The sequence below is a fragment of the Planotetraspora sp. GP83 genome, from assembly GCF_041262585.1.
In the GTDB taxonomy this organism is placed as follows: Bacteria; Actinomycetota; Actinomycetes; order Streptosporangiales; family Streptosporangiaceae; genus JAOEGB01.
In genome coordinates this window covers 1-57,416 of sequence record NZ_JBGCBZ010000034.1, presented here as the reverse complement: position 1 = coordinate 57,416, position 57,416 = coordinate 1, and the positions used below count along the sequence as shown (strand labels likewise).

General features: G+C 70.6%; 50 protein-coding genes and 1 riboswitch (1 of these 51 running past the window's edge). Of the genes, 25 read left to right on the top strand and 25 right to left on the bottom strand.

Annotated features, from left to right (window positions below; all coding sequences use genetic code 11):
• The 8 genes from ABH927_RS32000 to ettA all read left to right on the top strand — a co-directional run.
• A protein-coding gene (locus ABH927_RS32000) for a sirohydrochlorin chelatase (RefSeq protein ID WP_370027816.1) crosses the window boundary here: on the top strand, positions 1–42 show its 3' end. Its footprint begins 1,011 nt before the window's first position; only the last 42 of its 1,053 coding nucleotides appear in the window; its start codon lies off the left edge, out of view; its stop codon occupies positions 40–42.
• 11 nt (positions 43–53) lie between these two features.
• Entirely contained in the window at positions 54–1,139 is a 1,086-nt protein-coding gene (cobT, locus tag ABH927_RS31995; protein WP_370027814.1) for a nicotinate-nucleotide--dimethylbenzimidazole phosphoribosyltransferase, read from the top strand.
• 125 nt (positions 1,140–1,264) lie between these two features.
• Positions 1,265–2,497 carry a uroporphyrinogen-III C-methyltransferase gene (gene cobA, locus ABH927_RS31990; RefSeq protein WP_370027812.1) on the top strand — a complete coding sequence of 411 codons (1,233 nt, stop codon included), beginning with the start codon at positions 1,265–1,267 and terminating at the stop codon, positions 2,495–2,497.
• Positions 2,494–5,415, top strand: a complete 2,922-nt coding sequence (locus ABH927_RS31985; protein ID WP_370027810.1) for a GTPase — start codon at positions 2,494–2,496, stop codon at positions 5,413–5,415. Before cobA ends, ABH927_RS31985 begins: the two co-directional genes overlap by 4 nt.
• Positions 5,412–7,043, top strand: a complete 1,632-nt coding sequence (locus ABH927_RS31980) for an ABC transporter (protein ID WP_370027808.1) — start codon at positions 5,412–5,414, stop codon at positions 7,041–7,043. The genes ABH927_RS31985 and ABH927_RS31980 overlap by 4 nt, the downstream gene beginning before the upstream one ends.
• 186 nt (positions 7,044–7,229) lie before the next feature.
• Complete coding sequence (locus ABH927_RS31975) at positions 7,230–7,898, top strand: single-stranded DNA-binding protein (RefSeq protein ID WP_370027806.1); 669 nt, start codon at positions 7,230–7,232, stop codon at positions 7,896–7,898.
• 431 nt (positions 7,899–8,329) lie between these two features.
• The gene (locus ABH927_RS31970; protein WP_370027804.1) at positions 8,330–9,694 is read left to right on the top strand and encodes a GGDEF domain-containing protein; all 1,365 of its coding nucleotides are present in this window, start codon (positions 8,330–8,332) and stop codon (positions 9,692–9,694) included.
• A gap of 9 nt (positions 9,695–9,703) precedes the next feature.
• Positions 9,704–11,368: an energy-dependent translational throttle protein EttA gene (gene ettA, locus ABH927_RS31965; protein ID WP_370027802.1), complete on the top strand. Its 1,665-nt coding sequence runs from the start codon at positions 9,704–9,706 to the stop codon at positions 11,366–11,368.
• Between the two features lie 18 nt (positions 11,369–11,386).
• Here the strand turns inward: ettA and ABH927_RS31960 are convergent, their stop codons facing one another.
• The 4 genes from ABH927_RS31960 to ABH927_RS31945 form a co-directional block, all read right to left on the bottom strand.
• A complete protein-coding gene (locus ABH927_RS31960) occupies positions 11,387–12,937 on the bottom strand; it encodes an alpha-amylase family glycosyl hydrolase (protein WP_370027800.1) in 1,551 nt (516 codons plus the stop codon).
• A gap of 30 nt (positions 12,938–12,967) precedes the next feature.
• The gene (locus ABH927_RS31955) at positions 12,968–13,351 is read right to left on the bottom strand and encodes a globin (protein ID WP_370027799.1); all 384 of its coding nucleotides are present in this window, start codon (positions 13,349–13,351) and stop codon (positions 12,968–12,970) included.
• Between the two features lie 27 nt (positions 13,352–13,378).
• A complete protein-coding gene (locus ABH927_RS31950; protein ID WP_370027797.1) occupies positions 13,379–14,401 on the bottom strand; it encodes a mechanosensitive ion channel family protein in 1,023 nt (340 codons plus the stop codon).
• Between the two features lie 444 nt (positions 14,402–14,845).
• The gene (locus tag ABH927_RS31945) at positions 14,846–15,106 is read right to left on the bottom strand and encodes a hypothetical protein (RefSeq protein ID WP_261586915.1); all 261 of its coding nucleotides are present in this window, start codon (positions 15,104–15,106) and stop codon (positions 14,846–14,848) included.
• 337 nt (positions 15,107–15,443) lie between these two features.
• On the opposite strand from ABH927_RS31945, the gene ABH927_RS31940 reads away from it, so the two are divergent.
• From ABH927_RS31940 to purU, 4 genes are all read left to right on the top strand, one after another.
• Positions 15,444–17,018: an XRE family transcriptional regulator gene (locus ABH927_RS31940; protein ID WP_370027795.1), complete on the top strand. Its 1,575-nt coding sequence runs from the start codon at positions 15,444–15,446 to the stop codon at positions 17,016–17,018.
• Positions 17,015–17,536 carry a GNAT family N-acetyltransferase gene (locus tag ABH927_RS31935; protein WP_370027793.1) on the top strand — a complete coding sequence of 174 codons (522 nt, stop codon included), beginning with the start codon at positions 17,015–17,017 and terminating at the stop codon, positions 17,534–17,536. Before ABH927_RS31940 ends, ABH927_RS31935 begins: the two co-directional genes overlap by 4 nt.
• A 211-nt stretch (positions 17,537–17,747) precedes the next feature.
• Entirely contained in the window at positions 17,748–19,784 is a 2,037-nt protein-coding gene (locus ABH927_RS31930; protein ID WP_370027791.1) for a tetratricopeptide repeat protein, read from the top strand.
• Between the two features lie 171 nt (positions 19,785–19,955).
• On the top strand, positions 19,956–20,804 hold the full coding sequence (gene purU / locus ABH927_RS31925; protein ID WP_370027789.1) for a formyltetrahydrofolate deformylase: 849 nt from the start codon (positions 19,956–19,958) through the stop codon (positions 20,802–20,804).
• 7 nt (positions 20,805–20,811) lie between these two features.
• Here purU and ABH927_RS31920 read toward each other — a convergent pair whose 3' ends face one another.
• Positions 20,812–22,875 carry a prolyl oligopeptidase family protein gene (locus ABH927_RS31920; protein ID WP_370027787.1) on the bottom strand — a complete coding sequence of 688 codons (2,064 nt, stop codon included), beginning with the start codon at positions 22,873–22,875 and terminating at the stop codon, positions 20,812–20,814.
• Between the two features lie 315 nt (positions 22,876–23,190).
• Between ABH927_RS31920 and ABH927_RS31915 the strand changes: the two genes are divergently transcribed.
• The 3 genes from ABH927_RS31915 to ABH927_RS31905 are packed head-to-tail and all read left to right on the top strand — an operon-like array spanning position 23,191 to position 24,781.
• Positions 23,191–23,700, top strand: a complete 510-nt coding sequence (locus ABH927_RS31915; protein ID WP_261586908.1) for an HNH endonuclease — start codon at positions 23,191–23,193, stop codon at positions 23,698–23,700.
• Positions 23,701–23,722: 22 nt separating this feature from the next.
• A complete protein-coding gene (locus ABH927_RS31910; protein WP_370027785.1) occupies positions 23,723–24,538 on the top strand; it encodes a GNAT family N-acetyltransferase in 816 nt (271 codons plus the stop codon).
• A 27-nt stretch (positions 24,539–24,565) separates the two neighbouring features.
• A complete protein-coding gene (locus ABH927_RS31905; protein WP_261586906.1) occupies positions 24,566–24,781 on the top strand; it encodes a zinc ribbon domain-containing protein in 216 nt (71 codons plus the stop codon).
• Positions 24,782–24,787: 6 nt separating this feature from the next.
• Here the strand turns inward: ABH927_RS31905 and ABH927_RS31900 are convergent, their stop codons facing one another.
• The 3 genes from ABH927_RS31900 to ABH927_RS31890 all read right to left on the bottom strand — a co-directional run bounded on the left by ABH927_RS31900 (position 24,788) and on the right by ABH927_RS31890 (position 28,032).
• Positions 24,788–25,273, bottom strand: a complete 486-nt coding sequence (locus ABH927_RS31900; protein WP_370027783.1) for a helix-turn-helix transcriptional regulator — start codon at positions 25,271–25,273, stop codon at positions 24,788–24,790.
• Positions 25,274–25,350: 77 nt separating this feature from the next.
• Positions 25,351–27,189 (bottom strand): dihydroxy-acid dehydratase, encoded by a 1,839-nt coding sequence (ilvD, locus tag ABH927_RS31895; RefSeq protein WP_370027782.1) that lies wholly within the window; start codon positions 27,187–27,189, stop codon positions 25,351–25,353.
• Between the two features lie 75 nt (positions 27,190–27,264).
• Complete coding sequence (locus ABH927_RS31890; protein ID WP_370027780.1) at positions 27,265–28,032, bottom strand: nuclease-related domain-containing protein; 768 nt, start codon at positions 28,030–28,032, stop codon at positions 27,265–27,267.
• 194 nt (positions 28,033–28,226) lie between these two features.
• On the opposite strand from ABH927_RS31890, the gene ABH927_RS31885 reads away from it, so the two are divergent.
• Complete coding sequence (locus ABH927_RS31885) at positions 28,227–29,666, top strand: amidase (RefSeq protein ID WP_370027778.1); 1,440 nt, start codon at positions 28,227–28,229, stop codon at positions 29,664–29,666.
• 7 nt (positions 29,667–29,673) lie between these two features.
• On the opposite strand, the gene ABH927_RS31880 is transcribed toward ABH927_RS31885, so the two are convergent.
• The 4 genes from ABH927_RS31880 to pepN all read right to left on the bottom strand — a co-directional run bounded on the left by ABH927_RS31880 (position 29,674) and on the right by pepN (position 35,863).
• Positions 29,674–30,654: a hypothetical protein gene (locus tag ABH927_RS31880; RefSeq protein ID WP_370027776.1), complete on the bottom strand. Its 981-nt coding sequence runs from the start codon at positions 30,652–30,654 to the stop codon at positions 29,674–29,676.
• Positions 30,655–30,694: 40 nt separating this feature from the next.
• Complete coding sequence (locus ABH927_RS31875) at positions 30,695–32,554, bottom strand: DUF2207 family protein (protein ID WP_370027774.1); 1,860 nt, start codon at positions 32,552–32,554, stop codon at positions 30,695–30,697.
• A 21-nt stretch (positions 32,555–32,575) separates the two neighbouring features.
• On the bottom strand, positions 32,576–33,127 hold the full coding sequence (locus ABH927_RS31870; RefSeq protein WP_370027772.1) for a LemA family protein: 552 nt from the start codon (positions 33,125–33,127) through the stop codon (positions 32,576–32,578).
• A gap of 168 nt (positions 33,128–33,295) precedes the next feature.
• Positions 33,296–35,863 (bottom strand): aminopeptidase N, encoded by a 2,568-nt coding sequence (gene pepN / locus ABH927_RS31865; protein ID WP_370027770.1) that lies wholly within the window; start codon positions 35,861–35,863, stop codon positions 33,296–33,298.
• A 237-nt stretch (positions 35,864–36,100) separates the two neighbouring features.
• On the opposite strand from pepN, the gene ABH927_RS31860 reads away from it, so the two are divergent.
• Positions 36,101–37,507: an aldehyde dehydrogenase family protein gene (locus ABH927_RS31860; protein ID WP_370027768.1), complete on the top strand. Its 1,407-nt coding sequence runs from the start codon at positions 36,101–36,103 to the stop codon at positions 37,505–37,507.
• A 3-nt stretch (positions 37,508–37,510) separates the two neighbouring features.
• On the opposite strand, the gene def is transcribed toward ABH927_RS31860, so the two are convergent.
• Positions 37,511–37,999 (bottom strand): peptide deformylase, encoded by a 489-nt coding sequence (def, locus tag ABH927_RS31855; RefSeq protein ID WP_370027766.1) that lies wholly within the window; start codon positions 37,997–37,999, stop codon positions 37,511–37,513.
• Positions 38,000–38,097: 98 nt separating this feature from the next.
• On the opposite strand from def, the gene ABH927_RS31850 reads away from it, so the two are divergent.
• Positions 38,098–38,565, top strand: coding sequence for a ribose-5-phosphate isomerase (locus ABH927_RS31850; protein ID WP_370027764.1), 468 nt, complete (start codon positions 38,098–38,100; stop codon positions 38,563–38,565).
• 4 nt (positions 38,566–38,569) lie between these two features.
• On the opposite strand, the gene ABH927_RS31845 is transcribed toward ABH927_RS31850, so the two are convergent.
• Both ABH927_RS31845 and ABH927_RS31840 read right to left on the bottom strand, forming a co-directional pair.
• Entirely contained in the window at positions 38,570–38,737 is a 168-nt protein-coding gene (locus ABH927_RS31845) for a hypothetical protein (RefSeq protein WP_370027762.1), read from the bottom strand.
• 10 nt (positions 38,738–38,747) lie between these two features.
• Complete coding sequence (locus ABH927_RS31840; protein ID WP_370027761.1) at positions 38,748–39,974, bottom strand: GNAT family N-acetyltransferase; 1,227 nt, start codon at positions 39,972–39,974, stop codon at positions 38,748–38,750.
• A gap of 117 nt (positions 39,975–40,091) precedes the next feature.
• On the opposite strand from ABH927_RS31840, the gene ABH927_RS31835 reads away from it, so the two are divergent.
• Together ABH927_RS31835 and lanKC are read left to right on the top strand one after the other, a co-directional pair.
• Positions 40,092–41,204, top strand: coding sequence for a PP2C family protein-serine/threonine phosphatase (locus tag ABH927_RS31835; RefSeq protein WP_370027759.1), 1,113 nt, complete (start codon positions 40,092–40,094; stop codon positions 41,202–41,204).
• A gap of 84 nt (positions 41,205–41,288) precedes the next feature.
• Positions 41,289–43,958 (top strand): class III lanthionine synthetase LanKC, encoded by a 2,670-nt coding sequence (gene lanKC / locus ABH927_RS31830; protein ID WP_370027757.1) that lies wholly within the window; start codon positions 41,289–41,291, stop codon positions 43,956–43,958.
• Positions 43,959–43,974: 16 nt separating this feature from the next.
• Here the strand turns inward: lanKC and ABH927_RS31825 are convergent, their stop codons facing one another.
• Positions 43,975–44,628: a LuxR C-terminal-related transcriptional regulator gene (locus ABH927_RS31825; RefSeq protein WP_370027756.1), complete on the bottom strand. Its 654-nt coding sequence runs from the start codon at positions 44,626–44,628 to the stop codon at positions 43,975–43,977.
• Between the two features lie 143 nt (positions 44,629–44,771).
• On the opposite strand from ABH927_RS31825, the gene ABH927_RS31820 reads away from it, so the two are divergent.
• Positions 44,772–46,076, top strand: coding sequence for an RIP metalloprotease (locus ABH927_RS31820; RefSeq protein WP_370027754.1), 1,305 nt, complete (start codon positions 44,772–44,774; stop codon positions 46,074–46,076).
• A 48-nt stretch (positions 46,077–46,124) separates the two neighbouring features.
• Here ABH927_RS31820 and ABH927_RS31815 read toward each other — a convergent pair whose 3' ends face one another.
• The 4 genes from ABH927_RS31815 to ABH927_RS31800 form a co-directional block, all read right to left on the bottom strand.
• The gene (locus ABH927_RS31815; protein WP_370027752.1) at positions 46,125–46,634 is read right to left on the bottom strand and encodes a DinB family protein; all 510 of its coding nucleotides are present in this window, start codon (positions 46,632–46,634) and stop codon (positions 46,125–46,127) included.
• Between the two features lie 152 nt (positions 46,635–46,786).
• On the bottom strand, positions 46,787–47,698 hold the full coding sequence (locus ABH927_RS31810; RefSeq protein WP_370027750.1) for a coiled-coil domain-containing protein: 912 nt from the start codon (positions 47,696–47,698) through the stop codon (positions 46,787–46,789).
• Positions 47,699–47,735: 37 nt separating this feature from the next.
• Positions 47,736–47,872, bottom strand: a riboswitch (cyclic di-AMP (ydaO/yuaA leader).
• Positions 47,873–47,943: 71 nt separating this feature from the next.
• Complete coding sequence (gene galT, locus ABH927_RS31805) at positions 47,944–49,002, bottom strand: galactose-1-phosphate uridylyltransferase (protein WP_370027748.1); 1,059 nt, start codon at positions 49,000–49,002, stop codon at positions 47,944–47,946.
• The gene (locus ABH927_RS31800; RefSeq protein WP_370027746.1) at positions 48,999–49,805 is read right to left on the bottom strand and encodes a DeoR/GlpR family DNA-binding transcription regulator; all 807 of its coding nucleotides are present in this window, start codon (positions 49,803–49,805) and stop codon (positions 48,999–49,001) included. The genes galT and ABH927_RS31800 overlap by 4 nt, the downstream gene beginning before the upstream one ends.
• A 158-nt stretch (positions 49,806–49,963) precedes the next feature.
• Here ABH927_RS31800 and ABH927_RS31795 point away from each other — a divergent pair, with 158 nt between their 5' ends.
• Complete coding sequence (locus tag ABH927_RS31795; protein ID WP_370027834.1) at positions 49,964–50,041, top strand: 50S ribosomal protein bL37; 78 nt, start codon at positions 49,964–49,966, stop codon at positions 50,039–50,041.
• Positions 50,042–50,092: 51 nt separating this feature from the next.
• On the opposite strand, the gene ABH927_RS31790 is transcribed toward ABH927_RS31795, so the two are convergent.
• The 3 genes from ABH927_RS31790 to ABH927_RS31780 form a co-directional block, all read right to left on the bottom strand.
• Positions 50,093–50,665 (bottom strand): TIGR03086 family metal-binding protein, encoded by a 573-nt coding sequence (locus ABH927_RS31790; RefSeq protein ID WP_370027744.1) that lies wholly within the window; start codon positions 50,663–50,665, stop codon positions 50,093–50,095.
• Positions 50,666–50,752: 87 nt separating this feature from the next.
• A complete protein-coding gene (locus ABH927_RS31785; RefSeq protein WP_370027742.1) occupies positions 50,753–52,486 on the bottom strand; it encodes a SpoIIE family protein phosphatase in 1,734 nt (577 codons plus the stop codon).
• Positions 52,487–52,615: 129 nt separating this feature from the next.
• Entirely contained in the window at positions 52,616–53,974 is a 1,359-nt protein-coding gene (locus ABH927_RS31780) for a TrpB-like pyridoxal phosphate-dependent enzyme (protein WP_370027740.1), read from the bottom strand.
• A 188-nt stretch (positions 53,975–54,162) separates the two neighbouring features.
• Here ABH927_RS31780 and ABH927_RS31775 point away from each other — a divergent pair, with 188 nt between their 5' ends.
• Positions 54,163–54,555: a VOC family protein gene (locus ABH927_RS31775; protein WP_370027739.1), complete on the top strand. Its 393-nt coding sequence runs from the start codon at positions 54,163–54,165 to the stop codon at positions 54,553–54,555.
• Positions 54,556–54,637: 82 nt separating this feature from the next.
• Positions 54,638–54,958, top strand: coding sequence for a hypothetical protein (locus ABH927_RS31770; protein ID WP_370027737.1), 321 nt, complete (start codon positions 54,638–54,640; stop codon positions 54,956–54,958).
• 217 nt (positions 54,959–55,175) lie between these two features.
• Here the strand turns inward: ABH927_RS31770 and ABH927_RS31765 are convergent, their stop codons facing one another.
• Positions 55,176–55,616, bottom strand: a complete 441-nt coding sequence (locus tag ABH927_RS31765) for a hypothetical protein (RefSeq protein WP_370027735.1) — start codon at positions 55,614–55,616, stop codon at positions 55,176–55,178.
• Between the two features lie 376 nt (positions 55,617–55,992).
• The gene (locus ABH927_RS31760) at positions 55,993–56,655 is read right to left on the bottom strand and encodes a DMT family transporter (RefSeq protein ID WP_370027733.1); all 663 of its coding nucleotides are present in this window, start codon (positions 56,653–56,655) and stop codon (positions 55,993–55,995) included.
• On the opposite strand from ABH927_RS31760, the gene ABH927_RS31755 reads away from it, so the two are divergent.
• Complete coding sequence (locus ABH927_RS31755; protein ID WP_370027732.1) at positions 56,597–56,926, top strand: bifunctional DNA primase/polymerase; 330 nt, start codon at positions 56,597–56,599, stop codon at positions 56,924–56,926. The two genes, ABH927_RS31760 and ABH927_RS31755, sit on opposite strands and share 59 nt — an antisense overlap.
• Positions 56,927–57,416: the final 490 nt, after the last annotated feature.

Sequence of the window (57,416 nt, the reverse complement as noted above, 5' to 3'; positions counted from 1 at the left end):
GCCGGAATTGACGCCGGGCCAGGGGTGCCCAGCGCCGTCTGAAGGAGTGGTCCATGACGCTGCTTGACGAGACCATCGCGGCCATCCGCCCGGTGGACCCGGTCGCGATGGCCGAGGCACGGGCCCACCAGGACCGGCTCACCAAGCCACGCGGCGCGCTCGGCGTGCTCGAAGACGTGGCGGTACGGCTGGCCGGGGTCGCGGGCGTCTGCCCGCCGCCGCTGCCCGCGCCCGCCGCGCTCGCGATCTTCGCCGCCGACCACGGAGTGCACGCCCAGGGCGTCACCCCGTGGCCGCAGGAGGTCACCGCGCAGATGGTGGCCAACTTCGCCGCGGGGGGAGCGGTCGCCAACGCGTTCGCCACCCAGGTCGGCGCCTCGGTGACCGTCGTCGACGTCGGCGTGGCCGCCGACCTGCCCGCCGCCCCCGGCCTGATCTCCCGCAAGGTCGCGTACGGCACGGCCGACCTGTCCCAGGGGCCCGCGATGACGCCGGAGCAGGCGGTCGAGGCCCTCCGCGCCGGGATCGAGGTCGCCCGAGGCCTGATCGGGAGAGGCGATCGCTGTCTGATCACCGGCGACATGGGCATCGCCAACACCACGGCCTCGGCGGCCCTGATCTGCGCCTTCACGGGCCACGACCCCGCCGCGGCCACCGGGCGCGGCACCGGCGTCGACGACGAGACGCACCGGCACAAGATCGAGATCGTTCGCCAGGCGCTCCGGATCAACGCGCTCGCGGAGGCGGGAGCCGTACAGGATGGGCCGGAGGCCGCCCTCCGGGTGCTCGCGGCGGTCGGCGGGTTCGAGCACGCGGCGATCGCCGGGTTCGTCCTCGGCGCGGCGGCGGCGCGGGTCCCCGTCATCCTCGACGGCGTGATCGCCGGATCGGCGGCTCTGGCGGCAGCCGCGCTGGCTCCCGACGCGGTCGGCTACTGCGTCGCGGGGCACCGCTCGGCCGAGCCCGGCCACGCGCTGGCGCTGTCCCACCTCGGCCTGCGTCCCCTCGTCGACCTGGAGCTTCGCCTCGGCGAGGGCACCGGCGGCCTGCTCGCCCACCCCCTGGTCAGCGCCGCGGCGCGGGTCATGCACGAGGTCGCGACCTTCGACGCCGCGGGCGTGGCGGACAAGGAGTCCTGACCCCCGGCTTCGCCGAAACCCTCGGATCGAGGTGGATAAGTCTCGTCTGGTGGGTGCCATCACAGGTCAACAGGTAGGTTTGCCTCCTAACAGAGCACGCTTGACGCATTAGGGAGACTGGGGTCATGGCGCCCTACCTGCTCGGCCTCCGCCTCCACGGGAGACGGGTCCTCGTCGTCGGCGGCGGACGCGTCGCTCAGCGGCGGGTTCCCGCGCTGCTCGACGCGGGAGCGTCGGTCACTCTGGTCTCTCCCAGCGTCACCCCGGCGCTCGACGATCTGATCGCCGACGGCCGGGTGACGTGGGAGCGGCGGCCCTACCAGGTCGGTGACTGCGACGGCGCCTGGCTGGTCCACGCCTGCACCAGTCACCGCGAGGTGAACACGGCAATCGCCGCCGAGGCCGACGCGAAGCGGATCTGGTGCGTACGGGCCGACGACAAGGAGGCCTCGGCGGCCTGGACGCCCGCGAGCGGCCGGGTCGACGAGATCAGCGTCGCCGTCACCGCCGGAGGCGACCCCCGCAGGGCCGCCGGGATCCGCGACGCCGTCGTCGGCGCGCTGCGCGACGGCACCGTGGACGCCCGCCGCCACCGCACCAAGCCGGTCGGCGTCGCGCTCGTCGGCGGCGGCCCAGGGGATCCAGGCCTCATCACCGTCAGGGGCCGCCAGTTGCTGGCGCAGGCCGACGTGGTCGTGGCCGACCGCCTCGCACCCCGCGCCCTGCTCGACGAGCTGCCCTCCGACGTCGAGCTGATCGACGCCGCGAAGATCCCTTACGGTCGCGCGCTCGCCCAGGATAAGATCAACGAGCTGCTCATCGAGCACGCCCGTCAGGGCAAGTTCGTGGTGCGGCTCAAGGGGGGCGACCCGTTCGTCTTCGGCCGTGGTGGCGAGGAGATGATCGCGTGCGCGCAGGCGGGCATCCCGGTGACCGTGGTCCCGGGCATCACCAGCGCGGTCGCCGTCCCAGCGGCCGCCGGCGTCCCGGTCACCCATCGGGGAGTGAGCCAGGAGTTCCATGTGATCTCGGTACACGTGGCGCCCGGGGATCCCAGATCCACGGTCGACTGGCGTGGGCTGGCGAGATCACAGGGGACCCTGATATTCCTGATGGGCGTTGAGCGGGTGGCGGAGATCGCCGAAACCCTGATTCGCGACGGACGTTCCCCAGAAACTCCCGTAATGGTGGTACAGGACGGTACTCTTCCGACCCAGCGGGCTGTCGCCGCCACGCTGTCCACGGTGGCCGAACGGATGACCGCGGCCGGGGTACGGCCCCCGGCCATCGTGATCGTCGGTGAGGTCGTCAGAGTCGGCCAGGAGATCGAAATGGTGCGAGCGGAGCGGGTCCCGTGAAATCGGCTGCCAGGAAGACTCCCGTCCCCAAGCCCGCCAAGCCGTCCGGCGACGCCGCAACCGAGGAGCCGGCCATCGACGAGCACCCGGAGACGCCGGGGGAGCAGACGATCGCGTTCCGTCCCATTCGTGACGACGATCCCGCCCCTCAGCCCGCGTCCGAGTCCACCGCGGAGAACTCCGCCGAAGCCGTTGCCCGGACCGCTCACCAGCCGTCCAAGGGAAAGGCGGCGCAGTCTTCAGCCGGAGGCGTGACCGGCGGCGACGAGTCGTCTGAGCAGTCTCAGGCGTTCGACCCGTTCCGGCCGTTCCAGCCGCCGGCTCCCCCCGCCACGGCCGGGAGGGCCCCCCGGAAGGGCGGATCCTCGGCGGGCGCATCGGAGGGCGAAGAGCTGTCCGAGCCGTCCGAGTCGTCGAAGCCGTCTGAGCGGTTCGACGCGTTCGACCCTTTCCAGCCGCCGGCTCCCGCCGCCTCGGCCGGGAGGGGTTCCCGGAAAGGCGGATCCGAGGGCTCGGACGCGTCTGAGGCCGCGGGCCCAGCCGAGGCGGCGGACCAATCCGAGGACGCTGGGCCGTCGGAGCAGTTCGCGGCTTTCGACCCTTTCCAGCCCTTCCAGTCGCCGACTCATGCCGCTCCGCGCGCCCGTGGTACCCGCAAGCGCGGGCCCTTCGCTCAGGTCCCGGGTGAGCCGGCGAACGCGGAGCCGGAGCCGGTGAACGTCGAAGCGGCGGTCGTTGAGACGGCGGGTCCTGAGGTGGCGGGCGGCCCCGATGGCGAAGAGTCATCGGAGCAGTTCACCCCGTTTGATCCGTTCCAGCGACCCGTCCCGAACCGCCCGAACGGCGGTGAGCACGCCGACCGTGCCGTCGACCGGGCAGCTGACCACGCCGCGATCGACGACGTCCCGGCCGGTCTCGCGGACACGGATCCGGATGACGCCGTATGGTCCGATGACGCCCCGGCGTACGACGCCCCTTCGGACGACGAGTCTGCGGACGACCGGCCCGCGCACGAGGGCACTGCCGACGACGTGGATGACGGCGCAGCCGACGATGAGGCCGATGCCGAGCCGCCCGCGGAGCGTCCGGCCGTACAGCCCGAGGCGTCGGAGCCCGAGGCCGACGCGGACGCCGACGCGGACGCCGAGGCCGACCGGGAGCCGGGTGGGGCCGAGGGCGAGGGGGACGGCGGCGAGGCGGGCGTCCATGACGAGCTCCCGGCGGGTGGGCGGGTTCAGGAGGTGCCGCTGCCCGAGCCGGTCTCCGGGGCGCTGACGGGTGTGCTGCGGCAGCTCCGCGTGGCGGTCAAGGGCCTGCACTTCGGGCTCGACGTGCCGGGCGCCGATGAGGCGCGCAAGGCGCAGAACGCCGTCCTGGCTCAGCTCGACGACTACGTGATCCCGCGCGTGCGCATGAGCACGGCCCCGGCATTGATCGTCGTGGCCGGTTCCACCGGCGCGGGCAAGTCGACTCTGGTCAACACGCTGGCAGCGCAGAACGTCACCGCGACCGGCGTGCGCCGCCCGACCACCGCGACCCCCGTGCTCGCCTGCCACCCCGACGACCACGAGTGGTTCTCCAAGGGCGACCTGCTGGGCGGCCTCACCAGGGTGGAGCGGGCCGACAAGGACACCGGCCCGGACAGCGTCGTGCTCGTCCAGACGCAGCGGCTGCCCCAGGGCGTCGCGCTGCTCGACACGCCGGACATCGACTCCGTCGTCGAGGAGCACCACGAGATCGCCTATCGGCTGCTGGACGCGGCCGACCTGTGGGTGTTCGTGACGACCGCCGCCCGCTACGCCGACGCGCCGTCGTGGGGGCTGCTGCGCCGCGCCAAGGAGCGCGGAGCGCGCCTGGTGATCGTGCTGTCCCGGGTGCCCGCGAAGTCACGCGACGTCATCGTGAAGCACTTCGGCCGCATGCTCGACGAGTACGGCATGGGCGACGTCGAGCGTTTCGTAATCAACGAGACGACCGTGCGTGAGGGACGGCTCAGCGACACCGAGGTCACCGAGCTGCGGATGTGGCTGGCCGAGCTCTCCGTCGACGATCAGCGGCGCTCGGCGGCGGTGCAGGCCACCCTGAACGGCGTGCTGAACAGCTTCAAGATCCGGCTGCCCGCGCTGGCCAGGCATCTGGAGACCCAGGTGGCGCTCCGGGCCGACCTGCGCTCCGACGTGGACGCCGCCTACATGGGCGCGCTCGCCGAGATCGACGAGGCGACCAGGAACGGCTCGCTGCTCAGGGGTGAGGTGCTGGCCCGCTGGCAGGACTTCGCGGGCTCGGGCGACCTCATGCGCACGCTCCAGCTTCGCCGCGGCGGCAAGGCTCAGCATCAGGGGCCCGAGCGGCTGCGTGCCCTCAAGTCGGCCCTGCGTACGGCGCTGGAATCCGTGATCACCTCGGCGGCCCAGCGGGCGGCGGAGGAGGTCGTGACCCGGTGGCGGGCGCGGGCGGGCGCCGGTGACCGCCTCGCCGCGACTCCCGGGCTCGGCCGCCCGTCAGACGAGATCATTCGGAGGACCGCCCGGACCATCACCGCCTGGCAGGACCACGTGACCGAGCTGATCAGGACCGAGGGCGTGACCAAGCGGTCGGTCGCCAGGCTCGTCTCGTTCGACGTGGAATCGCTGTCCCTGATCTTCACGGTGGGCCTGCTCGGCTACGGGACCACGGACGTGTCGGTGGACTCGGGCAACAGCGCGCTGCCCCAGCGGTTGTTACGAGGTCTGCTCGGTGCGGAGTCCCTGCGCAGCATCAGCGCCAAGGCGCGCAGCGACCTGCGGGCGCGGATCGGCCTGCTGTTCGACGAGGAGACGCTCCGCTACGTGGACGCGCTGGACAGCGCCGGGATCCCGGACGAGGCCGCCGCCACCCGGCTGTACCAGGCAACGTACAACCTCGAGGTCGCGCGATGAGCACTGTCAGCACCGCCGAGACGCAGCACGGGCTGGGGTCCCGGCTCGCCGCTCTCGCCAGGATCGTGAACGTCGGCCAGGGCCGGGCCGACCCGGAGCTGCTCACCGAGGCCGCCCAGCTGCTGCTGCGAGCGGGGGACCGGCTCAAGCTCTCCCCGAACCACACGGTCGTGGCTCTGGCGGGCGGCACCGGCAGCGGCAAGTCGTCGCTGTTCAACTCCATCTCGGGGCTGGAGCTGTCCCCGATCGGGGTGCGCCGCCCGACCACCGCGCGCACCCACGCCTGCGTGTGGGGGCTGGAGGGCGCCGCTCCGCTGCTCGACTGGCTGCAGATCCAGTGGCGGCACCGCTTCGCCCGCGCGAGCGCGCTCGACAAGGGCGAGAGCCAGCTTCACGGGCTCATCCTGCTCGACCTGCCCGACCACGACTCGATCCGGGCCCTGACGGACCCCGAGGCCAACCGGCTGATCCAGGTCGCCGACCTGATCGTGTGGGTGCTCGACCCGCAGAAGTACGCCGACGCCTCCGTGCACCGGCGCTATGTGACCGATCTGGCCGGGCACGACGCGGTGACGGTCTTCGTGCTCAACCAGGCCGACCGGCTCAGCCCGGAGGAGCAGGCCGAGTGCGTGGCCGACCTGGAGGACCTGCTGAAGCGGGAAGGGGTCGCCTACCCCCGGGTGGTCGCCACGTCCGCGACCACGGGCAAGGGCGTCGACAGCCTCAAGGCCGTGCTCGCCGAGTCGGTCTCCGCTGGCCGGGCCGCCTCCCAGCGCCTGGAAGCCGACCTCGACCGGCTCATGCTCCGCCTGGCGGAGGACATGCCTGAGGTCCTGCACGTGGATCCGGCGGTGGACGGCGCCCGCCGGGCGGGGCTCACCGACGCCCTCTGCGACGCGGTGGGCGTGTCGGCCCTCGGAGAGGCCATGGAGAACGTCTACGGCGTGCGTTCCGTCGACTGGGTCGGCTGGCCGTACGCCCGGTGGGCCGCGAAGCTGCGGCCCGACCCGCTGAGCAGCCTGCGTCTTGGCGCGGTGAAGGACGAGATCCGCAGCCTCGTGGGCAGCGCGGTGAGCGCCCAGCCGGCCGAGGTGGACAACGCCGTGCAGGCTCTGGCCGACGGTCTCACGGGGAGCATGCCGGAGGTCTGGCAGAGCGGCGTGCGCGAGGCGGCGCGGTCGCGGTCGGCGGATCTGCCCAAGGCGCTGTCCGACGAGCTCGCCAAGGTCGCTCCGCCTCTTGACCGGGTGCCGGGCTGGTGGTGGCTGCTGAAGGTCTGGCAGTACCTCCTCGTCGCGATGTTCGTGGCCGGGCTCGCCTGGGTGGGCTCGATCCTGGCTTACGGAGTCTTCAAGGCCGGCAAGCCTCCGGCCGAGATCCTCGGCGACGTCGCCGCTCTTCCGTGGCTGGGGCTGATGATGGTCAGCGTCCTCGGCCTGGGCCTTCTGTCGGCGGTGGCCAGCCGGAACTTCGTCGTGCTCGGCGCGGGCAACGAGCGGGACCGCCTGGAGCGGGACATGCGGCGTCGGGTGGGCACCGTCGCCCAGGAGATGGTCGTGGAGCCCGTGGAGCGGGAGTTGCAGCGCTACAACGAGTTCTTCGGCGCGATGGCCACGGCGAGGCGTTAGCCGCGCCGGACGTCCTCTGGCGCTGGGCGTCAGTGGCAGCCGGGCGTCGGTTCCCACCGGGCGTCGATGGGCCCGTCCACAGAGATTCAGCCGTCCACAGAAAGCGGTTCGGTGGCTCGGGGGCCGGTGGTCCCGGGCCACTGTGTCCTCCGAGTCCGGCGAATGCCCGGGCCTGGGAGGCACTTCATGAGCGACATCTATGTCACGCTGAGCGGGAACGTCACCGACGACCCCCGGCAGTACCAGTTCAAGGACGGCTCCCGCGTCACGTCGATGCGGATGGCCGTCAACCGGCGGGTCCTCGACCAGCAGACCAACACCTGGCAGACGAGGGACACGACCTACTACACGGTCCGCTGCTACCGGGGCCTGGCCGACAACGTGCACCAGTCGGTCAGCAAGGGCCAGCCGGTCGTCGTGTACGGCAGGCTGCGGATCAAACAGTTCGAGCGCGACGGCGAACAGCGGTTCTGGGCCGAGATCGAGGCCAACTCCGTGGGTCACGACCTGAAGTGGGGCATCGCCACGTTCGAGAAGCCGCTCCGGTCCTACTCGGGCGCCGGGCCGAGCGACGATGAGCGGCAGGGCATGGAGAACACCACGCGGGAGTGGGAGCTGGCGACCACCGGGATGCCGAGAGCCGTGGGAAGCGGCTTGCGGGCCATCGAAGGTGGCGGGGAAGGTGGCGGGGAACGCGGCGGGGACGGCCTCGCGGATCCCTTCGGGGAGACCCGGACGACCGTGAACGCCGGAACCGGCGCGGAAACCGGCGCCGAAGCCGGGGCGGGAAACGACGCGTATGAGGACGAGGAGACGGACGACGCTCCCTGGCCCACGGGTGCTATGGCGGCCTGACGACCTGACCTGGGGGCGCGCGGCCCTGGGAGTTTCACGGGCCGGGAGGACCCTGGGGCCGGGGTAGGGGGCCCGGGGCGGGATGCGGGGGCGGGATGCGGTGGAGGGGCATCGGCCGTGCGCGGCCGGTGTCCCAACTCAGGGGGCTTCCGGGGGATCGGCCGATGGCGACTTCCGTGTCACAGCAAGAGCACCACTATCAGGTCCAGGTAACGCCCCGCACCATGGCTGCTCCTTTCCCAACGGCCCGCTCGTGACGAGCGGAACCCCACCTCAATGGGTCTCCGGCCAAATCGCCGCAGACACATCCTTAGGCCATCAGATACAGATAGCCACCGTGCCAAGGTAGCGGTTGCCGTCGCGTATCGCACACTCCGCAACTATTGTGTTACACATCGTGAGACGCTGTTTTGATTCGGTTGGGGGACGGGATGACGGCGCCCAGTCAGATCACGGCCACGTCGCGGGGGACGGTCTGCTCGCGCGGGCGATGGCCCCTGCTGGCGCAGCCGCGCGCCCTTGTGGTCTACCTGTGCGGGATCGTAGGGCTTGATCTCGTCGCGATCGGGGTCGTCGCGGCATGGACCGATTTCCGCGCCGGCGACGTCGCGACGTTCGCCGCGCTGACCGCCTGCGGCGCCGTCTGCATCGAGGCGACGCGCCGTCTCGGCATGCCGGCGGGGGTGTCCCGCGACCTGCTGTCGGCCTGGTGGCTCCCGGCGGCGCTCCTGTTGCCGCCCCTCTATGCCCTGCTGGCCCCCATTCCGCTGCAGATCCTGCTCCAGGTCCGGGTCCGGGCGACGGTCGTCCATCGGAGGGTGTTCAGCGCGGCCGCGATCGGGCTGGCGGCCTGCGCGGCGTCCGTGGCCTTCCACAACTCGGTCGGGGATCCGGCCGTGCTCGCCGGTGGCGGGGGCGGGCCGATCGTCGTGGCGGCGGCGTGCGCGGTGCTGTTCACCGTGCTCAACACGGCCCTGATCGCCGTCGCGGCGCACACCGCCGACCCGGAAGGCCGGTGGGGCGAGGTCCTGTGGGACCGGGAGCGCGTCCTGCTCGACACGGTGGAGCTCTGCCTGGGCGTGGTCGTCGCCGTGATGTGCGGCCTCAACCTGGCGCTGCTGCTCCTCGTGCTGCCGCCCGTCGTGCTGCTCCAGCGCAGCCTCCTGCACGCGCAACTCCAGGCCGCCGCCCGCACCGACCCGAAGACCGGCCTGCTCAACGCGGCGGCCTGGCACCGGGAGGCCGACACGGAGATCGCGCGCGCCCAGCGGACGGGCGAGACCCTCGCGCTGATCATCATCGACATCGACCACTTCAAGAAGGTCAACGACACCTACGGGCATCTGGCCGGAGACCAGGTTCTCATCCAGGTCGCGGCCACGCTGCGCAGCCAGCTCCGCGAGTACGACGTGGTCGGCCGGTTCGGGGGCGAGGAGTTCGTCGTGCTGCTGCCGGGCGCCGACATCAGCGAGGGGCGGCGGGTCGCCGAACGGCTTCGCACGAGGGTCGGCCGCATGGCCGTCGCCGCCGACAATGCGATGGTGACGGTGACCGTCTCGGCCGGAGTGGCGATCATGAACATCCACGGCGCCGACCTGATCGAGCTGCTCGCCGCCGCGGACCTCGCCCTCTACCGGGCCAAGGAGCTGGGCCGGGACCGGATCTGCCTCCCCGCGGCGCCGATCACGCCCGGGCAGCCCCCGATCTCGCCGGGACGGCGCCCGGTCTCACCCGGTCAGACGCCGGTTCCGCCGAGACAGCGCGGAGCGGACGGCGCTACTGGCTCGATCCCCTAGTCTTAAGGCATGCCCGAGTACATCTACACCATGCAGCGCGTGCGCAAGGCGCACGGCGACAAGGTCATTCTTGACGACGTCACGCTGTCGTTTCTTCCGGGGGCGAAGATCGGCGTGCTCGGTCCGAACGGCACGGGCAAGTCGACGCTGCTGAAGATGATGGCCGGGCTGGAGCAGCCGTCCAACGGCGACGCCCGGCTGATGCCCGGCTTCACGGTCGGCATGCTGCAGCAGGAGCCCCCGCTCAACGAGTCCAAGACCGTCCTCGGCAACGTCGAGGAGGGCGTGGCCGAGACCAAGGCCATGCTGGACCGGTTCAACGAGATCGCCGAGCAGATGGCCACCGACTACAGCGACGAGCTGCTGGACGAGATGGGCAAGCTGCAGGACGCGCTGGACCACCGCAACGCGTGGGATCTGGAGAGCCAGCTGGAGCAGGCGATGGACGCCCTCCGCTGCCCGCCGCCGGACGCCGACGTCACCCAGCTGTCCGGTGGCGAGCGCCGCCGGGTCGCACTGTGCAAGCTGCTCCTGGAGCAGCCCGACCTCCTGCTGCTCGACGAGCCCACCAACCACCTCGACGCCGAGAGCGTCCAGTGGCTGGAACAGCACCTGGAGAAGTACCCCGGGACCGTCCTGGCCGTCACCCACGACCGATACTTCTTGGACAACGTGGCCGGCTGGATCCTGGAGCTCGACCGGGGCCGCTGCTACCCCTACGAGGGCAACTACTCCACCTACCTGGAGGCCAAGGCCGCCCGCCTCAAGATCGAGGGTCAGAAGGACGCCAAGCGCAAGAAGCGCCTGGAAGAGGAGCTGCAGTGGGTGCGCTCCAACGCCAGGGCCCGCCAGACCAAGAGCCGCGCCCGTCTCCAGCGCTACGAGGAGATGGCCGCCGAGGCCGACAAGTACCGCAAGCTCGACTTCGAGGAGATCCAGATCCCGCCGGGCCCGCGTCTGGGCACGACGGTGATCCGGGCCGAGAAGCTCACCAAGGGCTTCGACGACCGGCTGCTCATGGACGAGCTCTCCTTCGACCTGCCGCGCAACGGCATCGTCGGCGTCATCGGCCCGAACGGCGTGGGCAAGACCACGCTGTTCCGCATGATCATCGGCGATGAGACCCCGGACAAGGGGTCCATCACCGTCGGCGAGACCGTCAAGATCTCCTACGCGGACCAGAGCCGCGGGGGCATCGACCCCAAGAAGAACGTCTGGGAGGTCGTCTCCGACGGGCTCGACCACATCAAGGTCGGCAACGTCGAGATGCCGTCCAGGGCGTATGTCGCGGCGTTCGGCTTCAAGGGCCCGGACCAGCAGAAGCCCGCGGGCATCCTGTCGGGTGGCGAGCGCAACCGGCTCAACCTCGCGCTCACCCTCAAGCAGGGCGGCAACGTGCTGCTGCTCGACGAGCCCACCAACGACCTCGACACCGAGACGCTGTCCAGTCTGGAGAACGCGCTGCTCGACTTCCCGGGCTGCGCGGTGATCACCTCGCACGACCGGTGGTTCCTCGACCGCATCGCCACTCACATCCTGGCGTGGGAAGAGGGCTCGAACTGGTTCTGGTTCGAGGGCAACTTCGCCGACTACGAGAAGAACAAGATCGAGCGGCTGGGTGCGGACGCCGCGCGCCCGCACCGCGTCACCTACCGCAAGCTGACCCGCGAATAGCGGGCCACGCGACGCCGATCACTCGGTGAGGAGCCAGGCGGCCGTGTCCGGCGGGAGGTCCGTCCCGTCGCACGGACCGCTGGAGATCACGACCTGGTCGTGCGGCGGCAGCCGTACGGGCTCCTCACCGCAGTTGATCACGCAGATGAGCTTTCCTCGCGTGAAGAACAGCGCGTCCCCCGGGGCCTCCAGCCAGGCCATCGTGTCCGGCAGGGTGCCACGCAGGCTGCGACGGGTCGCCAGGGCGCGCCGGTAGAACGACAGGGTGGAGGACGGGTCCGCGGCCTGCCGTTCGGCGGTCAGCCCGGCCCAGTCCGCCGGCTGCGGCAGCCACGATCCCCCCGGCCCGAACCCGTACGGCGGGGCCGCGCCGGACCACGGGATCGGCACCCGGCAGCCGTCGCGCCCGAGCAGCTCACCCTTGGACCGCGCGAAAATCGGGTCCTGGCGGGACTCCGGAGGAAGGTCTTTCACCTCAGATAGTCCCAATTCCTCCCCTTGGTAGAGATATGCCGACCCGGGGAGGGCCAGCATGGCCAAGAAGGCGGCGCACCCCCGGGCGAGCCCGGCGGCCGGATCGAGCGACCCCTCGCCATATCGGGTGGGGTGCCGAACGACGTCGTGGTTGGACAGCACCCACGTCGGAGCGGGTACCGCCGTCAGCGTCTCGTCGATGACCTTGCGGAAGGCCGTGGCCGACCAAGGCGCCTCCAGCCAGGCGAAGTTGAAGCTCTGGTGCAACTCGTCGTGGCGGACGTAGAGGGCGAGGTCCTCCGGGGAGTCGGTCCAGACCTCACCGACCGCCGCCCGGACGCCCGGATACTCGTCGAGCACCCGCCGCCATTCGCGGTAGATGTCGTGAACCTCCGGCTGGCTCCAGATCGGGGACTTCGCGCCGAATCCGGGCTCGGTGTCGGGCAGGCCCTCCGCCTTGATGAGCCCCATCGCCACGTCGATCCGGAAGCCGTCGACTCCCCGGTCGAGCCAGAACCGCAGAATGTCGACGAACTCGCGGCGGACCTCGGGGTCGCGCCAGTTGAAGTCCGGCTGCTCGGGCGCGAAGAGGTGCAGGTACCACTGGCCGTCGGGCGTCTTCGTCCACGCCGGCCCGCCGAACACGGAGACCCAGTTGTTCGGCTCCCTGCCGGCGCTGCCGCCGTCCGAGGGCGCGGGATCCCGGAACATGTAGCGGTCGCGCTCATGGGACCCTCTGGGAGCCTCCAGGGCCTTCCGGAACCACGGATGCGCCGAGGAGCTGTGGTTCGGCACGATGTCCACCATCAGCCGCAGGCCGAGGGCGTGCGCGTCCGCGACCAGGGCGTCGAAGTCGGCGAGCGAGCCGAACAGCGGGTCGACATCGCGGTAGTCCGCCACGTCGTATCCGCCGTCGGCCATGGGGGAGGGGTAGAAGGGGGTCAGCCAGATCGCGTCGACGCCGAGCTCCGCGAGGTACGGCAGGCGGCTGCGGACTCCGGGCAGGTCGCCCACCCCGTCACCGGAGGCGTCGGCGAAGCTGCGGACGTAGATCTCGTAGACGACGGCATCGTGCCACCAGGGAGTTCGTTCCATGAATGAGTGGCTTCCCGGTGTGCGCGTGACTTATGCGTTAATGAGGCTTTGCGCGGCGTAGACCAGGTATTTCCAGAGCTGCTCCTCGCGCTCCGGTGCCAGCCCAAGCGAGCGCACGGCCTCGCCCATGTGCTTCAGCCAGGCGTCCCGTTCCGGCTCGCCGATCACGAACGGCGCGTGCCGCATGCGGAGCCGCGGATGGCCGCGCTCCTGGCTGTAGGTGCTCGGGCCGCCCCAGTACTGGATGAGGAACATGCGCAGCCGGTCCTCCGCCCCGCTGAGGTCCTCCTCGGGGTAGAGCGGGCGCAGCAGCGGATCCTCGGCGACGCCCTCATAGAACCGGTGGACGAGTCGCCGGAAGACGTCCTCGCCCCCGGCTGCGTCGTAGAAGGACTCGGTCTGCTCGCTTGTCACGGCTTCAGCCTAGGACAGGCGCGGGGTTCACGAGGCCGCGAGAGCCGCGAAGGCGAGGCCCTTGTCGTCGAACGCGCGCTTGATCCGCAGGCGCAGTTCGCGGGCGACCTCCAAGTTCTTGGCCGGCGCCGTCTTGACGCTGACCCGGAAGATGACGGCCGTGCCGGAGATCTGCTCCAGCCCGTAGACCTGGGGCTCCTCGACGATCACGGTGTCGCGGTAGTCCGGGTCGTCCCACAGCTCGCCGGCGATGTCCTTGAGCAGGTCGCGGATCGCCGAGATGTCCGCAGCGTACGGCACGGGCACGTCCACGAGCGCCCTCGACCATCCCTGGGACTCGTTCCCGACCCTCGTGATGGTGCCGTTGCGCACGTACCAGACCTTGCCGTCGGCGTCCCTGAGCCGGGTGATCCGCAGGGTGACCGCCTCGACGGTGCCGGAGGCCATCCCGGTGTCGACCACGTCGCCCACGCCGTACTGGTCCTCCAGCAGCATGAACATGCCGGCGATGAAGTCCTTGACGAGCTCCTGCGCGCCGAAGCCGACGGCGACGCCGATGATGCCGACGCTGGTCAGCAGGGGAGCGAGCTCCACTCCGAGCCGCGCGAGGATCATCAGGACAGCCGTGCCGAGGATCACCACGGACGCCAGGCTCCGCAGCACCGACCCCATCGTCTCCGCGCGCTGCCTGCGGCGCTCGGTGAGGATGGCCGAGGTCGCGTCCGTGACCAGGAGGGTCTTGGCGCGCAGCCGCTCCGGGAGCACGCCCTCGCTCGCCCGCAGGGTGACCCGGGTGATCAGCCGGTGCGCGACGCCGCGCACGATCAGCGCCCCGCCGAGGATCAGGGCCAGCACCAGCAGCACGTCCGCGACGCCCGCCACGACCGGCACCCACGCGGGGAGGTCTTTCTCGGGGAACGAGGTGTTGAGGAGCGTGCAGAACAGGCCCTCACTCTTCTCGCATGAGCTCATCAGGCTCTGGACGGCCTTGTCGGGGTTGATAGACGGCGGCGGCGCGGGACTCGGCGTCGCGGGCGTCAGCGGGAACACGAGGCGGATCCCCCTCGGATCGGTTCGGCGGCAGGTGGGAAAGGCAAACCTAACCCATACTGCCGACCGAACCGGCCTCCGTCACATCGCCGGGGAAGACGGGAGCGCGCCATGGCCCGGGGCCGCGGAGGGCGGGCCGGGAGCGCTCCGGTGACGGGCGGCAGGGCTGGGACACGCACCCGGAAGCATGTCCCTCGCCGTTCTCCGAAGGGGGGATCCCCCCGATAGCCATCCGGTTCGGCCTCGCCGGCCGGACCCGACGGCGGTCTTTGGGCGACCACTGCCCTGGTGACGCGGAACCGGCGGGATGCCACAGCGCTCCGAGAGGGCCGTGGAGGTGCGGCCACCGGAACGCTCCGCACCGGGCATCCCGCCGGCCCCGTGGGGCCGCGGTGGGCGTGACGGACCGGCGCTGCTGGACATCAGCCGGCCCGCCACCTTCCCTTACTCGCTCACCGCGGCGAGCACCCGGGCGACCTTGGTGGCCGCGCCGGCGGGGTCGTCGGCGCGGTGCATCCGCTCTCCCCACGACCACCAGTAGTCCGCCGCCTGGCAGACCACGTTCTCGGTGAGGCTCGTCGCGTTCGGGTTGATGACCCGCACGAAGGCGCGACCCGACGGCGCGCGCACGACTCGCGCGATCAGTCCCCGGGCGTCGAGCTCGGAGACCAGACATTCCAGTCGCCGGAAATCGTCCTCCCCCACCTCGCGTCCTCCCTCTTCATTTCGGCTTAGGCCGATATGCGTGCTTTTCAACTCCGCATGTTCAACCTGGTGCGCCCAAGATGACTCACTGAACTGAATGGGTCAACGAGTGCGAGAGGTCGCTGTGGTGGAGAAAACCCCAAGTGGGTTGAAAGAAAACCCCTATCGGAGGACGATCCTTAGTCGGCACGTTCAGACGTGGGGCTTGGCCGGGCAACGCCTGGTCCTACATTATGGAGTAGGCGCAGTGCGACGGACGTGTCACACTGTGTCAACGATGAGGGCCGGTCGGGACACGTGAGCGGCGAGCGCGGCCGGTCACAAGAGAGGGGCCGGAATGTCCGGCAGGCAACACAAGGAGACGGAGATCGCTCGCCGAGTCCGGGCGGGTGGTCTGGCGGTCGGGCGAAGTCCCGCCCTGATCGCCGACGAGATCCACGAGGTCTGCGGACCGCAGTTCGGCACCACCAAAATCAAAGCCCACCGTCTCTCGAACGGCATCGCCCTGGCCGACGTGATCGAGCAGGTGCGCGCGCTCTTCGAGAGAGACGGAAAGCCGGTGCCGGGCATCGGGGAGACGCTACTGTCCGCCTATGAGTCCGGCATGAAGCGCCCGGGCCCGGAATATCTCCATTACCTGTGTCTGGTCTACCGGGTGGAACCGCTGGCCCTGGGATTCGAAGGCCCCTGCATCTGCGGCCACGGGCACCCGGCACCGGGAGGTTCGGGGGGCGGGGATGGGCAAGAGGAAAGACCTGACACTTCTCCCGGGCCGCGCGTACCGCCGGTCCCACCGGACAGCGGCACCCCCTCGACGGACGGGGGCGAGGAGGACGAGAACGTGCTACGGAGGACGCTGCTGGGACTCATCGTCGGCTCCGTCGGCGTAGGACTGGACAGCCAGGTGCTCGGAGCGGTCGAGAACGTCCGCCGGCGGATGGACGACACGATGGTGACGGCCACGGTCTCCCCGGCCATGCTCGACCAGTGGGAGCAGGCCACGGCCGGCTTCGGCCGGCAATATATGAACACCCCGCCCCTGCGGCTGCTCTGCGACGTGCTGCTCGAGTTCTCCGCCGTACGCAAGGCGCTCGAGCGCCGTCAGCCCCTCGACGTGCAGGAACGGCTGTGCCGGATGGCGGCGCAGCTCGCCGGGCTCTGCGGCATGATCATGATCGACCTGGGCGACCACCGCCTCGCCCGGTCGTTCTTCCGCACCGGGCGCACCGCCGCCGACGAGACCGGTGACCGCGCCCTGCGGGCCTGGGTGATGGCCCGGGAGTCCCTGATCCCGCTCTACTACGGCGATCCGCGCGAGGCCGTCATCCTGGCCAAGAAGAGCGGCGAAATGGCAGGCCATACACCGTGCGCCGCCAGGACGATGGCGCCGGTCGTCGAGGCCAGGGCGCTGGCCATGCTGGCGGGCGCGAACGGCTCCCGTCAGGACGTGGTCGACCAGGCCAAGCGGGCCCTGCACCGCGCCCGCTTGGCGTTCGCCCAGATGAGCGAGAACGACCAGGAGGATCCGGCCTTCGGATACACCGAGCGCCAACTGTACTTCTACCAGGGCGACGTGCTGGTGAAGCTGGGGCAGACCCTGGAGGCCGACGTCATCCTGGAGCAGGCGCTGGGCAAGTACTCGGGGGAGGATCTGCTCGACCAGACCCTCATCCGGTTCGACCGGGCCCTGTGCCGCGTCATCGAGGGTGACGTCGAGGAGGCCCTGCGGATGGGCCGGCAGGCCATCGACCTGGTCGACGAGGGGCACCGCACCGAACTGATCCTGCGCCCGGCCCGCGATCTGGTCAAGGCCATCCAGATCAAGTACGGCGACGTGCCGGAGCTCAAGGACTTCAGGGACTCTCTCGTGCCTGGAGTGCCCGACACGTCCGGCGCCGGGGAGGCGCGGTGAGCGGGCGCGGGGAGGGCGCGTCCTGGCCGCCCAGCATGGGGATCCGGCAGTACCGCTGGTCCGACCTCGACGCGGTCTGGGTCCTGCACCAGATCAGCCTCGCCCAGGTGGGGCTGATGCCGGGTGACGGCGTCTATTACGACGACGACATCCCCCAGATCAGCGAGGTCTACCTGGCCGATCGGGGTGACTTCCTCGTCGGGGAGGTGGCCGGCTCCGGGATCGTCGCCATGGGCGGCCTGCGCCGCATCGACGACCGCACTGCCGAGATGTGCCGGCTCCGGGTCCATCCCGAGCACCAGCGCCGGGGCTACGGCGCCCAGATCATGCAGGCGCTGGAGAATCGGGCGCGCGGGCTCGGCTACAGCGTGCTCCGCGGGGACACCACGCTGCGACAGGTCGCGGCCCTCCAGCTCTACCGGAAGTCGGGATGGCGTGAGCTGAAGCGAGAGGTACGCGGGGATACTGTGGTTCTTTATGGCGAGAAGCAGCTAAATGCCGTAGTTTCGCACTTTTAGCCCCGTAAATACGGCTCTAGGCCTTGGCGGATGACTGAACTGTACTAATACTGGTGCCTTATCCGCAGAACGGGGAAAGAGGCATGATGAAGAAGATCATCGTTCGCAAACCCGGCACCATGAAGCTCACCGGCACCTCCAGCGTCATCCACAAGGGGTGAGGGGAAACCCTCACCGCATCTGGGTTCGGGGGAACCTCTCCCGCGATCGCATGACGGCGCTCCACGTTCTGGAGATTCATTCCCTCCTGACGCCCCCGATAAACGGGCATCGCCGGCTACGCGGTCCCTACACGGTCGGCGGCGCCATCATTCGCGCGCTCCTGCCGGTCGCGATGGAGCGTTCCCCCGCCCTGGTGGCGGAGCATGACATCGAGATCCGCGCCGCCGCCCCCGACCTGCGCCCGCTGGTGCCCGCCCGGCGGGAGACCATCGAGGCGCGCCTCCCCGAGGACGAGCGGATCCTTGTGCCGGCGCCCCGGCGAACCCTGCGCATCGCCAACGGGCTCGCCGAGTTCATCCGCGGCTGCCTGCCGGGTCCGAGTGCCCTCGCCGTGGACAACGTGCACGAGGCCGACCCGACCGACCGCGAGTTGCTGCGCGTCCTGGCACGCCGGGTGCCCGATCTGACGCTGGCCGTGGGGTCGCCTGGGCCGCCGCCACCCGGCTGCTGGTCCCTGGTGGAGGCCGCGCCGCCCGACGGGCCCTCCGGCGACCGCCGCACCGGCGACCACACCGATGACTACATCGCGTCCGACGGCACCTCCGACGATCCGGCGGCTTGGGAGGCCTATCTCGCCCTGCCGCCGGATGAGCGCGCCCGCCTGCATGATCTCCGCGCCGCCGGGTTGACCGGCGCGTTCACGCTGGGCGCCGTGCCGTACCACCTGGAGCACGGGACCGATCCCGAGGCGGCCCTACGGGCGCTGTGGGCGGCGGTGGATCACTGTGTCACGGAGGGCTTCCTGGAGGCGGTGGCCGAGCTGGGCGAACGCGGCCTCCGGCTCGCCGAGCCCGGATCGGACCTCTGGTGGCGTTTCACGCAGCGCACGGCCACCGCGCTGGGCGGGCTCGGCCGCCGGGACCGCGCTCTCGACCTCTACGAGCAGGCCCGGCGCACGAGCGTGGACCCCGCCGTCCACGCGGCCTGCGCGTACGGCACGGCCATGCTGGACGCCCGCGACCCGGATCCCCGGCGGCGCGACCTCGGCCGGGCCGCCGGATGGATCAATGAGGCGATCGCCATCTCGACGCTGCTGCCCGACCCCTGCGAGCGGGCCTTCAAGCTCGGGTTCGACCAGAACGGCCGGGCGCTGATCGAGCTGCGGCAGGGGCGGCCGGCGGCGGCCCTCGAACTGGTCCAGTCGGCTCTCGACCTCGCCGAGCGCGGCCTCCCGCCGCACGCCCATCCGGTGCACCGGATGGTGCTGCTCGCCAACCGCGCGCAGCTCCTCGCGCGAACCGGGCGTCCCACGGAGGCCCTGCGCGATCTCGACCGGGCCATCGCCATCGACCCCGTGTTCCCCGACTACTACCTGGACCGGGGCAATCTGCTGTTCGAGCTGGGCCGGCCGGACGACGCGCTCGCCGACTACGAGACCGCGATGAGGGTGAGCGCGCCGCTGCCCGAGGCGTACTACAACCGGGCCGAGCTGCGCCTGGCCGCCGGGGATCTGGAACGCGCCAGGGCCGACCTTGATCACGTGCTGGAGCTCGACCCCGAATATCTCAACGCGTACGTCAACCGGGCCGGGATCCTGGAGATGCTCGGCGAGCACGACGCGGCGCGGCGTGACGTGGAGGCGGGGCTGGCCCTCGACGCGGGCAACGCGCACCTGCACGGCGTGCTGGGGCAGCTGGAGACGGCGGCGGGGCGGTTCACCGAGGCCCGGGCGGCGTTCGACGCGGCGCTGGCGGCCGACCCCGAACTGGCCTCCGCCTGGGCGAACCGGGCGATCCTCCGCTACGAGACCGGGGACGCGGAGGGCGCGGTGGACGACCTCACCCGGGCCATCGCGCTGGACGAGGACACCCAGAACACCGGGGGCACCCAGAACACCCAGAACACCCAGAACACCGGAGATACCGGAGATGCGGCCTTCCACTTCAACCGGGCGACCGCGCTCGACGCGCTGGGCCGCGCGGACGAGGCCCGGCGGGACCTCCGCCGGGCCCATGAGCTCGCTCCCGAGGACCCGGACATCCGCCAGGCCCTCGAACGTCACGAGAAGGGCCCACCCAGGTCGTGATCATGCACGGGTTCCTGGATCACCGTGCTGAACTGGCGAAACAGTGTTGATGATGATGCGGCAGCGCGAGTGCATGATCACCCTTTTCGTGCGACCAGCTCAAAGCGGGTTCGCGGGAATTCGTGCATGATCACGAGTGGGGGAAGGGATGGCTGCCCCTAGGATCAGCACATGAGCGCTGACTATGTGCTGACCTTGTCCTGCCCGGACCGGCCTGGAGTGGTGGCCGCCGTCTCCGGGCTGCTGGCGCGGCACGGCTGCAACATCACGGAGAGTCAGCAGTTCGGCGACCCGGTCGCCGAGCGGTTCTTCATGCGCGTCCAGTTCGCGGGCGGCGCCGGTCTCGACGAGCTCCGTACGGCTTTCGCGGCGCTCGCCCCCGACTTCGGCATGGAGCTCCAGCTTTTCGACCAGGCCGTGAAGACGCGGGCGCTCGTGCTGGTCAGCAAGTTCGACCACTGCCTCAACGACCTGCTCTACCGGGTGCGCTCGGGGCTGCTGGGGATCGACATCGTCGGCGTGGCGTCCAACCATCCCGACCTGCGGCCGCTCACCCAGTCGTACGGCATCGACTACCACCACCTGCCGGTCACGGCGGAGACCAAGGCCCGGCAGGAGGCCGAGATCCTCACCTTGGTCGACCACTACCAGGCCGACCTCGTGGTGCTCGCGCGGTACATGCAGGTGCTGTCGGAGGACCTGTGCGCGAAGCTGACCGGCCGGGTGATCAACATCCACCACTCGTTCCTGCCGTCGTTCAAGGGTGCCAAGCCGTACCACCAGGCCTATTCGCGGGGTGTCAAGCTAATCGGCGCGACCGCGCACTACGTGACCGCCGACCTGGACGAGGGGCCGATCATCGAGCAGGAGGTGGCGCGGGTGAACCACACGCACTCTCCCGAGGACCTCGCCGCGATCGGCCGTGACCTGGAGCGTCAGGCGCTGGCCCGGGCCGTCCGCTGGCACGCGGAGCACCGCGTGCTGCTGGACGGCCACAAGACCGTAATCTTCCCCCGCTGAGTCCCGTTCAGCCGATCTCAAGGCCCGTGTGGCGGGCCAGGAACGCGAGCTGGTCGGCCGCGAGCTCGACCGACTTGCTGACGGCGCGGGCGCCGTGGCCGACCTCGGTCTCGTTGCGCAGCAGGATCGGGCGGTCGCCGGCCTGCGCGTGCTGCAGGGCCGCCGCCATCTTCCAGGCGTGCAGCGGATGCACCCGGGTGTCCGAGGCGAACACCGCGAACAGCGTCGCCGGGTAGGAGACCCCCTCGCGGACCCGGTGGTAGGGCGAGTAGCCCCACAGCCAGGTGAACTCCTCGGGGACGTCGGCGGAGCCGTACTCGACGTTCCACGTGGCGCCGAGGCCGAACTTCTCGTAGCGGATCATGTCGAGCAGCGGCGCCGCGCAGACCACCGCCGCGTACAGGTCGGGGCGCTGCGTCAGCGCCGCACCGACGAGCAGGCCGCCGTTGGAGCCGCCGGAGATGGCGAGCTGCTCGGAGGTCGTCACGCCGGTCGCGATGAGGTGCTCCGCCGCCGCGTGGAGGTCGTCGAACACGTTCTGCTTGTTGCCGAGCATGCCGGCGCGGTGCCACTCCTCGCCCTCCTCGCCGCCGCCCCGGAGCTGCGCGATGGCGTAGACGCCGCCCGCCTCGACCCAGGCGAGGATGGAGGCCGAGAAGCCCGGAGTCATCGAGATGCCGAAGCCGCCGTAGCCGTACAGGATGGCCGGCCGGGGGCCGGAGTCCTCGCGGGAGATCACCAGCATGTGGACCTCGGTGCCGTCCTTCGACCGATAGACCACCTGCTCGGTGGTCACCTGGGGCACCTCGACCGCGCCGGGGGGAGCCTCCCACAGGGTGGTCTCGCCGGTCAGCGCGTCGTACCGGTAGACGGCCGTGGGCGTGACGTTGTCGGTGTAGCTGAACCAGGCCTCGTGGCCGCCCTCCGGACGCTCGACGATCCCGCCGATGGAGCCGAGGCCCGGCACCGGGACCGCGCCGGTCCGGTCGCCGCTCTCCAGGGCGTGGATCGAGATCTCCGAGATCGCGTGCCGGGTCCAGCCGACGAGCAGGACGGGGTCGGCCATGCCGTCGAGGATCGCGAAGTCCGAGAGCACGGCCTCGGGGTCCTCCGGGATCAGGTCCCGCCAGCTCTCCCGCGCCGGGGTCTCGGGTGAGGTCACGCAGACCCGGCCGCGCGGAGCGTCGAGGTCGGTGAAGACGTAGAGCCGCCCGTCGCGGCCGAAGTGGAGGCCGGTCTGGGCGTCCACGTTCTCCTGGACGGTGACCAGCGCCGGGCTCCCGGCCGGTGACGCCGACAGGTCGGCCACCCACAGGTCGTTGCGCGGCGCCGTGCCGCGCGAGGCGGAGATCGACAGCCAGCGGCCGTCCCGGGACACCGAGACGCTGTAGTAGTTGGTCTTCTCCAGGCCCTCGCCGAAGATCAGCGCGTCGTCGTCGGGGTTCTGCCCGACGACGTGCAGGTAGACCCGCCGGTGGAACTGCTCCTCACCGGCCGGGACGGCGGAGGGGGCGAGCCTGCGCACGTAATAGAACGCCTCGCCGCCCGGAAGCCAGGCGACGGGGGAGTAGCGGCACCGGTCGATCGGCCCGTCGACGATCTCGCCGCTCGCGACGTCGATCACATAGAGCCTCGACTCCTCGTCTCCGCCGACCGAGATCTGGTAGGCCAGCCGGTTGCCCTCCTTGTCCGGCTGGTAGGAGTCCAGCGTGGTCAGCCCGGAGGAGTCGAGCGCCATCGGGTCGACCAGTGCCCGCTCGCCCTGCCCGTCCGCGACGTAGAGGACCGGGTGCTCCTGCTCGGGGGTCCGGCGGGTGAAGAACCGCCGCTCTCCCCGCCACACGGGCGTCCCGACCGAGCCGGACTTCAGCAGCTCGGCGACGCGCTCGCGGAAGCGCTCACGGCCGGAGAGCTCGGCGCTCCGGAACAGCGCGTCCTGCGCGTCCAGCCATTCCTTGGTCTCCGGGTCGTCGGGGTCCTCCAGCCACCGGTACGGGTCGGGGACCGGGGTCCCGTGCAGCGTGTCGACGATGTCGTCACGGCGGGCGGGTGGGTACGGCTGTCGCGTCATGTTCGCACTTTAAAGCAGGTGGCGGCCGGTGGCGTACGGACGTCCTCACCTGGCCAAGCGGGGAGTAAAGGAATGATGGGCTGGGCATAAAAAGCACCAGGCGTCCCAGTCGTCAACTCCGTAGGTCCGTTATGGGGTGGCGGAGTGGCCGCCGCAAAGGCCACACTTTGGTGAAGGGCGGTGCCGTGGTGACCATCCGCTGGACCGTCCGGCGGAGGTCCCTGTGACGGAAGCACCCGGGTCCCAACAGACGGGACCACAACCAGGGCGCACGGCTGTGCCGACGGCTTCCCAGAAAGCCGTGGAGGCCGGCTGATGCGCCAAGTCCTACTGCTCAACGCCACCTACGAACCGCTCACCACGCTTTCTCTGCACCGGGCGGTCATCCTCGTCCTGAGAGAGAAGGCGGACGTCGTGCACCGCGACGGGCGGGGCGCGGTCCTGCGCTCGGCCACCCGCACGCTGGACGTCCCCTCGGTTATCCGGCTGCGCCGGTATGTCCGCATCCCTTACCGGTCCCGGATCCCGCTCACACGGGCCGCGCTGATGCGCCGGGACGACTTCCGCTGCGCCTACTGCGGGCAGCGGGCCGAGACCATCGACCATGTCATCCCGCGTTCCAAGGGAGGTCCCCACACCTGGGAGAACTGCGTCGCCTCATGCATGCCGTGCAACCACCGCAAGGCGGACAGACTGCTGGAGGAACTGGGGTGGACGTTACGCGTCGCCCCGGTGGTGCCACGAGGCGCCCACTGGCGGCTCATCGGCGCCCAGCTCGATGGCGACCCCCAGTGGGCGCCCTATCTGACGGAGTCCGCCGCCTGATGATGGGCCCGATGATGCACGCATGACCTGGACCTTCACGGCCGATGTGGAAGAGTACGCGGCGACCGCCGAGGCGTGGCTGCTCCGTGACCCGGTCCGCAACACGGTGCCCTTGACCGTGATGCGCGGGTTGCGGGGCGGCCAGTTCGCCGAGGACCCGCTGATGGGCTGGTTCGAGGAGGACGGGTCCGTCATGGGCGCGGTCAGCCATACCCCGCCCTACCCGCTGGTCCTCGGCGATCTCCCGCACGCCGCGCTGCCGTCGCTGGCCACCGGGCTGATCGAGCTGGACCGGAGCCTGCCGGGAGTCAGCGGGCCCCTCGCCGCCGCCGAGGCGTTCGCGGCGGCGTGGTGGCGGCCGGAGAGGGGCCGCCGGGCCGAGCGCCTGTACCGGCTCGGCGCCCTCGCCCCGTCCGCCGCCCCCGGCAAGGCCCGTACGGCCGCCGCGGCCGACATCGCGGAGGCCGCGCGGTGGTTCGGCGACTTCCAGGCCGAGGCGCACGTCGACAGGACGGCCGATCCCACCCCCGTCGTGTCGGCCCGGATCAACCGCGACGAGCTCGTCTGGTGGGAGGACGGCGGCCTGGCCGTGTCCATCGCCGGGGTCACCGCCCCCATCGCGGGGATGTCCCGCATCGGGCCGGTCTACACGCCTCCGGAGTTCCGCCGCCGCGGGTACGGCACGGCCGTGACCCACGTGGCCAGCCGCAAGGCCATGGACGAGGGGGCCGCCGAGGTGCTGCTGTTCACCGACCTCGGCAACCCGACGTCCAACTCCATCTACCAGAGCCTCGGCTACCGGCCCGTCGACGACTACGCCACGATCCACTTCGGATAGAGGCGGCCGGGCCGTACCCTAGGGGGCATGCCTCGCTATGACTATCGCTGCCGCGCCTGCGGATCGACCTTCGAGCTGAACCGGCCCATGGCTGAGGCCAACGCGCCGGCGGTCTGCCCCACGGGCCACGACGACACCGTGAAGCTGCTGTCCACTGTGGCGGTCACGGGGAAGGCCGGCACGGCTCCCGCCCCTCGGCCGTCGTCCGGGGGCGGTTGCTGTGGCGGCGGCTGCTGCGGCTGAGACTCCCTACGCCGCCGCTGAGCGGCGCTGGAAGGGCAGGTAGCGCTCCGGCAGGTGCGGCCGGGCGGGGAGGTCGGTCGGCTCGACCGAGACGATCCGGTCGAACCGGAAGGCCCTGATCCCGCGCCGCATCCGGCACCAGCCCACCAGGTACCAGAAATCGCGATGGACGAGGCAGGTCACCGGCTCGACTTCGCGGACGGTGAGCCGCCCGGCGGCGTCGTGGTACTGGATCCGGACCACCAGGCGGGCGGTGATCGCGTTCGCCACCGCCCTGGCCCGCCGGGCCACCTCGGCCGGGAGCGGTGTGGTCAGCGTGGACAGGGTCGTGGCGATGACGTCGTCGTCGAGGTCGAGGTGCTCGAACGCGTGCCGAAGACCGCGGCGGGCGGTGACGGACTGGGGACCGGCCCCGAGATGGGCGAGGGACAGGGCCAGGGCGGCGAGCTCAGCGGTCGTCAGCGGTAGCGGGTGCCTTGTGACGTTTGCCATACCTTGACACTAACCGCTACCACTGACATTTTCCGAACGCGCGATCGACGAAGTAAGGCCAACCTGGCGGGAAAGACCTAGCGGGAAAGCTGGGTGAGGTCGCGCGAGGCGCCGGTGGAGGCGGACGTCGTCATCGCGGCGTAGGCCTGCAGGGCGGCGGACACCGGGCGGTGCCGGTCACGCGGGCGGTAGCCGCCGCGGTCGGCCAGCACCTTCGCGCGGCGCGCGGCCAGCTCCTCGTCCGGCACCTTCAGCTCGATCGACCGGCCCGGGATGTCGATCTCCACCAGGTCGCCGTCCTCGACCAGGGCGATGACGCCGCCCTCGGCGGCCTCGGGAGAGGCGTGGCCGATGGACAGGCCCGACGTCCCGCCCGAGAACCGGCCGTCGGTGACCAGCGCGCACGCCTTGCCGAGGCCCTTGCCCTTGAGGAAGCTCGTCGGGTAGAGCATCTCCTGCATGCCCGGCCCGCCCTTCGGGCCCTCGTAGCGGATCACGACCACGTCGCCCGCCTTCACCTTGTTGGCGAGAATGCCGTCGACCGCGTCCTCCTGGGACTCGAACACGACGGCGGGGCCGGAGAACCGCCAGATCGACTCGTCCACGCCGGCCGTCTTTACGATGCAGCCGTCGGGGGCGATGTTGCCGTACAGCACGGCCAGGCCGCCGTCACGGGTGTAGGCGTGCTCGAAGTCGCGGATGCAGCCCTCGGACCTGTCGAGGTCGAGCGAGTCCCACCGGGCGTCCTGCGAGTACGCCTTGATCGTCCGGACGTTGCCGGGCGCGGCGTGCCAGAGCTCGATCGCCTCCTCGGTCACCTCGGGCGACTTCGGGTCCCACTTCGACAGGTGGTCGCCCAACGAGGGCGCGTGGATGCTGTGCACGCCGCGCTGGAGCAGGCCGGCCCGGTCGAGCTCGCCCAGGATGCCCGGGATGCCGCCGGCGCGGTGCACGTCCTCGACGTGGTACTTCGCGGTCGCCGGGGCGACCTTGCACAGGCACGGCACCCGCAGCGAGACCTCGTTGATCTCCTTGAGGCCGAAGTCCACGCCGGCCTCGCGGGCGGCCGCGAGCAGGTGGAGGATCGTGTTGGTCGAGCCGCCCATGGCGACGTCGAGGGCCATCGCGTTCTCGAAGGCGTCATGCGTGGCGATGCTCTTCGGCAGGACCGACTCGTCGTCCTGCTCGTAGTAGCGCTTGGCGATCTCGACGACCGTGCGGCCGGCGTCCTCGAACAGCGCCTTGCGGGCCTTGTGGGTGGCCAGGATGGTGCCGTTGCCGGGGAGGGCCAGGCCGATCGCCTCGGTGAGGCAGTTCATCGAGTTGGCGGTGAACATGCCGCTGCAGGACCCGCAGGTCGGGCAGGCGTTCTCCTCCATCTCCAGCAGCTCGGCGTCGGACACGCTGTCGTCCGCGGCGGCGATCATGGGGTCGATCAGGTCGAGCTTGCGACCGGGGGTCTTGCCGGCCTCCATCGGGCCGCCGGAGACGAAGACCGTGGGGATGTTGAGCCGGAAGGCGGCGAGCAGCATGCCCGGCGTGATCTTGTCGCAGTTGGAGATGCAGACCAGCGCGTCGGCGCAGTGTGCGTTCACCATGTATTCCACCGCGTCCGCGATCAGCTCGCGGGACGGCAGCGAGTAGAGCATGCCACCGTGGCCCATCGCGATGCCGTCGTCGACCGCGATCGTGTTGAACTCGCGCGGGATCGCCCCGGCCTCCCGGACCGCGTCCGCGACCACGCCGGCCACCTCGCGCAGGTGCACGTGGCCGGGGACGAACTGGGTGAAGCTGTTGGCCACCGCGACGATGGGCTTGCCGAAGTCGCTGCCCGCTACGCCCGTGGCCCGGAGCAGCGCCCGGGCACCGGCCATGTTCCTGCCGTGAGTGACCGTACGAGACCTGAGGGCGGGCATAACCAGGCTCCCATCAGAAGACTGCAAGTCTTCAAATGGTACGGCTCCCGCCCGGCTGCTGAGACCGGAGGTCCACTACTCGGAATAGCGCGGGGGAAGGACCCGCTCAGCGGCCCGATAGATCGCCTCGATCTCCGCGGTCGTGAGCGACCTCTCCCGCTTGGTGATCCACTTGCGGACCAGGCTGCCGGAGAAGACGTCCACCTCGCGGATGTTGAGGATCCGCCACGGGATGGGCGGCCCGTAGATCGCCAGCGACGGGACGACCGTGATCTCGCGGCCGAGCGCCTCGCTGATCAGATCGGTGGCCTGCGCGGCCTCCCAGCGGGCCTCGTCGAGCCGGGGCTTCTGGTTGAACGGCCCGTGGAAGAGCTTGCGGTGCGACTGCACCCGCACGGGAAGCCGTTTGTCCCATTTCTCCGAGTCCACCGCGTACACGCCGGTGGGGCCCACGACGAGGTGGTCGATCTGGGCGTCGCTGCCCGGGATCGCGCGGGCGTGCAGCGTCTTGTATCCGCCCCGTTCCAGCTTCTTGAGCTGGGCCTCCGTGCGCCGCTCGGCCGCGGACGCGCGCCGCCAGGCCGGGATCGAGGACACGGTCCTCGCGCGGTAGACGGTGTCGGCGATGACCGCGATGATCGCGAAGGTCAGGCCCAGCCGCCAGCTCGCCAGCAGGATGCCCGCCACCACGCCCGCGACCACCGCGATCAGTGCGCGAAGCCGCAGGTGGCGATACTTGGGGTCCTGGAGGAGGCTCTGGACGGAGGCGCGCTCGACGGGCGCGTAAGTAGACGCTGGTGCGTCAGGGGGCGTCGGGGGCCGCTCCGACGTGTGGTCACTCACCCAGATAGGTGACGTATCGTGACCGTCTTCTGGCGCTAGACCGGTATCCACATCACTCACGGTAGTTGGGCTATCGGCGGGTGCCTAGTGTTGGATAGTTCATACTTTTGTGGCCTGCTTGAGCCGATTCGACGGCGGCCTGGCGGGGTACCCTCTCTAGATATCCTGGCTCCAGGGGCCTACCGTTCAGTAGCGTGGCGCACATTCATGATCTTACCGCCCTTGAGCAGGCGGCAGCCGTCCGTTCACGTGAACTCTCCCCCGTCGAAGTCACCGAGCACTACCTCCATCGTGCCGAGCGGCTGGACGGCCTCGTCGGCGCCTTCGTCACCCTCACCGCGGAGCGGGCCCTCGACCAGGCGCGCGAGCAGGAGGCGCGGCTGGCCGGCGGCGACTCCGGCGATGACCCCGGCGACCTGCCGCCGCTGCTGGGCGTCCCGATCCCCATCAAGGACCTCAACCTGGTCAAGGACGTGCCCGTCTACTTCGGCTCGGCGACGTACGAGGGCTTCGTCGCGCCGGTGGACGACAGCGTGGTCGAGCGCCTGAGGGACGCGGGCACGATCATGCTGGGCAAGACGAACACGCCCGAGTTCGGCCTGCCGTGCTACACCGAGACCTATGTCGGGGAGCCCGCCCGCACGCCGTGGGACCTCGCGCGATCCGCGGGCGGGTCGAGCGGGGGAGCCGCGGCGGCGGTGGCGGCCGGGCTCGCGCCCGCCGCCCAGGGCAGCGACGGCGCGGGCTCGATCCGCATCCCGGCGTCCGTCTGCGGGCTGTACGGCATCAAGCCGACGAGGGGCCGAATCTCGTCCGCGCCCATCGTGCCCGATCTCGCGGGGCTGTCGACGAATGGCCCTATTTCCCGAAATGTCGCCGATGCTGTGGCGCTACTGGACGTGATGGCGCACAACAACCCCGGTGACCTCTACTGGGCTCCGCCGCCCGCGTTGGGGTCGTTCTCGGCCTATGTGGGCAGGGAGCCCGGCCGGCTGCGGATCGCCCGCTACGCCACCCCGGTCGTGTCGGGCACGGAAATCCACCCGGATGTGCTGGCCGCCTACGAGAGCGCGTCGGCCGTGCTGGAATCGCTGGGCCACGAGGTCGTGGACATCGCCCCGCCGTTCGGCGAGGACATGGTGCCCCAGTTCGAGAAGCTGTGGTTCAGCTTCGCGTGCATGCACCCGGTGGACGAGGAGATGGAGCCCAAGCTGCGGCCGCTCACGGCGTGGCTGCGCGAGCGCGGCTTCGCCGTTCCCGCCCCCGGCTTCCTCCAGGCGCAGTCCGCGCTCCAGCTCGCCACCCGGCTCGCGCTGCTGGTCACCGACGAGTACGACGCGGTCCTCACGCCGACCGTCACCCAGCCGCCGGTGCCGGTCGGCTGGTTCGAGGACGTCGACTCGCCGGAGGAGACGTTCGAGCGGATGAAGCACTTCGCGCCGTTCGCCGCGATGTACAACGTCAGCGGCCAGCCGGCGGTCAACCTGCCCCTTTACTGGACGCCCGGCGGCCTGCCGATCGGCGTCATGCTGGCGGGCCGCTTCGGCGACGAGGGCACGCTCATCTCACTGTCGGCGCAGGTGGAGGAGTCCGTCGGCGGCTTCTGGGGCGACCGCCGCCCGCCCATCTGGTAGCGGGGCGTCACCCGAGCAGCTCCACCAGATGGGCCGAGACGTCGGCCAGCAGCGTGGCCGGCTCGACATGGGCGGAGGCGACCGCCGAGAAGAGGCTCGGCAGGCCCGGCAGCGGGAAGCCGTCGTCCATCGTGACCTGGTGTCCCACGCCGTTCTTGTCCAGGGCGGCCCGGCTGCGGTCCCATGCGTCCAGCACCTCCTCGGGGGAGGGGACGCCGAAGCCGTGGCCGACCGGGGCGGCGTGGCGGAGCCGTACGAGCGGGGTGTCGGCGAAGGCCAGCGCCACCCGGCAGCGGAGGGCCAGCTCCTCCAGGTCCGGCACCCAGTCCATGGCCGTGCACCGGTGCCGGCACCGGGCGGCGCAGGTCGCGAGGGCGCCGGCGACCTGGCTGTGCTGGCGGTCGAGGTACGCGCGCCAGCCCGCGCTCGGCTCCAGCGCGACCCGCAGGGTCCGCTCGGCCGCCGACTGCTCCGCCCTCGTGTGGTCGCACTCGCGGTCGCCGATCACGCCGAACCGGCTTCCCCGCGCGCGGAGCCCCCCGTCCGGAAGCTCGGGCCACCGGGCCGGGTCGCCCGCGTGGCCCAGCACCGGCTCGAACGCGAGCAGCGGGAGATACTCGCTGGCGATGTGCACCGCCGCGATCATCGAGCTGAGCTCCCGCCTCCGCCAGCGCACCTGGATCACTTCGAGGAACAGCGCGTACGCGGGGCGCATCGAGTCCAGCGCGCCACGGGGCTGCTCCTTGGCCGTCTGCGGCATGTGGCAGTCACGGGCGCGTCTGCGCAGACCGGACGGCACGGCCTCCCGGTCCACCTCGGCCGCGAAGTCCTCGGCATCGAGCGTGAGCAGCCGCTGGCCGAACTCGCAGATCGACGCGACGTGGGCCGCCCGCCCGCCGTCCTTCAGCACGGCGGGCGCGAGGGCCCCCACGTCCCCGAACGAGTACCTCCGGGCGAGGGCCACCAACAGGTCTCTGGCTGAGTGCACCCGATGACCTTCTCATGGGCGAGGGGTGGTCTTCGCGTCGCTATCCGAGCCGGGCGGCGGCCGTCCGGGCGAGGTCGATGAGCGGGTCCGGGGGCGGCGGCCCGGCCGGGGAGGACACGTTGATCGCGAAGGTGCCCCGGCCGGTCTGGGCGGACACCACGCCGGGGTAGAGCATGGCGCCGCCGCCGACGCCCTGAACCGGCTGCCCCTGGACGCGGGTCAGGGCGTGGCCGAGGACCATGAGATAGCGGGACCGCGCGCCCGTGGCGGTGTGGACGTCCACGGTCACGCCGGTCGGCGTCTCGTAGCGGCAGGACCGGACGTCGAGCCACGGCGGTGTGGGCAGCGTGCCGCTGTAGGCCACCGCAGTTCCGACATCGATGCCCAGGGCCCGCTTGAGGTCGGCGGGGGTCACGAGGTCGGCCGGTCGCGGGCCGTCCTCGGGGTCGCCGGAGGCCACCGCGTTGATTCTGTCGCCGAGGACCTGGCCGAGGGCCTCGCCGAGGTTCCGCGGGGCGTTCACCAGGTGCTCGCCGGTGTCGTCGTAGGTGTCCGCACCGCGCAGCCGCGAGCGTTCGGCGATCTCGATCTCGCTGATCCAGCCGAGCCTGCGCCCCGCGTGCGCCGTGACGCGGTCGCCCTCGGAGAGCCGGCCCCACAGCTCCTCGCTGATGCCGAACGCCTTGACCTCCCGCGACCGTCCCTCGTCGATGGCGCACCAGTAGACGTACTTCGGCCGGTTGTTCCCGTTGGAGCCGACCTGGACCTGCCGGAGCCGGACGATCTGGCCCTGGACGGCGGCCCTGCCGCCGAGGTCGGCGATCGCGTACCCGAGCGGGAGGCCCGCCACGGCGAGGCCCACGGCGTAGGCCCCCGGTTGGACGAGCGCGTCCGGCCAGACGTCGAACGCCGACGCGACGAGCAGGCCGATCCACGTCCAGAAGCCGGCGAAGAAACCGGCGGCCAGGCCGCGCCCGATCGTCGGCAGCGGCGCGCGGCCCCAGAGCAGCCGGGAGGGATAGCGCACGTTCACGACATGCCACATGCCGCCGTAGTCGGACCAGGCGCGCCGGTCGTCGGCGGGCGTGCTGACCGGCAGGCTCGTCACCGCGCGGGGAGCGAGGCCGAGGGCCGCGGCGTAGGCGAGGTGGCGGCCCCAGATCGTGACGGAGGCCGCGGGCGCCTCGGAGAACCGCCCGGTGGCGGCCAGGTGCTCGCGCACCCCCAGCCAGTGGGCCGCCGTCCGGGCGCCGAGCTCGGTGCCCCGCTCACCGTTGAGCTTGCTCATCAGGGCGATGAGCAGGGCGAAGGCCGCGATCGCCGCTCCGATGCCCCCGTCGTGCTTCCTGTCGGTGATCGTCACGGCGATGCCGACCGCCAGGGCCGGCACGGCCGCTGCCGCCGTGAGGAGCACGGTGTGCGCCCTGCTCCACCGGGGCCGGGACAGGCCCTGGGCCCTCGCCTCGCTGATCACCTTCTTGCGGAAGCTCTTCCACCAGCGGCTCAGGTTGCGCGAGCCCTCCGCGAGGGCGCCCGTGGCCACCACGCCGTCGACGGCGAGCGAGCGGACGTGATCGTAGACGAGCTTCTCGTAAGGGGTGAGGTCGCCCGGGTCGCGGCGGAGCCGTACGAGCGAGAGCTCGGGGCCGATCTCCTCGATCTCGACCGCGCCCTTGGCGGCCAGGTCGAGCAGGGTGGCAGAGGGGGCCTCGTCGCAGAGCCGCCAGCCGCCGGTGATCAGGTCGACGACGGCGGGCGACTGCTCGGCCGGCGCGTCCGTCGCCGGGCCGGGACGCACCTCGCTTTCAGGCACCGGGGGGTTCCTGGTCGCGACGGCCAGCGCGAGCAGGAGCAGGAGCCAGAGGCCGGCGGCGCCGGCCGCGGCGAACCAGGCGATCATGGCGGCGACCGCACCCGTCCGCTAGAACCGGACCTGGACCGGGCCGCGCTCCTCGCCCGGTGCCTGGAAGTACTCACGCGGCGAGAAGCCCGTCATGCCCGCGACGATGTTCGCCGGGACGGTCTGGATCGCGTTGTTGTAGGTCAGGACGGCGTCGTTGTAGTACTGCCGCGAGTAGGCGATCCGGTTCTCCGTGGCCGCCAGCTCCTCCTGGAGCTCCGCGAAGTTCTGGCTCGCCTTGAGATCCGGGTAGGACTCGGCCACCGCGAACAGGCTCTTGAGCGCCCCCGACAGCATGTTCTCGGCCGCCGCCCGGTCCGCCGGTCCCTGCGCGTTGATGGCCTGGGAGCGGGCCGCGACCACGGCTTCCAGGGTCTGCCGTTCGTGTGAGGCGTACCCCTTCACGGTCTCGACCAGGTTGGGGATCAGGTCGTAGCGGCGCTTGAGCTGCACGTCGATCTGCGCCCAGGCGTTGTCCACGGTGTTACGGCCGCGGACCAGGCGGTTGTAGATCGAGACGACCACCACGGCCAGAACGACCGGGACGACGATGACGAGGATCAATGAGATCACGGGGGGCCTCCTGCGTGGACCGTAGACCGGAGCCGCCGACGCTGTAAACGGCCCGGTGCGACCCCATGGCACCCCCTGGGGCTTGCACCGGGCTTGCGCGCCGCTTTCACCCGTGAATACCGAGGGCCCCGGCACGGAACCGGGACCCTTGGCGATCACATGACCGGCTCAGCCGGCGGAGGCGTCCTTGGCCTGCGCGCGGAGGGCCCGGCTGATGCCGTCGGCGCCCTCCAGCAGCAGCCGGCGCAGCGCGTGCGGCGGCTGCGAGGCGCTGATGTGGTCCTGCGTCTTCGCCACGGTCTCCGGGCGGATCAGCAGGGCCGGGAAGCAGCCGATGACGAAGTTCTGCGCCATGTCCGACGTCCACTCGCTCCAGATGCGACCGGCCTCGCCGAAGTACCTGTCGCCGTACGGCTCGAGCAGCTCGACGTGGTGGGGGTCCATGAAACCGAGGATGGTCGAGCGGAGCAGGGCCCCGCTGAGCTGCCCGCCCACGATCGCGGCCCAGGTCTCGGCCTTGGCCTCGGGGGTCGGGATGGCGGCCCGGCTCAGAGCGGCCGAGCGCTCGCCCGTGGCCGTGGCGTCCCGGGTCAGCTCGGCGTCGATGTCCTCGGCGCCGAGGACGCCGCCCGAGACCAGGGCGTGGGTGAGGGTCCACCGGAGGTCGGCGTCGACGGCCAGGCCCTCGGGAACGCCGCTGCCGTCGAGGATGCCCCGCACGAACGCCAGATCCTCCGGCGCGGTGGCCACGGCGGTGAAGGCGTTGACGTAGGCGAGCTGGGGGTCGGAGCCCGGCTCGGCCGTCTCGATCAGGCCGCGCAGCGCGGCGGCGAGCTCGGCGAGACCGGTGGCCCGCCAGGCCGGGTCGGCGTACTGCTGGATCGCGAGGCGGGCCTGCCGCAGGACGGTCTGCACGACCGTCATGTCCCGCACCGAGCCGATGCCGGAGGTAACGAGCTTGACGTAGTCGCGGGTGGCCATCTCGGCGTCGCGGGTCATGTCCCAGGCGGCCGACCAGCTCAGCGCGCGAGGGAGGGACTCCTGGAACGCGGCGATGCCGCCGCCCACCAGCGTCTCCAGCGACCGGGCGTCGAGCCGGACCTTGGCGTAGGTGAGGTCGTCGTCGTTGACCAGCACCAGGTCGGGCTGGGTCTCCCCGATCAGCTCGGCGACGGGCGTGCGGGCGCCGACGATGTCGAGCTCGACCCGCCTGGTCCTGGTCAGGACGCCGTCCACGAGCGAATAGAGGCCGATCGCGACGCGGTGTGAGCGCAGCGTCGGGTGCTCCTGCGGGGCCTCCTGAAGCACGTCGAACGTGAGGAAGCGGCCCTCGGCGTCGGTGGTGAACGACGGGCGCAGGGTGTTGACCCAGGAGGTCTCCAGCCACTCCTTCGACCAGGACGACAGGTCGCGGCCGGAGGTGCGCTCAAGGGCCGAAAGCAGGTCCTGCAGGGTCGTGTTGCCCCAGGCGTGCTCGTTGAAGTAGTCGCGGACGCCGGCGAGGAAGTTCTCCAGGCCCACGTAGGCGACGAGCTGCTTGAGGACCGAGGCGCCCTTGGCGTACGTGATGCCGTCGAAGTTGACCTCCACGGCCTGCATGTCCGGGATGTCCGCGGCGATCGGGTGCGTCGAGGGGAGCTGGTCCTGCCGGTAGGCCCAGGACTTCTCGACGTTGGCGAACGTCGTCCACGCGCCCTGGCCCCAGCGGGTCGCCTCGGCCTGGCACAGCACGGACATGTACGTGGCGAACGACTCGTTCAGCCACAGGTCGTCCCACCAGCGCATGGTGACGAGGTCACCGAACCACATGTGGGCCATCTCGTGCAGGATCGTCTCGGCGCGCCGCTCGACCATGGCGTCGGTGACGCGGGAGCGGAAGACGTAGTCCTCCAGGAAGGTCACAGCGCCCGCGTTCTCCATCGCGCCCGCGTTGAACTCGGGCACGAAGAGCTGGTCGTACTTCCCGAACGGGTAGCGCAGGCCGAAGACCCGGTGGAAGAAGTCGAAGCCCTGCTTGGTCACCTCGAAGATGTTGTCCGCGTCGAGGTGCTCGGCCAGGGACCGCCGCACGAAGATGCCGAGCGGGATGCCGTCGTGCTCGTCCCGGACCACGGCGTACGGCCCGGCGATCAGGGCGGTGATGTACGTCGACATGACCGGCGTGGGCGGGAAGTGCCAGCGCCGGGCAGCCTGAAGGGTGCCGTGCCGGCCGTGGTGCTCCTCCAGCTCCTCCACCGAGTCGGGGGCGGCGTTGGAGACGACCTCCCACGACGCGGGCGCGAGGACGGTCAGCTCGAAGGTCGCCTTGAGGTCGGGCTGGTCGAAGCACGCGTACATCCGGTGCGCGTCGGCCGTCTCGAACTGGCTGTGCAGGTAGACCTGCTGGTCCACCGGGTCGACGAAGCGGTGCAGGCCCTCGCCCGTGCGCATGTAGGACGCGTCGGCGTCGATGCGCAGCTCGTTGTGCTCGGCGAGGCCGGGAAGAGGGAAGCGGCCCTTGTCGGCGTCGTAGGCGTGGACGTCGAGGTCCACGCCGTTCAGGACGACCTTGCGCACGTGCGCGCCGTGCAGGTCGATGAAGGTGTCCGCCCCCGGCTGGCTGGACGTGAAGTGGACCGTCGTGATGCTCTCGAACCGCTCGTCGCCCTCGGTGAGGTCGAGCTCGACCTCGTAGGACTGGACGTCCAGAAGCCGGGCCCGCTCCCGAGCTTCGTCACGCGTCAGATTCCCTGCCACACCTGCTCCTCATACACACATCGGCCCCGATCCCTAACGCCCCGTCGCGAAGGGATTTCCTGAATACTGCCATGTCGCGCCGACAAGACGGCATTCAAGATTTCTCCTACCTGGAAAGGGAGGAACCCCCGCCGCGAATGCCGGCCGACGTGACCGCTCAGAGAGTGGCACAGTCCCGAGGGGAAAGCGCGGGGATTTCCTCGCCATCGGGCGGCCGCCCACGCGAGGATGAGGGCCATGCGCCTCCTTTACCTCAATGGAGCCTGGGCCCCTTCCGCGTCCGGAGAGGGCGTCGACGTGGTGAACCCGGCCACCGAGGAGGTCGTGGACCGGGTCCCCGCCGGCTGGCCCGGCGACGTCGAGGCCGCGGTCTCCGCCGCGCGCGCCGCCTTTCCCTCCTGGTCCGGCACGGCTCCCGCAGAGCGGGCCAAGCTGCTCGCCGCGGCGGCCGGCCTGCTGAAGGAGCGCGCGGATCGGATCGCGGAGACGATCGCCACGGACATGGGCGCCCCTCTCGGCTTCGCGCTGAAGGTGCAGACGCTGGTGCCCGCCGGGGTGCTGGCCTCCTACGCGGAGCTCGCCGAGCGGTACGACTTCGACCGCGGCCGGGTGGGCAACTCCCTGATCGTCCGCGAGCCGGTCGGCGTGGTCGGCGCCATCACTCCCTGGAACTACCCGCTCCACCAGGTCGTCTGCAAGGTGGCCCCGGCGCTCGCGGCGGGCTGCACTGTGGTGCTCAAGCCCAGCGAGGTCGCGCCTCTCGCGGCGTACGCGCTGGCGGACATCCTGCACGAGGTCGGCCTGCCGCCGGGGGTGTTCAACATGGTGAGCGGCCATGGGCCCGTCATCGGCGAGGCGATCGCGGCCCACCCGCGCGTCGACATGGTGTCCTTCACCGGCTCGACCAGGGCGGGGCGGCGGGTGGCCGCCCTGGCCGCCGAGACGGTCAAGCGGGTCGCTCTGGAGCTGGGCGGGAAGTCCGCCAACGTGATCCTGCCCGACGCCGACCTCGAGACCGCCGTCAGGGCGGGCGTCGCCAACGCCTTCGTCAACTCGGGCCAGACGTGCTCCGCCTGGAGCCGCATGCTCGTCCACTGGGACCAGTACGACGAGGCCGTGCGGCTCGCTGTCGGCTTCGCCCGCGAGTACGTCCCCGGCGACCCCTTCGCCGAGGGCGCCCGCCTCGGGCCGCTGGTGTCGGCCGCCCAGCGCGACCGGGTGATCCGCTACATCAACCGGGGCCAGGAGGAGGGCGCACGCCTGGTGGCCGGGGGGACCGACCGCCCGTTCGACCGGGGCTACTACGTCGAGCCCACCGTCTTCGCGGGCGTCGCGCCCGGCATGTCCATCGAGCAGGAGGAGATCTTCGGCCCGGTCCTGTCGGTCGTGCCGTTCGGCACGGTGGACGAGGCCGTCGAGATCGCGAACGGCACGCCGTACGGCCTGGCGGGCGCGGTGTGGGCGGGGACCGAGGAGCGGGCGCTCGCGGTGGCGCGGAGGCTCCGCACCGGGCAGGTGGCCGTCAACGGCGGCCGGTTCAACCCGCTCGCGCCCTTCGGCGGCTACAAGCACTCGGGAATCGGCCGTGAGCTCGGCGAGCCGGGCTTCGAGGAGTTCCTGGAGCTCAAGGCCATCCAGCTGTGACGGCTACGGAGCCTGCAGGAGGATCTTCCTGCGCTCGTCCTTGGCCAGCCTGTCGACGTAGAGCGTGCCGCCCAGGTGGTCGTACTCGTGCTGGAAGCAGCGGGCCAGCATGCCCCTCGCCTTCACGGTGACGGGACGCCCGAGCCGGTCGAGGCCCCGGATCGTCACACCGGCGGCCCGGGCCGTGGGGGCGTAGAGAGGCTTGCCGGTCTCCTTGCCGGGCACCGACAGGCACCCCTCCTCCTCGATGACCTCCTCGGGGTCGTCGATCGTGAGCTCGGGGTTGATCACGTGGCCCTTGCGGTTGCTGATGTCGTAGACGAACAGCCTCTTGCCGACGCCGATCTGCGGCCCGGCCAAACCGACGCCGTCGGCCATGTACATGACCGAGAACATCTCGTCGACGAGACGCCGTAGTTCCCTGTCGAAGTCCGTCACCGGCTCGGCCGGCGTCCGCAGGACCGGGTCGCCGACGTAACGGATCTCGCGCATGACGCTCCTCGCATGTAAGGACCCGCAGGGGGGGCAGGCTCTTACTCTAATGCAGGCCCGCGGTCGTGTCCCGCGGAGAGACCTGCGAAACTTGGGCTGTGCGTGTCTACATCGGTGCCGATCATGCCGGCTACGAGCTGAAGAACCACCTGGTCTCCTGGCTGAAGGAGCACGGCCATGAGGTGGTGGACTGCGGACCGTCCGGCTACGACGCGGAGGACGACTACCCGCCGTTCGTGCTGCGCGCCGCGCGCGGAGTCGCGGACGACCAGGGAAGCCTCGGCATCGTGATCGGCGGGTCCGGGAACGGCGAGCAGATCGCCGCGAACAAGGTACGCGGAATCCGGGCGGCCCTCGCCTGGAACGACGACACCGCGAAGCTCGCGCGGGAGCACAACGACGCCAACGTGATCAGTGTGGGCGCGCGCATGCACCCGCAGGAGGTGGCCGTCCGCTTCGTGGAGCTGTTCCTGGCGACGCCGTTCTCGGGCGCGGAGCGGCACTCCCGCCGGATCGAGCAGCTCGCGCGGTTCGAGGAGACCGGCGAACTCCCGCCGCTTCCCTAACCGCTCACGTCCGGTCCCTGCTCGAATCCCTGCCCCGGCGGGTCTCCCGCCGGGGTGTCTCGTCGCGGAGCGGCCGCTCGTCGGCCTCCTCCCGCTCCTCACGGGTCGGCCGGGACACGTCCCTCGCCCGCATGGCCGTGATCGCCGTGATCTGCAAACTTTGCAGCGCCATGCCCCCGACCCTAGAACACGAGCCCGGCCCATGGCTTGGGGTCCCAGGACATGGCGGCGGACAGCTCGCGAAGCGCGCCCTCCCGGTGCTCCCCGACGAGCCCGGCCCCGGCGAACGCGGTGAGCGGCCGGCCCCCGAGGTAGGCCGCGCCCAGCACGCCGACCGGCAGCGTCAGGTCGGCGGCGTCGCCGGTCCGCTCACAGGAGCCCTTGGCCGTGGTCAGCCGCCAGCGGCCCGCGTTCCACGGGCACACCTCGTCCTCGACCTCGATCACCAGGTCGGCCGGGGCGGCGTACGCGCGGGAGGTCATGGCCCGGTCGACGTCGACCACGCGGACCCACAGCTCGTCCAGCCAGCCCGCGTTGAGGTGGCGCGGCTCGGCGAGCAGGTGGATGATCGGGTCGTCCATCGGGCGGCTCCAGGCGTGGACCCGCGAGCACAGGTCCCGGTCGAGCACGCTGCGCCAGACGAGCGCGTACGCCGCCGGGTCGGAGGCGAACAGCTCGATCAGCTGAACCTCGCCGTCCGGCACGTCATGGTCGGTCGCGCCGCGCTTGACCCGGAAGAGGGCGTAGCCGCGCGGGCCCTCGTCGTCCTCGGCGATCATGCAGCGCAGCGGGCCGGCCCCGCCGCGGTCGTGCTCCTCGTCGCCGAGGACCTCGATGCGCCAGCGGAGGTCCGAACGGTCGTATACGCCGGGACGGCTCCGCCGTACGGACTCGAAGACCTGGCGCAGCTCGGGCAGGGAGTCGGCGGGCTTGGCCACCCGGAGGCGCAGCGCGGGGTCCACGGGGGCGTCACGGACGAACGCCGAGCCGTGCGTCGGGATCCGGAAGAAAAGGGCGTCGGCGGCCCTGCCGTACCCGAACCGGCCGTAGATCCCGGCCTCGGTGGCGTAGAGCGCGGCGACGGCCTCTCCATTCTCGTGGAGGTCGTGGAGCTGCCGGGTCATCAGCGACGAGAGCACGCCACGGCGGCGGTGCGAGGGCAGCACTCCGACGGCGGTGACGCCCGCGACCGGGATCGGCCCTCCCGGCACGGTCATCGTGAAGGTGATGGCCGCGGCGCAGCCGACCATGAGGTCGCCGTCGAAGGCGGCCAGCGAGCGGTCGATCTCCGCGAGTTCCCTCCAGCGGTCCGCCGCGGCCGGTGGATAGGAGGAGCTGAAGGCCTCGTAGTCGACCGCCACGAAGGCCGGCCACTCGGATTCGGTGATGGGACGAACCTGCACAGTCACCCGCTTACAGTAGGAGCCGGTCACAACGGGCGGCCACCCAATATCCGTGCTCGATGATCAAGCTATTGGTCAAGAGGGTGCCTTCACCTGGGATGGGCGGATACAGTCGAGCTCATCATGAGTTCCCGTCCGGCGCCGCTGATCCCTCCGCGGCTGCGCGCCCTGCTGGTGCGCGTACCACTGCTGGTGCCGTTCGTCCGCTTCGTCAGGAAGAGCTCGTCGAAGGACAGCAACCTGCTGACGGGCCTGGTCGTCGCCACCTTGATCATCGGCGTGCTCGACGCCGAGGTGTCGGCCTACTGGTTCTCGCCATCGCTCCTCATCCTCGTGACGCTCATCGGAGGGCTCCAGCTGCGGCTCCGCAGCCTGGCCGTCCTCCTCTGCGCGGTCGCGGTCTCCCTGGCGTACATGGGACCGATCAGGGAGATCCACAGCGTCGGCCCGGGGCTACTGATCACGATGGGCTTCACCGCCGTGCTGGCATGGCTCATGGCCCGCACCCGCGGCAAGCTCGGCGTCCAGGGCCTGCGGGGCGACGCGATGCTGCTGGAGCTGCGCGACCGGCTCAAGCGGCAGAGCGAGTTGCCGCCGCTGCCGAAGGACTGGGGCGCCAAGGTGGTGCTCAAGCAGGCGGGCGGCTCGTCCTTCGGCGGCGACTTCGTGGTGTCCATGCGCGAGGGCGACCAGGTCGAGGTGGCGCTGGTCGACGTCTCGGGCAAGGGCGTGGACGCGGGGACCCGGGCGCTCATGCTGTCGGGCACCTTCGGCGGCCTGCTCGGGTCGGTCGGAGACTTCCTCGCCGCCTGCAACTCCTACCTCCACCGGCAGCTCGGGGACGAGGGGTTCGTCACCGCCGTGCACCTGGTCCTCGACCTGTCCACCGGCGAATACAAGATCACCTCCGCCGGCCACCCGCCGGTCGTCAAGTTCGACGCGGGCTCGGGCACCTGGCGGGTCTCCACGGCGAAGGGCGTCGTGCTCGGGGTGGTCCCCGACCTCCACTGCGAGGCCGACAGCGGAGTGCTCCGCAAGGGCGACGCGCTCATGCTGTTCACCGACGGGCTCATCGAGCAGCCGGGCCGCGACATCGACGCCGGCCTCGACCGGCTGCTGGGGGAGGCGGAGCGGCTTTTCCCCGAGCACTACCGCGACCGCGCCCGCCAGCTCGTGCACGCCATGTCGTCGGGCCACAACGACGACTGCGCGCTCGTCCTCATCTGGCGGCCTTAGACAACTGCCGGCCGTAGATCCGCCGGTTTCGGGCACCCGTGACTACCGCTGTGGTTACTCCATGTGATGTCTCATGCGCGTATCGTGGTCGAGGTCACTGGCCGCGCGCACGCGAGCCTGACATCGTCGGTACGGCCGTCGCCGGGCGGCCGGAGAGAGGCGGAACACGTGGAGAAGCGGTACGAGCTTTACTGTCGCACCGACCCGGCCTTCTACGACTCGCCCTTGGAGGGCCTCGACGGGCCGGGGCCGGACTGCGGCCCAGAAGAAGACTTCGAGCTCGGCCGGCGTGCCGTACCGGCCGGATGGGCGCGGACGCGGCGGGCCGACTGGGTGGTCTACCGTCCGGTCGCCGGATCGCCGCCCGACCAGGGGTGGAAGATCCACGTCTCCGCCACCATGGACAACGCGGCGGCCGTCCTGGAGAAGGCCGGGGCCTACTGCCTGGAGCGCGGGCTCGCCTTCAAGTTCCTCCGGGCCCTGCCGGTCCTCCACCTGCACAACGCCAAGTACGCCGACCGCCGATCGAGCGGGAAGTTCATCGCCGTCTACCCGGCTGACGAGGCGGAACTGGAGACGACGCTGCGCGAGCTGGGCGAGATGCTCGACGGGGAGCCCGGCCCCGCCGTCCTCAGCGACCTGAGGTACGGCAGGGGCCCGCTGCACGTCCGCTACGGGGGCATCGCCGAGCGCCACCGTGTCACCGAGGACGGGCGGATCGAGCCCGCCATCGCCGCTCCGGACGGCACCCTCGTCCCCGACCGCCGCGACTCCTCCTTCACGCCGCCGCCGTGGGTGACGATCCCCTCCTTCCTCCGCCCGCATCTGGCCGCGCAGGAGAGGCCGCTCGACCTGCCCTATCGCGTCGAGAGCGTCCTGCACCGGACGAACGGCGGCACGGTCCACCTGGCGACCGATCCCCGTACGGGGGAGCGGGTCGTGCTCAAGGAGGCGCGGCCCCACGCCGGTCTGGACGCGTGCGGAGCCGACGCGGTCACCCGTCTGGCGCGGGAGCGGGACGCGCTCGAACGGCTGGCCGGCCTCGGCGTGGCCCCGGAGATCAAGGCGCACTTCACCGTGGGCGAGCACCACTACCTCGCGATGGAGCTCGTCCCCGGAGAGCCGCTCAGCAGCGCGTTCGGTGCTCGCTATCCCCTGGGCGGCGCTCTGGAGGCCGACTGGGAGGCCCGCCTCGGACGCCATGCCGACTGGGTGGCCGAGATCTGCGCCAAGACGGAGGACGCCGTCACCAAGATTCACATGAACGGCCTCGTCTTCGGCGGGCTGGACATGTCGACGATCATGATCCGTCCGGACGGCGGCGTCACGCTGATCGACTTCGAGACCGCCCGGCCGGTCATGGAGGCGGGCGGCGCGGGCCTCGCCGGCCCGGGGTTCGCGGCGCCGCCCGGCGTCACCGGCTTCGACATCGACCGGTACGCGCTGGCCTGCCTGCGGTTCGCGCTCTTCCTCCCGATCACCGAGCTGTTCGCGCTGGACCGGGGCAAGGCCGCCGAGCTCGCCGAGGTGATCCGCCAGTGCTTTCCGGTCGGCGAGGGCTTCCTCCGGCCGGCGGTACGGATCGCCGGTGGGGGCGAGAGCCGTAGGAGCCCCGCGATGGTCACCTGGCGGCAGATGAGGGCCTCCATGACGGAGGCGATCCTGGCCTCCGCCACCCCCGAGCGCGACGACCGCCTCTTCCCCGGCGACATCGCCCAGTTCGACGGCGGCGGCCTGGGGCTGGCCCACGGAGCGGCGGGCGTGCTCTACGCGCTGCACGTCACCGGGGCGGGCCGCTTCCCCGACCACGAGCAGTGGCTGCTGGAGCGGGCGCGGGCGCTCGGCGGCCGCGCGTCCGAGGGCCCCCGGATCGGCTTCTACGACGGCCTGCACGGCGTCGCCCACACCCTGGCGCACCTCGGCCACCACCAGGCCGCCCTGGAGGTCCTCGACATCGCCGGGAGGCGGCGCCATCTCAGCCTCGGCACCGACCTGTACGGCGGGCTCTCCGGGATCGGGCTCAACCAGGTCTACTTCGGCGACCTGCGTGAGGCCCTCGACACGGCCGCCCTGGTGGTCGACCGGCTGCCCCGCCGGGTGGCCGGCATCAGCGGCGGCGCCGTGCCGTACGCCGGTCTGATGTACGGCTCGTCCGGGCCGGCCCTGCTGTTCCTCCGGCTCTACGAGAAGACGGGCGACGTCCAGTGGCTCGACCACGCGGAGACGGCCCTCCGGCAGGACCTGCGCCGCTGCGTCGTCCAGACCGACGGCTCCCTCCAGGTCAACGAGGGCTGGCGGACCACGCCCTACCTCGACCGGGGCAGCGTGGGGATCTGCTGGGTGCTCGGCGAGCTCCTCCACTACCGGGCCGATCCCGAGCTGACGGCCGCCCGGGAGCGGCTGGACAGGGCCGCCCGGTCGCACTTCTACCTCCAGTCCGGCCTGTTCTCCGGCCGGGCCGGGATCCTCGCGTACCTGTGCAGGGACCGGGCCGGCGGCTGGGGGCGGGAGGACCCGGAGGCCGCCCGGCAGCTCGCGGCCCTGTCGTGGCACGCGGTCGGTTACCAAGGCCATCTGGCCTTTCCCGGCGAGCGGCTGCTGCGCCTGTCCATGGACCTCGCCACCGGCACGGCCGGGGTGCTGCTGGCGGTGGGCGCGGCCCTGCACGGAGAGCCGGTGCGGCTGCCGTTCCTCGGCGGCGCCATGCCGGCGCTCAACCTCGGCGAGCCGGGCCGGTCGCGTGTGGAGGTCTAGCGACTGGATCCAGTCCCTAGAGCCAGCCCGCGTCGGTGGCGATCCGGACGGCGTCGACGCGGCTGCGGGCGCCCGTCTTGCACAGGATCCGGGACAGGTGGTTGCGGACCGTGCCGACCGAGAGGAAGAGCTGGTCGGCGATCTCCTTGGACCGCGCTCCGCCCGCCGCGATCCGCAGGACGTCGAGCTCGCGGGGGGTCAGCGGGTTGTCCGCGGCCTCCAGCGCGGCGACCGCCAGGTCCGAGTCGACCACCCGGCGTCCCGCGCTGATCCGGCGGATGCCGTCGGCGAGTTGCTCCGGCGCCACCTGGATGCTCATGTAGCCGAGCACCCCGGCCGCGAAGGCCCGCCTCACGTGCCCCGGGTTGGGCTGGCCCGAGAGGATCATCACCCGGCAGCGGGGCACCTTCTCGCCCAGCCGCGCGGCGGCGCTCAGCCCGTCCACCCCGGGCAGATCGACGTCGATCACCGCGGCGTCGGGGCGGACGTCGAGCGCGGCCGGGACGATGTCCTCCCCCGAGCCGACGTCTGCCACCACCTCGAGATCGCTCTCGCTGTCGAGCGAGGCCACGAGGCCTCTCCGCACCAACGGAAGGTGCTCGGCAACCAGGATCCGGATCAAGGCGCTCCCCTCAGGACGGTCTCTCACAGGGTGATCGACCGGATGCATAGTGTCAACGAAGTGTCCCTATTCGGTCAACCCCTCGCAAGCCGAACCGTCCGCGGAACCGGGCCGCCCGGGAGCGCAGTGGGCTACCCTCGAAGGGTGCGACGTCTGGCAGGGCACTTTCTCCGACTCGGGGGTACGCGCTGATGAGCTGGCTCTCCGCGGCCGGGTTCGTGGTTCTGTTCGTCGGGTTGCTGGTCTCCATCGCGCTGCACGAGATCGGCCACCTGGTCCCGGCCAAGCTCTTCGGGGTCCGGGTCACGCAGTACATGGTCGGCTTCGGCCCCACGGTGTGGTCCCGCAGGCGCGGGGACACGGAGTACGGCCTGAAGTGGATCCCCCTCGGGGGCTACATCCGGATGATCGGCATGCTGCCGCCCCGCCCGAACGACGACCCCACCAAGCTGCGCAGCGTCTCCACCGGCCCGTGGCAGGGGCTCATCGAGAACGCCAGGGCCGTCGCCTCCGAGGAGATCAAGCCCGGTGACCAGGGCCGGGTCTTCTACCGCAAGCCGTGGTGGCAGAAGGTCATCATCATGTTCGGCGGGCCGGCGATGAACTTCGTCCTCGCCTTCGTGCTGTTCGCCATCGTGATCATGGGCTTTGGGATCCAGGTGCTCAAGCCGACCGTGTCCTCGGTGTCGAAGTGCGTGATCCCCGCCGCCCAGGCGGACAAGCGCGAGTGCCGGCCCAGCGATCCGCTCACCCCCGCCGCCAAGGCCGGCCTGCGTCCCGGCGACCGCATCACGTCGGTCGCGGGAACCCCGGTGAGCTCGTGGGAGGAGGCGACCCGGCTCATCCGGGCGCACGGCGCGGGGACGACCGCCTTGGGCGTCGACCGCGCGAGCGAGCACATGACCGTCAACGTCGACCTGATCGCCCAGGACCGGCCCGCGCTCGACGACCCCGCGAAGATCGACAAGAACGTCGGCTTCCTGGGCGTGGCGCCCACCGCCGTCATCGAGAAGCAGGGCCCGGGCTACGTCGTGGGCCAGATGTGGGACCTCACCAAGCGCACCGCGGCGTCGATGGTGAACATCCCGAAGAAGATGGTGGGCGTCTGGCAGGCCGCGTTCTCCGGGGAGAAGCGCGACCCCAACGGCCCGATCGGCATCGTCGGCGCGGGCCGGATCGGCGGTGAGATCGCCGCGTCGGAGCTCTCCCCGGAGAACAAGATCATCTTCTTCATCAATCTGCTGGCCGGGCTGAACCTCGCGGTGGGCATGTTCAACCTCATCCCGCTGCTGCCGCTCGACGGCGGCCACATCGCGGGCGGCCTCTGGGAGGGCCTCAAGCGCGTCTTCGCCCGCGTGCGGCGGCGGCCCATGCCGGGCTACGTGGACGTCGCTAAGGCGCTGCCCCTCACGTACGCGATGGCCGCGCTCCTGCTGGTGATGGGCGGCCTGCTCATCTACGCCGACCTCGTCAACCCGGTCCGCATCTCCGGCTGATCTCCGGCTGATCTCGGGTGAGGCGGGTTGGCGGCGGTCGCCGTACGGCTATTCGCCGGTGACGCCGTCGATGCGCTCGCGGAGGATGTCCGCGTGGCCGTTGTGCCGGGCGTACTCCTCGATCATGTGGACGAGGATCCAGCGGAGCGAGTAGCGCACGCCCTCGCGCTCCCGCTTGGCGAGCGTGTCGAGGTCGGGGCACGCGGCGGCGGCCGCCCGGGCGCCGTCCACCTCGGCCCGCCACGTCGCGAACGCCTCCTCGGCGGAGGCTGTGCCGACGTTGTCGAACTCGCCGTCCGGGTCGTCCTCGTTGAAGTAGATGAAGTCGAGGTCCTCGCCGTTCAAGCGCCTGCGGAACCAGCTGCGCTCCACGTCGGCCATGTGGCGGACCAGGCCCAGCAGCGACAGGGTGGAGGGCGGCGCGGAGCGCAGGCGGAGCTGCTCCTCGGTCAGGCCGGCGCACTTGACGGCGAGTGTCTCGCGGTGCCAGTCGAGCCACGAGGTGAGCATCTCCCGCTCGTCCGCGACCGGGGGCGGGTCGATCCGTGTGTCAGTCATTCACGGCATCCTGCCCGAACACCTGATCGATGTCACATTGTTTCTCATGTGATCACGCGGGTGTGCGGGCCGCGGGGGCGGGGCGCGCACACCCGCGTGATCGTGGGGTGGGACGGATGGCTTCGGAGACCGCCGGCTCTGGGAGATCGGGGTCAGTACATGGAGATGTGCACGTGGTCGTAGTGGTTGGCGGTGATCCCGCCCCGGTCGGACATGGGCCGCCAGCCAGGGCTGCCGAGATTGTAGATCCGCTGCTTCCAGATCACGTACATCACGCCGAGCTTGGGGCCGTTCTTGATGGCCCAGGCGGCGATGGTGTCGCCCAGTGCCTTCATGTCCGCGGACGGCATCATGCCGCCCGAGCTCATCATGAAGTCGCAGGCGCGGCCCAGCGGGTGCTCGCCGCTGCTCTCGCCGCGGTAGCAGCCGACCGTGTACTTCAGCGCGAAGTGCTTCTCGACCTCCGCCCGCATGAGCCGCATGCGGGGCGTGATGTTGTCGGCGCCGACGGGCAACTCGGGAGCCCAGGAGCCGTTGGCCAGCCGGTCCGGCGCGATCGGGATGAGCTGCGCGAGGTTGTCCTTGATCTGCCCGATGAGCTTCTCGGCGTCCTCGCGCTGCCCGGCGACCTTGTCCGACTGCGACTTGAGCTGCGTGGTCAGCGCCGCGGCGGCGTCGGCCGCCCGCTGGCGATCGGTGCGGACCTGGGCGAACCGGCTCACCGCCGCGGCCTGCTCCGCCTGTAGTTGGTCCACCACCGCCGACGCCGCCGGGTCGGGCGGCGCCATGAACGCGGTGCTCGTCTGGTAGCGGAGCCCGGCGATCTGCGCCACCTGCCGCTGCGCGGTGGCGTAGTCGGCCTGGGCTGTTGCGAGCCGATCGCGGGCGGTCTTCTCCGTTTGCCGGGCCTTCGCCAGCTCGACCCGGGTGGCGTTGTAGTCGGCGATCAGACCGTTGACCTGCTTCTCCAGTGCCGCGAGCTGCTTCTTGAGCCGGCCCTCGCTGGGCTTGGGGGCGGCGTTGCCGGCGGAAGCCGTACCGAGAACGAGCAGGACGGCCGTCACCGCAGCGGCGACCAGGGGGAATGCGCGGGGCAGAGCCCACTCCTCTCCATCTGCCGGCCGGGTTAGCTGACGGGTTCGGGCTGGAGGAGCCCGGGCACACGCGTGCCTTCACCCCGGGATCTAATGGGTCCCCGGCTCCCGGGCGAGGCGCCCGGGATTAGGCGCACCGGCTGTGTCAGCCGGTGCAAGGGATAGTAGTGGTAAAGAATGGGCTCTAGCCAGTCCAAGTCGCAATCAATCAGAGATCAACTCGTTACCGATTCCCGGAGCATCCGGGCCGCCTCCTCCGGGAGCACGTCGTTGACGAAGGCGCCCATCGCCGACTCCGAACCCGCCAGATACTTCAGCTTGTTCGCGGCCCGCCGGATGCTGAAGAGCTGAAGGTGGAGATAGGCCAGGTCGCGCCCGTGGGAGACCGGCGCCTGGTGCCAGGCCGCGACGTACGGCATGGCGACCCCGAACAGCCCGTCCAGGCGGCGCAGCACGTCCGTGTAGAGCGGCCCGAAGGCGGAGCGCTCCTCGGCGGACAGCCCGGGGATGTCCGGAACCCGCCGGTGCGGGTAGAGGTGGACCTCGAACGGGTAGCGGGCGGCGGCCGGGACGAACGCGGTCCAGTGCTCGTTGGAGGCCACCACGCGCGGCCCCTTCCGCTCGGCGGCCAGGACGTCGGCGAACAGGTTGCCCCCCTGGTGCCGGGCGGCGGCCTCGAGCATCTGCCGCGTCCGGGGCGTGACATAGGGGTAGGCGTAGATCTGGCCGTGAGGGTGGGGGAGCGTGATGCCGATCTCGGCCCCGCGGTTCTCGAAGCAGAAGACCTGCTCCACACCGGGCAGCGCCGACAGCTCCGACGTGCGGTCGGCCCAGGCCTCCATGACGAGCTCGACCTGGTCGTCGCTCAGCGAGCTGAAGGAGGCGTCGTGGACCGGGGTGAAGCAGACGACCTCGCAGCGCCCGATCCCCGGCCGCACCTGGCTGAGACCGCCGACCTCCTCGTACTCCCCGATGTTGAAGCTGAACGACGGGAAGCGGTTCTCGAACACCGCGACGTCGTACAAGGAAGGGATCTCCGAGCCGGGGTGGGCCGGGCACAGCGGGCACTCGTCGGCCGACGGGAGGTGGGTCCGGGTCTGCCGGTGCCTCGCGACGGCCACCCACTCGTCCATCAGCGGGTCGTAGCGCAGCTCGGACGCCAGCGGCCGGGGAGGCAGGTCACGCGTGTCGATCGCGCTGTGGTCGGCGTCGTCCCTCCGATCGAAGTAGAGCAGCTCCCGGCCATCGGCGAGATGAGTGATCGTGCGCTTCACAGTGCCGCTGCCTCCAGCTCGGCGTGCGTGGACGGTTCCGCGAGCAGGAGCGTTCCCACGTGATCGGACAGCTCCGCCCGGGCCTCCTCGGAGAGGCCGGTGTCGCTGACCAGCACGTGGGCCTGCTCCAGGTCGGCGATGGTGCTGATGCCGACCGTGCCCCACTTGGTGTGGTCGGCCAGCACGACGAGCTGCTGCGCGGCGGCGACGAGCTCGCGGTTGGTCTCCGCTTCGAGCAGGTTCGGCGTGGTGAAGCCCGCCCTGGAGCTCATCCCGTGGACGCCCAGCATCAGCGTGTCGACGTTCAGGGAGCGGACGGCGGCGACGGCCACCGGGCCGACCAGCGCGTCCGACGGCGTGCGGACGCCGCCGATCAGCACAACGGTCTGGTCGGACCTGGCCGCCCGGTGGAAGACGTCGGCCACCTGCACCGAGTTGGTGATGACGGTCAGCTCCGGCACGTCCACGAGGTGGTGGGCGAGGGTCCAGGTCGTGGTGCCGGCCGAGAGCGCCACCGCGGTGCCGGGCCGTACGAGCTCGGCGGCTCTCCGGGCGATGGCCTCCTTCTCGGGCTGTTGCCGCATCGACTTGGCGGCGAAGCCGGGCTCCTCCGTGGAGCCCGTGCCGGCGGCGGTGGCCCCGCCGTGGACCTTCTCCACCAGCCCCCGGTCGGCCAGCACCTCCAGATCCCGCCGTATCGTCATGTCGGAGACCCCGAGATCGCGCACGAGCTCGGCGACGCGCACGCCGCCCGTCCTGCGGACCCGCTCCAAGATCGCCTGCTGCCTTTGCTGGGCCAGCATCACCGCTCCTATCAACAGATTCAAACAAATTATGCCACCTTGCCAACGGTGAAATGTTGAATCTTGGTGACGGGAGATGCACGGAAGGCCTAGGCAACCCGTTAGCCCTGGAGGACAGTGGAAAGCGGAGCCGTACGACGGCGGAAAGGCGGTCGGCGATGGGGAAGCGGGCACGCAAGTCCAAGGCACGCAAGAAGAAGAAGGCGAACCACGGCAAGCGGCCCACTGGGCGCTAGCCTTCCGGCGGGCCTGCGGAGGCCTGCGCGCTAGCCTTCCGGTGGGCCTGTCTACCAGTTCCTTCTGCCCCAGGCGGCGAGCAGCCGGGTCTGCGCGTCGGCGTCGGCCGGCACGTCCCGGTGGTCCCCGATCACTCCCGCCTGGCGGTAGCCCTCCTGCGCCTCGGCGAACCACTCGGCGCACGCCTCGACCAGCTCGGGGTCGAGCCGCTCCGGCCCGCCGATCGCCCGGGCCAGGTCCCACGTGTGGATCAAGGCGTCCGCGAACAGCTCACTGATGAAGTCCTCTCCCGGCACGTCGCCGAACGAAAGATGCGTCACGCTCGCCAGCGCGCCCTCGGCGTACACCGCCTGGACGGCGCCCTGCGCCGACGCCTCGAACGCCTTGATGGGGTCGTCGCCCAGCACGTCGCCGTCGTAGGCGTCGCCCACCTCGCCGACCGTCCGCCCGGCCAGCAGCTCCGGCGCCCACAAACTCTCGTTCACCATGTGATTGACCAGCGCCCGCACGTCCCAGTCCACACAAGGGGTCGGCAGCTCCCACTGGTCGTCCGCCACGAGGTGGAGCCGGTTCCCGAAGCCGTCCAACGCCCGGCGGTACGCCTCACGGATATCGATCATCATGTCCCTCCTCGCCCAGGAGCCTCCCTTCGACCGTAACTCTTCCCAATGATCAGGTCATACTCGGTCGCCGGCTTGGGAACGACGGGGTCAATGGAGGTTCTGCTCCACCCAGACGATCTTTCCGAACGTGGTGGGACGGGTGCCCCATCGGTAGGCGAACCGCTTGACGAGCTGGAGGCCTCGGCCGGTGTCCTCGTCGGAGGCCGCCGCTCGCGGGGCGGGGCTCACCGGCGAGCCGTCGGCGACCTCGCACACGAGCGTCCGGCCGCGCAGCAGCCGCAGCTCGATCGGCGGCCACCCGTGCTTGAGGGCGTTGGTGACGAGCTCGCTCACGATCAGCTCGGTGCTGTCGGACAGGGCGCCGAGCCGCCAGGACGCCAGCGTGGCCCGGACGAAGCGGCGGGCGTGCGCGACGAACCGGGGGTCGGCCGGCAACGGGCAGGAGGCCACCTCGTCGGGGTCCAGGTCCCGGACGCGGGCCAGCAGCAGCGCGATGTCGTCACGCTCGTGGCCGGGCCGCTGGCTGCTGATCGTGACGTCGCACATGTCCTCCAGGTCCTCGACCGGCCCGGCGAGCAGGCGGCGCAGCGCCATGATCCCGGCGTCGATGTCCCGCTCCCGGCTCTCCACCAGGCCGTCGGTGTAGAGGGCGAGGACGCTGCCGGCCGGAAGGACCAGTTCGCGCATCTCCAGCGGGTCGCTGCCGATGCCCAGGGGGAGCCCCGACGGCAGCTCGATGATTTCCGTGGAGCGGTCCGGGTGGATCAGCACGGGGGGAACGTGCCCGGCGCGGGCGAAGGCGCAGTTGCGCGTCACCGGATCGTAGACGGCGTAGACGCAGGTCGCGATCTGGGTCGGGTCGAGGTCCTGGCTCATCAGGTTGAGCCGGAAGAGCACCTCGTCGGGCGGCAGGTCGAGGCTCGCCAGCGTGCGCGCCGCCGTACGGAGCTGGCCCATGGTGGCGGCGGCCCGCGTGCCGTGGCCCATGACGTCGCCCACGACGAGGGCCGAGCGGCAGCCCGGCAGGGGGATCACGTCGTACCAGTCGCCGCCCACGCCCATCAGGTCACTGGCCGGTAGGTAGCGGGAGGCGATCTCCATACCCAGAGGCTGCGGCAGGTCGACGGGGAGCAGGCTGCTCTGCAGGGTCAGCGCGGTGCGCCGCTCACGGGTGTAGAGACGGGCGTTGTCCACGCACACGGCCGTCCGCGCGGCCATCTCCTCCGCGACCGCGACGTCCTGCACCTCGAACGGCTGGCTGCCCGGCCGCCGGCTGAACACCGCGCACCCGAGCACCCGGCCCCGGGCCTGGAGCGGCACGGCGAGAAAGGACGAGTCGGTGAGGAGATCGGCGACGGCGTCCTCGCGGTCGATGCTGGAGCCGATCAGCCGGGCGCTCTCCTTGTCGAGAACGGGGTACATCAGCGGCTTGCCGGTGGCCATGCACTGCGCGTGCGGAAGCATCGCCGGGTAGACCGTCACCTCGCCGACCGGGAAGACGCTCACCCAGGCGTCCGGGTCGTCGCTCGACACCGCCAGCGCCACCCGGCGCACGAGCGTGGTGCCGTCGACCGGCCGGGAGGGCAGCTCGCCGTCGATCATCAGCCGGTCCTGCACCATGACCGCGGCCACGTCGGCGAAGCGCGGAACGGTCACGTCCACGAGCTCGCGGCTGGTTTCCGCCAGGTCGAGCGTGCTGCCGATCCGGCGGCTGGCCTCGTTGAGGAACGCCAGCCGCTCATGCGCGGACTGGGCGCTGCTTCGACGCCATTCGACGCGGTTCCCGAGGGCGGGATCCTTGATGACGCAATTCCGGTTCAATCGACTACTCCGGCGGATAACGGTGCTGTTCCAGCATCGTATGGGAGGGGATACCTCGCATTTCTGAAATTCGGGGATGAGCCATGGTCGGCACGCGAGTCGTACGGCACCGCCTGCCGTACGGACGGGTCAGACGGCGGGCAGCCGGGCCAGGGCCTCGTCGATTCGCTGCTGCGGAAGCGCGAAGTCGTCGAGCTGTCCCGAAAGGTGGCGCTCGTAGGCCGGCAGGTCGAAGTGGCCGTGCCCGCAGACGGCGGTCAGGATGACCTTCTCCTCGCCCGTCTCCGCGCACCGGAGCGCTTCGGCGATCGTCTCGGCCAGCGCGTGGGTGGGCTCGGGAGCCGGCAGGACGCCCTCGGTCCTGGCGAAGCGGAGCCCGGCCTCGAAGCACTCGGTCTGGTTTCTCGCCACCGCCTCGATCATGCCCAGCTCGTAGATGTGAGACAGCAGCGGCGACATGCCGTGGTAACGGAGCCCGCCGGCGTGGATCGGGTCGGGCACGAACTCGTGTCCCAGGGTGTGCATCTTCAGCAGCGGCGTGAACCCCGCCGTGTCCCCGAAGTCGTACGCGTACGTGCCCCTGGTGAACGACGGGCACGCGGTGGGCTCGACGGCGCGAAGCACCGGCTCCATCCGCCCGGCCAGCTTCTCCCGGAGGAACGGGAAGACCAGCCCCGCGAAGTTGGAGCCGCCGCCGGTGCAGCCGATGATCAGGTCTGGGGTCTCGCCGAACGCGGCGAGCTGTTCCAGCGCCTCCTCGCCGATGACGGTCTGGTGCATCAGGACGTGGTTGAGCACCGAGCCCAGGGCGTACCGCGTGTCGCCGCGGGAGCCCGCGACCTCGACTGCCTCGCTGATCGCGATGCCGAGGGAGCCCGTGCAGGCCGGGTCGTCCGCCAGGATCTTGCTCCCCGACTGGGTGACCGCCGACGGGCTGGCGTGGACAGTGGCGCCGTAGACCTTCATCAGCGACCTGCGGTAGGGCTTCTGGTCATAGGAGGCCCGCACCATCCAGACCTCGCAGGCCAGGCCGTACTGCGCGCAGGCGAAGGCGAGCGCGGAGCCCCACTGCCCGGCGCCGGTCTCGGTCGTCAGCCTGCGGACGCCCTGCGCGGCGTTGTAGTACGCCTGGGGGACCGCGGTGTTCGGCTTGTGGGACCCGGACGGGCTGCCGCCCTCGTACTTGTAGTAGATCCTGGCGGGAGTGCCCAGGCTCTTCTCCAGGCGGCGGGCACGGATGAGCGGCGTCGGCCGCCACAGGCGGTACACGTCGAGGACGCTCTCCGGGATCGGCACGAAGCGCTCCTCGCTGACCTCCTGCCCGATCAGCTCCATGGGGAACAGCGGCGCCAGGTCGTCCGGCCCGACAGGCTGAAGCGTGGCCGGGTGCAGCGGCGGCGGGGGAGGCGACGGCAGGTCGGGGGTGATGTTGTACCAGTTCCGGGGGATCCGGGACTCGTCGAGAAGGACCCTCGTCGGCTCGCTCACGCGCCCTCCAATTCCGGCCTCGCCGCCTCCAGTCTCCGCGCTGACGCGCCGCCGCGGAAGAGGCTGTCCCGGCGATCGGAGACCGCGCGAGCCGCTGGACGTAGGTCCAATGCCCGATGTCCGGGAGTTCGTCTCATTTGTAGTGTCGGAAATGAAGGCCACTTCGGATCCGGCCACTGGGAGGTCCCGTGCCCGCGAAACTCGACCACACGATCGTCCACAGCACCGACCGCTTCGCCTCCGCGCGGTTCCTGACCGATCTGCTCGGAGCGCCGGAGCCCAAGGCGTTCGGCCCGTTCGCCGCCGTCCCGCTCGCCAACGGCGTAACCGTCGACTACGCCGACTCAATCGTCGCCCGGGACCGGATCGTCATGCAGCACCTGGCGTTCCTGGTCGAGGAGGACGAGTTCGACGAGATCTACGCCCGGATCACCGGGCGCGGCCTGCCCCACTGGGCCGACCCGGCCCATCGGCTGCCGCAGCAGATCAACCGTCGCCACCACGGCCGCGGCGTCTACGTGGACGACCCCGACGGCCACGCCCTCGAGTTCCTCACCCACCCGTACGTCACAGAGGAATGACGGGCGGCTTTTACGGTTCCGCTTTCTCATTCACTTGATGTGACCATTCGAAGGTGACCGGATCTTCGATCGGTGCGAAACCGTGAAACGCCTGCTGCTCGCCGGCGTGGTGGGGATCGTCCTTCCCGTCGGCCTCGTGGCGTGGGCGGTCCTGATGGCCACACTTTTCCCGGACTCGCCCCGATGCGGGCATTACACCGGGTGTCTGGTCTTCCTTGCCGACGCGTGGCTGATAGGGCGTTGGGTCGCGATCGTTCTAGCGTGGCCACTGCTGTATCTCATGCGAGTACGGCCGGCCTGGCCCGTCGCCCTTGTGGCCGCCCCGTTCCTGGTGGCGATCTGGCAACTTGCCGATGCCGTCTCGCCCTTGGCCCGGTCGAGCCCCTCACCCTCATCCTGCTGAGTGGCGTAATCGCCTACCCGTCCGCCGCCGCCGTCACGGTGCCGCAACTCGCCTGGCCATGGCGCGCCTTGCCTGTCGCCCTGATCCTCACGCTCTACCTGTTCGCCACCCTGTCCCCGGCCTGAACACCAGGGCCATGCGCGACCTGGCCACCCTCTGTGCTGGACCCCAGCCGTACTGCCCTCGTAGCTGTCCCTCGTGTAAACCGGGAAGTGTATCAAGCAGCTTCGTCGTCTCCACGAATATCACTGATATTATCGGCCTTGCGTGCAAGGGTCAGCCACCGCCGAGCAATATTTAATACCAGGACGGCTGTCACTACATTGATCACTCCAATTACTAGATTGATGGCGATACCGAGAGTGTCCGAGATAATGTCAGCGATCCAGAATGGCCCAGCAGTAACCATGGTTGCGAGAGCGTTGAGTGCTGTGACACGGAGAATCGCAACCAACAAAACGCGGTTCAGTTTTTCAGGATGATCTGCTAGATGCTTGGCCTCGCGCCTCTCCGCTGCTCCACGAATTTGCGCTTCTTCTCGACGCCTCGCACTGTATCGCCGGGCGGTCCGCTGAAGCAGAGGAGTTAAAACATTGACGAGTATCCCGACGGGAACAGATAAAGCCAGTCCGAGCCAAAATCCGGTGTTGCCCTCCACCTAGCAGACCCCTTCGTACGCTCGTATCCCCCCGAGCACGACAGACAGATCATAAGCCGCGGGGAAGGCGTTGGAGGCTGAGTCCCTAGCACGCCACTGCCGCTCACGCGATGCGCCGTCCCATTTCTCTTGTGCAGGCGCCGCCCTTCGAGGGACGGCGGGACGGGACCGAATACGTGCGGGTGACCGCCGTTGCGCAGGTAGCCCACTCCCAACAGCCTTGGTGCATAGGGGGGTCGACCCCCCGAATGTTGCGGCCTTCCCACCCATCTCCCAGGGACATTCTCCACGCGGTGTCCGCGACGCTTTCCCCGGCCTTTGCGAGGTTTTCCGCAGGTCAGCGACGGCGTGGGGACACGGGGGACACCGGGGACAGCTAGGTGAGTTCCTGCGGGCCTCTCGCCCTCTGCGGCAGTCTGGTCACAGCGATACCCGACAAAACGACGATCGTCCCCAGAAGCGCCAAACGACTCGGGGACTCTTCAAGAACGAGCCAGCCAAGGACCACGGCCACTGCGGGAAGCACGTAGGTAACCGTGGAGGCGATCACAGACCCGTCATCTTGAATGATCCGGTAGTTGAGAACATACGCGGCCCCCGTACCGAGAACGCCGAGCACCGTGATCGCCACCAACGACGTTGGCTGTGGATTGATCGGCTCCAACCCGCCGAAAGGAAGCAGTACGAACAAGAGCCCAGAGGCCGCGCTGAGCTGGCTCGCCGACAGGACCATGGGTGAAAGGCCGCGTTTGGCAAGGAATCGGTCCATGTAGATGTAGCTGATCGCGTAAAAGATCGACGCTGCCAAGCAGGCCAGACCTCCCCACGTGAAGACCTGATTGGCGGAGGACCACGGCGAGAAGATCAGCAGCGTTCCCGCGAAACCGAGTAGGAGCCCGATGACGCGCGGCGCGGTAAGCGTCCGATCGTGGCCCACAAGGTAGGCCAGCAGAATCGTCCACAGTGGCGTGGTGCAGTTGATGATGCCGGCGACCGCCGACGGAACGGTCTGCTCCCCACCGCGAACAGCAGGCGTCAACGACGGCGCCGACGTGCTGGCCGTGCTCTGCGAACAGGCCGGTCAGCCGTTGCCGTTCGACACCTTCACCGTGCGCACCCGGCGCGGCGGACTGCACCTGTACTTCACCGCCCCCATCGGCGGGCCGGTCCTGGGTAACACCCAAGGCTCACGCGGCGGGCTCGGCTGGCTGATCGACACCCGCGCCCACGGCGGCTACGTCGTCGGCCCCGGCAGCGTCGTGGACCTGCCAGACGGCACCGGCCCTTACGAGGTGATCCGCGCCGGGTAGGCCGCGCCCCTGCCCGACTGGCTGGCCGAAGGGCTCGCGCCCGCACCACTGCCGCCGCAACGTCCCATCACGGTGCCGCTGGCCACGACCGACCGGCGTGGCTCCTACATACGCGCCGCCGTCCTGGCCGAACTGGAACGGGTCACCACCTCACCGCCGCAGGCCACAACGTCGCCCTTCTGCTCTCCGACAACGGCTTACCGCTCGAAGAGATCGCCCGCCTGGTTGGGCACAGCAGTACGGCGACGACCGAAGCGGTTTACCGGAAGCAGATCCGTCCTGTAGTCCAGTCCGGGGTCATGGCCATGGACCGCATCTTCGGGGCTCCCAAGGAGTCATAGTCAAGCAGAAGGCCCCATCCGGTTCGGATGGGGCCTTTGAGCTGGTCGGGGCGACAGTGTTCTGGTTCAGGACATAGGAAACGGGTGTCTCGAGACATAGGAAACCCCGGTGGAGCATGTCTCCAGAGATAGGAAACACGGGGAGTTAG

Excerpts from the sequence above, each read along its gene's own strand:
- ABH927_RS31930 (WP_370027791.1), top strand. The coding sequence starts at position 17,748 with ATGACGGCGCTCCACGTTCTGGAGATTCATTCCCTCCTGACGCCCCCG.
- def (WP_370027766.1), bottom strand. The coding sequence starts at position 37,999 with ATGCGCGAGATCCGTTACGTCGGCGACCCGGTCCTGCGGACGCCGGCC.
- ettA (WP_370027802.1), top strand. The coding sequence starts at position 9,704 with ATGCCCGAGTACATCTACACCATGCAGCGCGTGCGCAAGGCGCACGGC.
- ABH927_RS31940 (WP_370027795.1), top strand. The coding sequence starts at position 15,444 with ATGTCCGGCAGGCAACACAAGGAGACGGAGATCGCTCGCCGAGTCCGG.
- ABH927_RS31860 (WP_370027768.1), top strand. The coding sequence starts at position 36,101 with ATGCGCCTCCTTTACCTCAATGGAGCCTGGGCCCCTTCCGCGTCCGGA.
- ABH927_RS31975 (WP_370027806.1), top strand. The coding sequence starts at position 7,230 with ATGAGCGACATCTATGTCACGCTGAGCGGGAACGTCACCGACGACCCC.
- ABH927_RS31960 (WP_370027800.1), bottom strand. The coding sequence starts at position 12,937 with ATGGAACGAACTCCCTGGTGGCACGATGCCGTCGTCTACGAGATCTAC.
- ABH927_RS31825 (WP_370027756.1), bottom strand. The coding sequence starts at position 44,628 with ATGCATCCGGTCGATCACCCTGTGAGAGACCGTCCTGAGGGGAGCGCC.
- ABH927_RS31915 (WP_261586908.1), top strand. The coding sequence starts at position 23,191 with ATGCGCCAAGTCCTACTGCTCAACGCCACCTACGAACCGCTCACCACG.
- cobT (WP_370027814.1), top strand. The coding sequence starts at position 54 with ATGACGCTGCTTGACGAGACCATCGCGGCCATCCGCCCGGTGGACCCG.
- ABH927_RS31970 (WP_370027804.1), top strand. The coding sequence starts at position 8,330 with ATGACGGCGCCCAGTCAGATCACGGCCACGTCGCGGGGGACGGTCTGC.
- purU (WP_370027789.1), top strand. The coding sequence starts at position 19,956 with ATGAGCGCTGACTATGTGCTGACCTTGTCCTGCCCGGACCGGCCTGGA.
- ABH927_RS31815 (WP_370027752.1), bottom strand. The coding sequence starts at position 46,634 with ATGACTGACACACGGATCGACCCGCCCCCGGTCGCGGACGAGCGGGAG.
- ABH927_RS31790 (WP_370027744.1), bottom strand. The coding sequence starts at position 50,665 with ATGATGATCGATATCCGTGAGGCGTACCGCCGGGCGTTGGACGGCTTC.
- ABH927_RS31835 (WP_370027759.1), top strand. The coding sequence starts at position 40,092 with ATGAGTTCCCGTCCGGCGCCGCTGATCCCTCCGCGGCTGCGCGCCCTG.
- ABH927_RS31910 (WP_370027785.1), top strand. The coding sequence starts at position 23,723 with ATGACCTGGACCTTCACGGCCGATGTGGAAGAGTACGCGGCGACCGCC.
- ABH927_RS31755 (WP_370027732.1), top strand. The coding sequence starts at position 56,597 with ATGATGCCGGCGACCGCCGACGGAACGGTCTGCTCCCCACCGCGAACA.
- ABH927_RS31900 (WP_370027783.1), bottom strand. The coding sequence starts at position 25,273 with ATGGCAAACGTCACAAGGCACCCGCTACCGCTGACGACCGCTGAGCTC.
- cobA (WP_370027812.1), top strand. The coding sequence starts at position 1,265 with ATGGCGCCCTACCTGCTCGGCCTCCGCCTCCACGGGAGACGGGTCCTC.
- ilvD (WP_370027782.1), bottom strand. The coding sequence starts at position 27,189 with ATGCCCGCCCTCAGGTCTCGTACGGTCACTCACGGCAGGAACATGGCC.
- ABH927_RS31795 (WP_370027834.1), top strand. The coding sequence starts at position 49,964 with ATGGGGAAGCGGGCACGCAAGTCCAAGGCACGCAAGAAGAAGAAGGCG.
- ABH927_RS31845 (WP_370027762.1), bottom strand. The coding sequence starts at position 38,737 with ATGGCGCTGCAAAGTTTGCAGATCACGGCGATCACGGCCATGCGGGCG.
- ABH927_RS31800 (WP_370027746.1), bottom strand. The coding sequence starts at position 49,805 with ATGCTGGCCCAGCAAAGGCAGCAGGCGATCTTGGAGCGGGTCCGCAGG.
- ABH927_RS31980 (WP_370027808.1), top strand. The coding sequence starts at position 5,412 with ATGAGCACTGTCAGCACCGCCGAGACGCAGCACGGGCTGGGGTCCCGG.
- ABH927_RS31905 (WP_261586906.1), top strand. The coding sequence starts at position 24,566 with ATGCCTCGCTATGACTATCGCTGCCGCGCCTGCGGATCGACCTTCGAG.
- ABH927_RS31875 (WP_370027774.1), bottom strand. The coding sequence starts at position 32,554 with ATGATCGCCTGGTTCGCCGCGGCCGGCGCCGCCGGCCTCTGGCTCCTG.
- ABH927_RS31820 (WP_370027754.1), top strand. The coding sequence starts at position 44,772 with ATGAGCTGGCTCTCCGCGGCCGGGTTCGTGGTTCTGTTCGTCGGGTTG.
- ABH927_RS31920 (WP_370027787.1), bottom strand. The coding sequence starts at position 22,875 with ATGACGCGACAGCCGTACCCACCCGCCCGCCGTGACGACATCGTCGAC.